Origin of the sequence: Burkholderia sp. F1 (genome assembly GCF_050813845.1) — a bacterium.
Classification (GTDB): Bacteria; Pseudomonadota; Gammaproteobacteria; order Burkholderiales; family Burkholderiaceae; genus Burkholderia; species Burkholderia ubonensis.
Genome location: NZ_CP172423.1, coordinates 114,601 through 172,271, shown reverse-complemented (window position 1 = coordinate 172,271; position 57,671 = coordinate 114,601). Strand labels below are relative to the sequence as shown.

Below are 57,671 nucleotides of genomic sequence, written 5' to 3'. Positions count from 1 at the left end.
CGCTGGCGACGGTGTTCGGCGCCGGCCGCGACGGGGGCAGGCGGCTGCGCGTCGGCTCGGTGAAAACCAACATCGGCCACACGGAATCCGCCGCCGGCATCGCGGGGGTCATCAAGGTCGTGCTGTCGCTCAACCACGAGCGCATTCCCGCCCACCTGCATTTCCGCCAACCGAGCCCGCTGGTGCGCTGGGACGCGCTGCCCATCGAGATCTGCGCCGCGGCGAGCGCCTGGCCGCGCGGCGCCCAGCCGCGGCGAGCCGGCGTCAGCGCATTCGGCGCGAGCGGCACCAATGCCCACCTGGTGCTGGAAGAAGCGCCCGCGCCGGCGCGGCATGCGACGCCGTCGAGGCACAACGTGCATCCGCTGGTCCTGTCGGCCAAGACGCCGGCGGCATTGCGCGAGCTTGGCCGGCGCTATCAGCGGCGGCTCGAAACCGAACCCGGTCTCGATATCGCGGCCGTGGCCTTTTCGGCGTCGACCGGCCGCTCGCATTTCGCGCATCGGCTGGCGCTGCCGGTGTCGTCGCTCGAGGACGCCATCGACAAGCTGCGCGCGTTCCAGGCGAAAGAACCCGCCGGCGCGACGCAGCCCGCTCCCCGGGTGAAGATGGCGTTCCTGTTCACCGGCCAGGGTTCGCAATACGCCGGCATGGGCCGCCGTCTGTACGACGCCTATCCGGTCTTCCGCGACGCGATCGACCGCTGCCGCGCGGTGGCCGATCCGCTGCTCGACAAGCCCTTGCTCGAGGTGCTGTCCTCCCGGAACGAGGACATTCACCAGACCGGCTACAGCCAGCCGGCGCTGTTCTCGCTGCAGTTCGCGCTCACCACGTTGCTGGCGTCGTTCGGCGTGACGCCCGACGCCGTGATGGGACACAGCGTCGGCGAGTACGCAGCGGCCTGCGCGGCCGGCGTCTTCTCGCCGGAAGACGGCCTGCGGCTGATCGCCGAACGCGGCCGGCTGATGCAGGCGTTGCCCCGGGACGGCGAGATGGCGGCCATTTTCGCGGACCTCGCCACGGTCGAGCGCGCCATCGGCGCCTATCCGCACGATGTCGCGGTGGCTGCCGTCAACGGCCCGGCCAGCATCGTGATCTCCGGGAAGCGCGAGCGCATCGCGATGCTGGTCGACGCGTTCGCCGCGCAAGACATCCGGTCCGTGCTGCTCAACACGTCGCACGCGTTTCACTCGCCGCTGGTCGAGCCGATGCTGGACAGCTTCCAGGCCGTGGCGAAAACGGTGCGCGTCACGCGTCCGGCGATCCCGTTCTATTCCAATCTCACGGGCGCCGTGATGGACGACGCGCCCACCGACGAATACTGGCGCCGTCACTGCCGGGAGCCGGTGCAGTTCGCGAGCAGCGTCGAGCGGCTCGTCGAAGCCGGGTTCAACCTGCTGGTCGAAATCGGCCCCAAGCCGGTGCTCGTCAACCTGGCCCGCGCGTGCTGCGCGCCGGACGCCGGGATCCAGTTCGTCGGCTTGCAGCGACCACAAGTCGAGCAGCAAGCCCTGGTCGAAGCGCTGTCGAGTCTTTATGCCCGCGGCGTCGACGTCGATTGGGCCTCAACCGAAACACCCGCGCTCACGCGCGTCTCATTGCCGTCCTATCCCTTCCAACGCAGTCGTACCTGGTTCCAGAAAGCGGACACGTCCATGACTCAGACAAGCGAACTCCCCATCGCCGCAACGCCGACGCACAACCGTAGCGGCGAGGTTCTCGAATGGCTCCGCGGCAAGATCGGCGAATTGATCCAGGCCGATCCCGCCACCATCAACATCGACCTGCCCTTCCTGGAAATGGGCGCCGACTCGATCGTGCTGATCGAGGCGATCCGGCACATCGAGAAGCAGTACGGCGTGAAGCTGGTCATGCGCCGCTTCTTCGAAGACCTGGCGACGGTGCAGGCGCTGGCCGAGTATGTCGCCGACAATCTGCCGGCGGCGGCCGAGCCGTCCGAGGCAGCGGCCGAGCCGCCCGCAGCGGCGGCCGCACCGTCCACGGTCGTGCTTGCGCCGCTCGCCGCCGCCCCGGCGGGATGGGTCGCGGCCGAAGGCGGCTCCACGGTCGAGCGGGTGTTGCGGGAGCAGAATCAGCTGCTGTCCCAAGTCATGAGCCAGCAGATGGAGCTGCTGCGCACGTCGCTGACCGGCCACGCCGACGTTCGGCCGACGGTCGCCGCGCAAGCCGTCGCGAGCGCCGCGCCGAAGGCCGCCGTTGCGGTCCAGGCAGTTGCGCCCGCAACCAAATCCGCGCCTGCGGCTGCGCCCGCGGCGGACAATCAGCCCCGCAAGCCGATGATGCCCTGGGGCAGCCCGGTCGAACAGCGGGCGCGCGGCCTGTCCGCCGTGCAGCAGGAGCATCTCGAATCGCTGATCGTGCGCTACACCACGCGCACCCGGAAATCGAAGGACTCGGTGCAGGCTTCCCGCCCGGTGCTGGCCGACAGCCGCGCCACGGTCGGCTTCCGCTTTTCGACCAAGGAGATGCTGTATCCGATCGTCGGCGATCGCGCGGCCGGTTCGCGGCTGTGGGATATCGACGGCAACGAGTACATCGATTTCACGATGGGCTTCGGCGTGCATCTGTTTGGCCACACGCCGGCGTTCATCCAGCATCAGGTCACCCGCGAATGGCAACGTCCGCTCGAACTGGGCGCGCGCTCCAGCCTCGTCGGCGAAGTGGCCGCGCGCTTCGCCCGCGTCACCGGTCTCGATCGCGTTGCGTTCTCGAACACCGGCACCGAGGCGGTCATGACCGCCATGCGGCTCGCGCGCGCCGTGACCGGGCGCGACACCATCGTGATGTTCACGCATTCCTATCACGGCCATGCCGACGGCACGCTCGCCGCGGCGAACGCGGAAGGCGTCACGGAGGCCATGGCCCCGGGCGTGCCGTTCGGCTCGGTCGAGAACATGGTCCTGCTCGACTATGGCAGCGACGCCGCGCTCGAAGCCATCCGCGGCATGGCGTCGACCATCGCCGCCGTGCTGGTGGAGCCGGTGCAGAGCCGCAACCCGTCGCTGCAGCCCGTCGCGTTCCTCAAGGAGCTGCGCCGCATCACCGAGGAGGCCGGGGCCGCGCTGATCTTCGACGAGATGATCACCGGCTTCCGCGTCCATCCGGGCGGCTCCCAGGCCATGTTCGGCATTCAGGCCGATCTCGCGACGTACGGCAAGATCATCGGCGGCGGCCTGCCGCTGGGCGTCATCGCCGGTTCCCGACGCTTCATGGACGCCATCGACGGCGGCATGTGGACCTACGGCGACCACTCGTTCCCCGCCGCGGACCGCACGGCGTTCGGCGGCACCTTCTGCCAGTATCCGCTCGCCATGGCGGCCGCGCTGTCCGTGCTGGAGAAGATCGAACAGGAAGGTCCGGCGCTGCAAGCCACGCTCAACGAACGGACCGCGCAAATCGCCGACACGTTGAATGCGTTCTTCGCGGAGGCCGAGGCGCCGATCAAGGTCACGTGGTTCGGCTCGATGTTCCGCTTCGAATTCACCGAGAACCTCGACCTGTTCTTCTATCACATGCTCGAAAAGGGCATCTATATCTGGGAATGGCGCACCTGCTTCCTGTCCACCGCCCATACGGAGGCCGATGTCGACAGGTTCATCCGGGCGGTGAAGGACAGCGTCGCCGACCTGCGCCGGGGCGGTTTCATCCGGCCTCACTCGAAGCACGGCACGGTTGCCGCGCTGAGCGAAGCGCAACGCCAGCAGTGGATCCTGTCGGAAGTCGATCCCGAAGGATCGCTGGCCTACAACGTCAACACCACCCTCGAACTGAACGGCCGGCTCGACGAGGCCGCCATGCGCGCGGCCGTCCAGGGTCTGGTCGATCGGCACGAGGCGCTGCGCACCACGCTGACGCCGGACGGGTCGGGCCAGATCGTGCATCCGTCGCTGAAGCTGCAGATTCCCGTGATCGACACGGACCAGGATGCGTGGCGGGACCACGAAAGCCGCCAGCCGTTCGACCTGGTGAACGGTCCGCTCTTTCGCGCCGCGCTCGTGCGCCTGGACAGCGAGCGTCACTTGCTGGTGATGACGGCCCATCACATCATCTGCGACGGCTCCACGTTCGGCATTCTGCTCGACGATCTGGCCCGGGCCTATGCCGGCGCTGCGCCGGCTGCGGCGCCGCTGCAGTTCCGCGAGTACCTGAAGCAGATCGACGGCCAGCGCCACAGTCCGGAAGCGAAGGCGAATCGCGAGTACTGGCTGACGCACTGCGCCGGCCCGGCCGAACCGCTGAATCTTCCCGTGGACTACCCCCGGCCCGCGGTGAAGACATTTCACGGCGAGCGCGTCTCCCTGCATCTGGACGCGGCGGCGGCCGCGTCGCTGCGCGCCGCCGCCCGTCAGAGCGGCTGCACGCTCTACATGATGCTGCTCGCGGGCTTCAACCTGTTCCTGCACCGCATCGCCGGCCAGCAGGAGATCGTCACCGGCATCCCGGTGACCGGCCGCTCCGTGACCGGCAGCGACCGCCTCGCCGGCTACTGCACGCATCTGCTGCCGCTGCGCTCCACGCTGCCGGAACAGGCCACCGTGGCCAGCTTCCTGGCCGGCACCCGCCGGAACCTGCTCGACGCGCTCGAGCATCAGGACTTTCCGTTCGCCGAGCTGGTCCGCGAAATCGGTGCGCAGCGCGATCTCAACGCCGCGCCGCTGGTATCGGCGGTCTTCAATCTGGAACCCGTGTCGGCGCTGCCCGAACTGCCCGGCCTGAAGGTCGGCCTGGTCGCCCCGCTGATCCGCTATACCGCGTTCGACCTGAACGTCAACGTCCTCGACGCGGGGCAGGAACTCCTGATCGATTGCGACTACAACACCGATCTGTTCGAAGAGGGCACGGTGCAACGTTTCCTCGGGATCTACCGGAAATTGCTGACGGGTCTCGCGGACGACGCGTCGGCCGCCGTTGCCCGGCTGCCGTTGTTGAGCGATGCGGAGCGGGACACGCTGACCGTCGAGTGGAACCGGACCGAGACGGATTTCGGCGCCGCCGCCAAGCAACCGCTGCACCGGCTGTTCGAACAGCAGGCCGAGCGCACGCCCGACGCCGTCGCCGCCGTTTATGACGACGCCTCGCTCACCTACGCCGAACTCAACCTCCGCGCCAACCGCCTCGCCCACCGCCTCGTCGACCTCGGCGTCGCCCCCGATTCCCTCGTCGGCGTGGCCATGGAGCGCTCGCTCGACATGAGCGTCGCCCTGCTCGCCGTCCTCAAGGCCGGCGGCGCCTACGTCCCCGTCGATCCAGACTACCCCGCCGAGCGCGTGCGCTTCATGATCGACAACGCACAGTTGCGCTGGCTACTCACCCAGCAGCATCTGCTTGCCGCGCTGCCTGAAACCGACGCTCGCCTGATCGTCGTCGATCGCGACGCGCACGACCTCGCCGCCGCGCCCGCGTCCAACCCCACGCCCGCGCTGAACGGCGACAACCTCGCCTACATGATCTACACCTCCGGCTCCACCGGCAGGCCCAAGGGCGCGCTCAACACCCATCGCGCCATCACCAACCGCATCCTCTGGATGCAGCACGCCTACGCACTCGGCGCCGACGATTCCGTCCTGCAGAAAACCCCGTTCAGCTTCGACGTCTCCGTCTGGGAATTCTTCTGGCCGCTCGTCGCCGGCGCGCGCCTCGTGTTCGCCCGCCCCGGCGGCCAGCGCGAGACCGACTACCTCGTCGATCTCATCGCACGCGAACGGATCACCACCGTCCACTTCGTGCCCTCCATGCTGCGCGCCTTTCTCGACCATCCGGACCTCGAGACGCACTGCGCGTCGCTGCGCCGCGTCGTGTGCAGCGGCGAGGCCCTGCCGTACGACCTGCAGCAGCGTTGCTTCGAGCGCCTGGACGCCAGCCTGTTCAACCTCTACGGCCCCACCGAGGCCGCCGTCGACGTGACCGCATGGGAATGCCGGCGCGACGACCCGCACCGCACCGTCCCGATCGGCCGGCCCATCGCCAATACCCGCCTCTATATCGTCGATGCAGACACGCAGCCCGTGCCGGTCGGCGTAGCGGGCGAACTGCTGATCGGCGGCACGCCGGTCGGGCGCGGCTACCACGGCGAACCCGAACTGAGCGCAGCAAAGTTCATCGCCGATCCGTTCTCCGCCGACCCGCATGCACGCCTCTATCGCACCGGCGATCTCGCGCGCTACCGTCCCGACGGCAACATCGAGTTCCTCGGCCGCATCGACCATCAGGTCAAGCTGCGCGGCCTGCGCATCGAACTCGGCGAAATCGAGGCAACGCTGGCATCGCACCCGTGGGTCGAGACGGCCGTCGTGGCACTGCGCGGCGCGGACGATGGCGCGCGACTCGTCGCCTGGCTGCTTTCGTCGCACCCCGAAGCCGAACTGATCGAAGCGGTACGCGGGCACCTTCAGCAGCGGCTGCCGGATTACATGGTGCCGTCCGCGTTCGTCGTGCTGACCGCGTTCGAGCATCTGCCCAACGGCAAGCTCGATCGCGCCAGACTGCCCGAACCCGGCGACGACGTGGCGCACGTTGCGCCCGACAACGCGCTCGAAGCGCAGTTGACGGCAATCTGGCAAGAAGTGCTTGGCAAAAACCGGATCAGCACGACCGCCAATTTCTTCGAGCTGGGCGGCAATTCGCTCTCCGCGACGAAGGTCGCCGCGCGCATCCGTCGCGATCTGCAGGTGAAGCTGGAAATCCGCAGCCTGTTCTCGCACCCCACCATTGCAAGCCTCGCGAAACGCATCGCCGATACGCAGCCCATCGATTACGCGCCGGTGACGCCGCTGCCGGCGCAGACGCAATACGAACCCTCTCCCGCCCAGACGCGACTCTGGGTCCAGGATCACCTCAATGCGGCGCAAGCCGGCGGGCCGCTGCCCACGTCCCTGCTGTTCGAGGGCGTGCTGGACGTGGACGCGCTCGTGCGGGCGTTCCGCGCGTTGAGCGAACGTCATGAGATCTTGCGCACGCGTTTCGTCCTGGACGGCAATCAACCGTTCCAGCAAGTGCTGCCGCCCGGCGAAGCCGCCTTCCCGGTCGAGGTCGTGGATTTGCAGGACGCCGAGGACCGGGACGCCCAGGCCGTGTCGATCGAAGCCCGCGAGCGGCTTGCGCCGATGGATCTCGCCGCCGGCCCGCTGTTCCGCGTCAAGCTGCTCAGGCTCTCCGAAGTCCGTCACGTCTGCATCTGCACCCTGCATCACATCGTGAGCGACGGCTGGTCCACGGAGGTGCTGCTCGACGACCTGTCGCAGATCTATGACGCGTTCGTCCAGCGTCGGGACCATCCGCTGCCCGCCCTCTCGATCCAGTACAAGGACTACGCCGGCTGGCTGAACCGCTTGCTTGCGGGGCCGGAAGGCGCCCGCATGAAGGATTACTGGCTGACCAAGCTGGGCGGCGGCCTGCGCGCGCTGGAACTGCCGGGCGACGTCGGGCAGCCCGCCGCGCCGAGCTGGAAAACCTGGCGCTTCGAACTGCCCGCCGCCGCGACGACGGCGCTGGAATCGCTCGGCAAGCGCCACGGCGCGACCTTGTTCATCGCGCTGCTGTCCGCCATCAAGGCGCTGTTCTACCGCCGTTCCGGCCAGGAGGACATCGTCGTCGGCACGCCGGTCGCGGGCCGCGAGCTTGCCGAGCTCGAGTCGCAGGTCGGCCCCTATCTGAACGTGCTGGCGCTGCGCGATCGCGTCGCCGGCGACGATCGTTTCGATACGCTGCTGACCCGCGTGCGGGACACCACCATCGAAGCGTTCTCCCACCCGCTTTATCCGCTGGATCGCCTGCTCGACGAGCTGCACGTCAAACGTGTTCCGGGACGCAATCCGCTGTTCGACATCGGCCTGACGTTGCAGAACCAGCGACAAGGCGCCATCGATCGCTATGCGGGACAAGTGCGCATTTCCGAGCTGCCGGACCACAACCTGCAAGGCGCGGACACGGAAGCCGCGACCGACTTCTGGTTCCTGGCCGAGCCGCGCGACGAGGGTCTCGCGATCAGCGTCGTCTACCACGCCGGGCGGTTCAGCGAAGCCCTGGTGCAGGGACTCGCCGACGAACTGACGTCCGTCATCGGAGAAATCCTCGCCAACCCGGGCGTCCGCATCCGGAACCTGACGTTGGGACAGCGTGCGCTGCGCGCCGAAACGCGCCAGCCTGCCGTCGAACTCGGCGCATTCTAAGGAGCATTCGTTGAAAATCTCGTCCAGCACGCAAGTCTACCTGCGGCAAAACATCCAGTTCGAACCGCTGATCAACGGCTGGTACGCGTGGTTTCACACGCTTCCGCCGTTGACCGCCGCGCTCAACGTGGCCGAGCGGTTCCTGCCGATCATGAAGTCCTATGCCGCATCGCCGATGATGCATGTGGCGGCATGCAACGACCCGGCCATGCGCGGCGGCCCGTTCATCGACCTGGGCGGCAAGCGCGTCGACGAAATCCGCGCGCTGATCGAGCAGACCACCGGGCGCGCAACCAGGCAACTGGAACTGGCGAAGGCTTACAAGGCGTTCTCCACGCTGCTGCTGGAACAGGCCAAAGGGATGGCTTCGGATCCGGTCTACGCCGAGATTCCGGAGGCGTTGAAAGGCTATGTCGAGATCTATTACGACCTGAGTCACAACCCGTCCTTCCGGGTCTTCGAGAGCCTGCTGTACGCGAGCCCGTACTATGTGCGCGACGCGCAGAGCATCGCGCTGTCGGCGATCGACGAAAACACGCCCCGGCCATTCATTCTCAGCACGCCCCGGCTCAAGGACGAGCGCACGCTGTTCCGCAACATGGCCTTCGACGATCCCGCGCTCGACACGCTGTTCCGCATGCGCGACACGCCCGGCAGCTACGCGAAAATCGCCGACCTGATGCGCGTGGAGGAGAAGGACGAGCCGCTGTTCCGCTCCTTCTTCGTCGAAGAGGCGCCGGAGCCGAAACCGGATCGTTCGTTCGACGGCGACGATATCCGCATCCGCTACTACGGCCACGCCTGCCTGCTGATCCAGAGCCGGGGCGTGAGCATCCTGCTCGATCCGGTGATCAGCTACGGCTACGACACCACCCTGCCGCGCTATACCTTCGCCGACCTGCCCGATCAGATCGACTACGTGCTGATCACGCACAGCCATCACGATCACATCGTCCTCGAAACGCTGCTGCAGCTTCGCCACAAGATCAAGACCGTGGTGGTCGGCAGGAACTGCGACGGCTTTCCGCAGGATCCGTCGCTGGAGCTGGCGTTGCGCAAGCTCGGCTTCGACAACGTGATGGAAGTCAGGGATGCTCAGGAAATCAAGGTGCCCAACGGGGCCATCACCGCGATTCCGTTCCTGGGCGAACACAACGATCTGGCGATCCAGAGCAAGCAGAGCTTCATGATCCGCTTCGGCACGCGTTCGGTGCTGAGCATCGCCGATTCGTGCAACCTGGACCCCGCCCTTTACGAGCATGTCTTCCGCCTCGCCGGCAAGCCGGACGCCCTGTTTGTCGGGATGGAAACCGAGGGCGCGCCGCCGTCATGGGTCTATGGCCCGCTGTTTCCCAAGGCGCTGCCGCGCGACATCGATCAGTCGCGCCGCGCGCGCGGCTGCAAGATCGACGAGGCCGCCGCGCTGGTGGATGGCTTCGCCTTCAACGCGGCGTATGTCTATGCGATGGGTCAGGAGCCGTGGCTGAACCACCTGCTCGACAACACCTTCGACGAAAACTCGCCGAGCCACATCCAGTCCACCCAGTTTGTCGCGCACTGCAAGGCCAAGGGCATCGCTTCCGAAGTGCTGTACGCGAAGAAGGAGATCGTGCTTTGTCAGGACTGAATCTGAACACGCTCTCGACCAGCGGGCAATACCAGGAACATCTGGCGTTCTGGAACGACGCGCTCGGTCGCATCGACGAAGACTTCCGCCTTCAGCAGGCTTGGCAGGCGTATGCACTGCCGCTCGGCCCCGCGCCGGTGCACGCGTTCGAGCTCGACGGCGACGCGGCGCGGGTGCTGGAGAAGCTCGCTGCCGGCAACGAGCTGGGCGCTTTCGTCGTGCTGCTGGCGGCCCTGTTCCGTGTCCTCGGGCGCTACGACGCGACGGCCGGCCCGTTCCTGGATTCGCCGCGCCTGGTCGTCGAATCCGCGGCCGGTCCCGCCGGTATCGTCCCGCTCATCGACGCCGCGCGGCCCGGCGCCACGGTTCGCGCGTATCTGAACCAGGTCCGCGATACGGTGCAGCGAAGCTATTCGTACCAGGATTTTCCGATCGCCGCCCTCGCGCACAAGCTGCATGGCGAAACACGCGCGACCAACGTGGCCGTCCGCTTCGACGGACTTCACGAAGCCTGGGCATCGGCGGACTACGACCTGTCGATCGAGATCCGGCATCGCGCGCGCTACGAGATCGTCCTGACGGGCCGGCCGACGGTCTTCACGCTGCATTATCTCCAGCATTTCGCGCGGCACCTGCGCAACGTCCTGGCCGGCTTCGACGCGCTGGACGCCCCGCTCGACACGGTCTCGCTGCTCGACGACGACGAACGCGCGCGCCTTCGCTCGCATGCGGCGCCCGTCGCGGTGCATGGCACCTTCCTGGAGCAGTTCGCGCAGCGCGCGGCGTCCACGCCGGACAGCATCGCCGTGGCGACCGCCGAAGCATCGCTGACCTATGCCGAACTGGACGATCAGGCGTCCCGGCTGGCGAGCTTCCTGCTCACGGAATACGCGATCGAACGCGGCGACGTGGTGGGCGTGGTGGCCGACCGTTCCGAGCGCTGGATCGTCGGCATGCTCGGCATCCTCAAGGCGGGCGCCGTGTATCTGCCGCTCGACCCGGAGTTTCCGCAGGAGCGCCTGCGCTTCATGATCGAGGACGCGAAAGTCAAGGCGCTGCTGACGCACTCGGAGCACCTGCCGTTGCTCGCCGATTTCTGGGCGATCCCGATGTTCGCCCTCGACTTCCAGCTCGACACGCTGGAGCCTGCATCCGCGTCGGCGCGGGTCGAGGTCCGGCCGGACGACGCGGCGTACATCATTTACACCTCCGGCTCCACGGGCGCGCCGAAGGGTGCCGTGCTCGAACACGCGGGCCTGCTGAACATGGCGCAATACCATGTGGACGCCTTCGGCTTCGATGCCGCCGACCGGTTCGTGCAGTTCTACTCCCCGGGCTTCGACGGCTCGATCATGGAGATTTTCGTCACCCTGCTCGCGGGCGCGCGCCTGGTGCTGGCGAAGACAGCGGTGATCCGGGACGCGCCGCGTTTCGTCGAATACATCGCGCAGCAGGGCGTCACCACCATCAACGCGACGCCGGCCTATCTCGCCGCGCTCGACTGGGACGCGCTCGGCGCCGTGAAACGGGTCATCAGCGCGGGCGACAACGCCCGCGTGGCGGATCTCCGCGAGCTGGCCCGGACACGCTCGTGTCACAACTCCTATGGCCCCACCGAGGCAACCGTCTGCATCACGGACTATGTGGTCGACGCCGCAACCGCCTACGGCACCCGTCTGCCGGTCGGCCGCCCGATCCACAATACGCACCTGTACCTGATCGACGAGCACGGGGCACTGGCTCCCGAGGGCTGCACGGGCGAGATCTGCGTGTCCGGCATCGCACTCGCCCGCGGTTACGTTGGCCGGGAAGACCTGACCGCCGCCGCTTTCATCGCCCACCCGTTCGAGGCGGGCGAGCGCCTCTATCGCACCGGCGACCTCGGCGTCTGGCTGCCGGACGGCAATCTGGAAATCACCGGGCGCCGCGACACGCAAGTGAAGATTCGCGGCTATCGCATCGAAACGGGGGAAATCGAAGCGGCGCTCAGGCAGCACGCCGACGTCGCCGACGCGATCGTGTTCGTGCGTGAAGACGCGCCGCAGCACAAGCAGCTGGTGGCCTGCGTCGCGACGGCGACGGCAAGCGTCGCAAGCCTGCGCGAACACCTGAAGGAACGCCTGCCCGAGTTCATGGTGCCGGGGTCGATCGTGACGCTCGAACGCATGCCGTTGACGCCCAACGGCAAGCCCGACCGCAAGGCGCTCGCCGCGCTGGAGCTGGCGCCGGCACCGAGCGAAACCGTGTACACCGCGCCGACCAACGATGTCGAGGCGCGCCTCGGCAAGATCTGGTCCGAGGTGCTGGGCCGCGAGCAGATCGGCATTCGCGACAATTTCTTCGAACTGGGCGGCGACTCGATCCTGATCATCCAGGTGATGTCGCTGGCGCAGCAAGTCGGCCTCAAGTTCACCGCCGATCAGTTTTTCGCCCATCCGACCATCGCCGAACTCGCCCGGGTTGCCGTGGATGCGCCGTCCATGACGATTTCGCAGGAGCCGGCGGTCGGTCCCGCTCCGCTGACGCCGATCCAGCACTGGTTCTTCGCGCAGGACGTGGCGGACCCGCACCACTACAACCAGTCGACCATGATCGAGGTGCCCGCGTCGCTGCGGCCGGACGTGATCGAGCACGCGCTGTCGGCCGTCGCGACGCATCATGACGCGCTGCGGCTCGGTTTCGACCGCGTCGCCGGCGCGTGGCAACAATCGCATGCGGCGCCGCCGCTGGCGATTCCGCTCGGCGTCACGTCGCTGGCCGGCGAGACGCCCGCCGCCGGCCAAGCCGCGATGCTCGCGACCGCCACCCGCATGCAGGAAAGCTTCACGTTATCCGCGGCTCCGCTGCTGCGCGTCCACCTGTTCCAGTTCGGTCCCGACGAGCCGCAGCGCCTGCTCGTGGTCGCGCATCACCTGGTGATCGACGGCGTCTCCTGGCGCATCCTGTTCGAAGACCTGTACACGGCGTGCCGCCAGCTCGAAGCGGGCGAAGCGGTGCGGCTCCCGGCCAGGACGACCGCCTGGCGCGACTGGGCGAACCGTCTGGCCGAACTCGGCGCGACCGCGCCCGACGGCCTGGACTATTGGCTCCAGGGGAACGCCGAAGCGCAGGCGTGCTTCGACGGCATGCCGGTCGGCACCGTCGCCGAAGCCGGATCGACGGTCATCGAGTTCGACGCACCGCAGACGCTCGCGCTGCTGCAGGACGTGCCGCGCGCGTTCAATACCCAGATCAACGAAGTCCTGCTGACGGCCCTGCTGCTCGCCTTCGGCGACTGGACCGGCAACGCTTCGCTGGTCGTCGATCTCGAAGGCCATGGCCGCGAGGACATCTTCGACGGCGTCGATACGTCGCGCACCATCGGCTGGTTCACGTCGCACTATCCCGTGTTCCTGGATGCCGGCGACGCCACCGTGGCGGCCGAGGCGTTGCGCAACGTCAAGGAGCAGGTGCGCGCGGTGCCGATGCGCGGACTCGGCTACGGCATCGCACGCTACCTCGGCAAGGACGCCCGCATCGCGGCGGCACTCGAACGGCAGCCGCCGGCGCCGGTGCGCTTCAACTATCTCGGCCAGATCGATCGCGTGCTGGCCGACGACACGGGCTGGAAGCCGGTGCTCGACTTTCAGAGTCCCGAACACAGTCCGCGCGCGCGGCGCGGCCATCTTTTCGAGATCGACGGGATGGTGTTCGACGGACGTCTGCGCCTGACCTGGCACTACAACCGGGAAGCCTGCGCGCCCGGCGTCATCGAGCGGCTGACGCAGTGCTACCACAGCCGTCTGCTGTCGATCGTCGCGGCCAGCGGCGACGGCCAGCCAGGGCTGAGCCCATCGGACTTTCCGGCCGCGCGCATCAGCCAGGAAGCGCTGGACGCTCTCGTCTCAAGGATCAAATCGTGACATCCCCCACCATTGCCGATATCTACGAGCTCTCCCCGATGCAGGAGGCAATGCTCTTTCATGCCGTGCACGCGCCCGGCACGAGAAGCAGCTTCAACCAGCTCAGTTGCCGGATCGCCGGCAGCCTCGATCCCGCGCTGTTTCATGCCGCGTGGCAGCAGCTCGTCGATCGGCATCCGGTGATGCGCACGTCGTTCCATTGGGAAGAATTCGACAAGCCCATGCAGGTCGTTCACGCGCACGCCACGCTGCCGTGGGTGCAGGACGACTGGCGCGACCTGCCGGAAGACGAACAGCGCGCGCGGTGGAGCAGGCATCTCGAAAGCGACCTGGCCGAGGGCTTCGCGCTCGATCGCGCGCCGCTCGTGCGCTGCCGTCTGGTACGCGTCGCCGCGGATGCGTACCTGTTCAGCTGGAGCCACCATCACATCCTTGCCGATGGCTGGTGCCTGTCGCTCGTCATCGAGGAAATCTTCCAGGCCTATGGCACGCTCGCGCGCGGCGTGCCGCCGGCGCTCCCGCCGGTGCGCCCCTATCGCGACTATATCCAGTGGCTGCAACAGCGCGAACCGCAAGCCGCGCAGCAATACTGGACGCGCTATCTCGAAGGCTTCCGCTCGCCGACCCCGCTGCCCACGGCAGCGCGCGCGCAAGCGGGCGAGCGCTTCGGCCAGGGCCTCGCGCAAGTCCAGGCCGACCTGTCGGCCGACCTCAGCGCGCGCCTGCGGCAATTCGCGGCCCGGCATCACGTCACCCTCAATACCCTCGCGCAAGCGGCCTGGGCGCTCGTGCTGTCGCGTTACAGCGGCGAAACCGACGTGGTGTTCGGCGCCGTCGTCTCCGGACGGGGCGCCAACCTGCCGGGGATCGAAACCATGCTCGGCCTGTTCATCAATACGGTTCCGGTGCGGGTGCGGGTCGACCCGAGGCAGCCGCTGGCGCCCTGGCTGAAGATGATCCAGGCGCGCGTGGCCGCACGCGCGCCGTTCGAGCACACCCCGTTGCCCGATATTCAGCGCTGCAGCGAAGTCCCGCTGACGACGCCGCTGTTCGAAAGCAACATCACCTTCATGAATTACCCGCTCGACGAGTCGCTGACGCATGGCGCGCACGGCCTGGCGGTCGACGAGGTGCTGCTCTACAACCGCGCCGACATCCCGCTCGAATTCGTGGTGACGGCGCGCGACGACTGGAAGATGGAACTGTCGTTCGATCCGCGGCGCTTCGATGAAGACACCATGCAGAGAATGCTGGGCCACGTGGCCACGACGCTCGACGCGTTCACGGCCGATCCGAACCGGCTGCTCGGACGCCTGCCGATTCTCCCCGAGGCCGAACGTCGTCAGTTGCTGGAAACCTTCAACGACACCGCCGTGCCGTTCGACGCCGCGCTCACCGTCGTGCATCGTCTGGAGCAGGCCGCCGCGGACCACCCCGAACGGCCGGCGGTCGAGTACCGGGATATCGTCCTGAGCGCGGGCGAACTGAACGCCCGCGCCAACCGCACGGCTCACCGCCTGCTGGCCGCCGCCGACCTGCGGCCGGACGCGCTGGTCGCAATCTGCATGCACCGCTCGGACCGCCTGATGGAGGCGATCTTCGCCGTCTGGAAATGCGGCGCCGCCTATATCCCGATCGACCCCGACTATCCGGCGGCCCGCATCCGCACCATTCTCGAGGATTCCGGCGCCGACCTCGTCATTACCTGCGACGGCCTGCTTCCCCCCGACCTGGCCGCGCTCGCGCCGGTCGTGTCGCTCGACGCCGCCACCGATGTCGTCGACGACGCCAATCCCGGCCGCCCCGTGTCGCCGGACAGCCTCGCCTATGTGATCTACACCTCCGGTTCCACCGGCAAGCCCAAAGGGGCGATGGTCGAGCACGCCGGCATGCTGAATCACATGCTCGCCGAGATCGACGAGTTTTCGATCTCGGCGTCGTCGGTGATCGCGCAAACCGCACCGCATTGCTTCGATATTTCGGTCTGGCAATTTTTCACGGCGCCGCTCGCCGGCGGCAAGACCGTGATCGTCGACGACGAACGGATTCGCGATCCCGCGAGCTTCCTGGAATACCTGGAATCCACCCGGGTCAGCATCCTCGAGCTGGTGCCGTCCTATCTGTCCGCGCTGCTCGACCGCGCGTCGGAACGGCCGGCGCTGATGCGGCACCTGCGGCACATTCTCGTCACCGGCGAGATGGTCAGCCCGGCCCTGGTGAAACAGTGGTTCGCCGTGTTCCCGGACATCGCGATGGTGAACGCCTATGGCCCGGCGGAAGCGTCCGACGATATCGCGCAGCACCGCATGGAGCGCGCGCCGACCACGCCTTATGTGCCGGTCGGCAAGCCGATCCGCAACGTGCGCATCTATGTCGTCGACCCGCAGATGAATCCGTGCCCGATCGGGATTCCCGGAGAACTTTGCGTGTCCGGCGTCGCCGTCGGCCGCGGCTATCTCAACAACGAAGCCGGCACGCGGGAAGCCTTCGTCGAGGACCCGTTCCATCCGACCCGCGGGGTCCGCATGTACCGCACCAGCGATATCGGATGCTATCTCCCCGATGGCACGATCGTGCTCTACGGACGCAAGGACCACCAACTGAAGATCCGCGGCTACCGCATCGAGCTCGGGGAGATCGACAACGCGCTGGCCGCCATTCCGGAAATCCGCCAGGCGGCCGCGCTCGATTATCGCGACGAGGCCGGCCGCGCCGCCCTGTGCGCCTATGTCGCGTTCCGCGACGGCGCGTCGCTGAGCGACGCCGGGATCGCCGCCGCGTTGTCCGCCACGCTGCCGGCCTACATGGTGCCGGGCATCTACGTGGTGCTCGACGCGCTGCCCTTGAGCGGCAACGGCAAGATCGACCGCAAGGCCTTGCCGCCGCTGGACCGGTCGCGGCTCTCGGCCGCGGGACAGGAGCCGGCGCTGCCCCGCACGCCCACCGAAACGCTGCTGTGCCGCATCTGGGGAGAAGCGCTGGGCATTCCGTCACCCGGCATCCACGACAATATCTTCGCGCTGGGCGGCGATTCGATTCTCAGCATGCGCATCGTGTCGCTGGCCGCCAAGGCGGGCCTGAAGATCACCACGCGGCTCATCTTCCAGCATCCGACGGTCGCCGAACTCGCCGCCGTGGCCACCCGCGGCGAGGCTGGAGCGGCGGAGTTCGTCGCGTCGTCCGGCCCGCTGCCGCTGACGCCCATCCAGAAACGTTTCTTTGCGCAGCGCAAGGACGATCAGGACCAGTACAACCAGGCGGTCCTGCTCGAGGTTCCGCCGGACCTGGATCCGGTCTCGCTGCGCCAGGCGCTCCGGCACGCGGCCAAATGGCACGATGCGCTGCGACTGCGCTTTCGCCCGGCCGCGTCCGGCTGGATTCAGGAGGTCGTCGACGATCCGGAGATCCCCGTCGGCGTGCTCGATATCCGCGGCGACCAGCTGGCGCAGCACGTCGCGCAGTCTCATGCGAGCCTGAATCTGTCGGACGGCCCGGTCTTGCGCGCGGATCTGTTCCGCCTCGACGAAGGAAGATCGCTTCGTCTCCTGCTGGTCGCCCATCACCTGGTCATCGACGGCGTGTCATGGGGTGCGCTGCTCGAAACCGTGCACGACGCCTATACCCGCCTGCGCAGCGGCAAAGCGCCCGAATTCGCGGGCGGCGGCGCGTCGTGGACCGCATGGACCCGGGCCGTCTCGAACTGGGCCGACTCCGGCGCCGCCGATGCCGATATCGCACATTGGCAGGCCCTGGCTCAGTCAGCCCTGCCCGGCCTGCCGCTCGATCGCGCCGCCACGGACGACGCGAATTCCGTGTCGTCCGCCGAAGCGATCGTGGTCGAGCTGGGTGAATCCGCGACCGCGGCATTGCTGGGCGCCGCGCCCCGCGCCTACGATGCCCAGATCAACGACTTGCTGCTGGCCGCGCTCGCGCGCGTCGTCAGCGACTGGAGCGGATGCGCCGACGTCCTGCTGGATCTCGAAGCGCACGGGCGCGAGGAATGCATCGCGGACCTCGACATCTCGCGCACGGTGGGCTGGTTTACGTCGCTCTTCCCGGTCCTGCTGAAGGTCGATGCCGGCCCGCACGATCCCGCTCGCCTGGTTGCGTCGGTCAAGGCGCAACTGCGCGCCGTGCCGGCCGCTGGCATCAGCTACGGCCTGCTGCAGGACCGGCTCGACGGCCCTGCTCCGCAGCCTCGGCTGCTGTTCAACTACCTGGGTCAAATCGACCAGGTGCTTACGGCTGCGCGCGACTGGAAGCAGGCCGCGGAGCCAAGCGGAGACGGCCGCCATGCGAACCAGCTGCGCGAGCATCTGCTCGACATCAACGCCTACGTGACCGGCAACCGTCTGCATGTTGCCTGGGAATTCAGCCGGGCCTGCCACGAAACGGACAGCATCCGGCGCGTCGCGCAAGCCTACATCGCGGCGCTCGAATCCCTTGTTGTCGACCATGTCGACCCGTCCGCATCGAGTGTGCCTGCTTCGGTTCTGCCTGCGACCGTACTGCCGCAGGCGCTGGCCTCGGTCATCCCGGACGAGATCGACGGCATCTACGCGCTCACGCCGACCCAGCAGGGCATGCTGTTCCACGGCCTGTACGAACCGGCATCGGATGCGTACTTCAGCAGCCTCGATTTCCGTATCGACGGCGCACTCGACGTCGAACGGTTCCGCCGCGCGTGGGATGCGGCGACGCACCGGCACGACATCTTGCGAACCTCGTTTCACTGGGAAGAACTCGAAAGCCCCGTGCAGGTCGTGCATCGCCGCGTCGACTTGCCCTGGCATGACGAGGACCTGAGCGCCGCTTCCGCCGTGGAGGCGGAACGACGTTGGGATGCATACCTGACGCAAGACCGGGCGCGCGGCTTCGACTTTACCCGGGCGCCGCTGATGCGCGTGGGACTGTTCCGCCTGGGCCACGAGGCATGGCGCTTCTATTGGAGCCATCACCACATCCTGCTCGACGGGTGGAGTTCCGCCCGGCTCCTGAGCGAAGTGGCTGCCGCCTATCAGGCCCTGCCGGCCGAAGCCGCCGCGCAGCGGCCAGCGCCGCCTGCCTTCCGCGATTACGTGCGCTGGCTGGAGCGCCAGGACTCCGGGGCCGCGGAGCGCTTCTGGAAGACGAAGCTGGCGGATTTCCCGACGACGACGCCGCTCGTGCTGGGACGCCCCGAACTCGACGGAACGGCCGCGCCGGGCGCCTATCTGGAAGAGCAGCTTCTGCTCTCCGAGCGCGATACGCGGCGGCTCGTCGCGTTCGCGCAAGCCAGCCGCATCACCCTCAACACGATCGCCCAGGGCGCGTGGGCGCAGCTCCTTGGCCGCTATAGCGGTGAAGCGGACGTCGTGTTCGGAACGATCGTTGCCGGCCGCCCGGCGTCGCTGCCGGAGTCGGACGAGATGGTCGGGCTGTTCATCAACACGCTGCCGGTGCGGGTCCGCATCGACCAGCGCCCGACGGCCGCGTGGCTGGCGCAGTTGCAGATGGATCTCGCGCAGCAGGAGGAATATGCGCACTATCCGCTGGCCGACATCCAGAAATTCGCCGACCTGCCGCCCGGCGTGCCGCTCTTCCAGAGCCTGCTCATCTTCCAGAACTATCCGGTCGAGGAAGCGCTGGCCGAGGCGCTTCCGGGTCTGCGCATCGGCGAATTCCAGGTGTCCGATCCGAACAACTACCCGCTGACGCTGGTCGTGACGCCGGGCAAGAGCCTGTCGTTGCAGGTGCTGTACGACGATGGCCGGTTCGACCGCGAAACGATCGTCCGCCTGCTGCGCCATGTCGAAACCCTGCTCGTCGGCCTTGCCGCCGGGGAGGATCGCCCGAACGGCGGCATTCCGCTCCTCACCGCGGCCGAGCGGGACGAAATCCTGCTGGACTGGAACGATACCTTCGCGCCGGTCCCGTCCGACCGAACGCTGCCCGAACTGATCGAGGCCGCCGCCGCCGCCCACCCCGAGCGCATCGCGGTCCGCTGCGGCACGGTGGTCCGCACCTATCGGGACCTCGTCGAAGGCGCCGACCGGATCGCCCGGCATCTTCTGCAAGCAGCGCCGATTCAGCCGGACGACCGGATCGCCGTATGGATGCCGCGCTCGTACCTGATGCTGGAAACGATTCTGGCCATCTGGAAGTGCGGCGCGGCGTATGTTCCCGTCGATCCGGCCTATCCCGCCCGGCGCGTCGAGGCCATCCTCGCGTCGGCCCGGCCGACGGTCATCGTCGCGACGGACTGCGTGCCGCCGCCGGCACTGTCGTCCATCCCGATGCTCGATCCGTCCCGCCTGCCCGACGATCACGGCACCGGGGCGCAAGCGCCATCGACGCCGCGTTACCGGCCCGCGAACCTCGCCTACGTGATCTTCACGTCGGGTTCGACCGGCCAGCCCAAGGGCGCGATGGTCGAGCATCGCGGCATGCTCAATCACGTGCTCGCGATGGCGCGCAGAGTCGAGCTCGGCGCGCACAGCGCGGTCGCCCAGACCGCTTCGCACTGCTCCGACATTTCGGTCTGGCAATGCTTCGCGGCACTGGTGCCGGGCGGCACGACGGTGATCTATCCCGATGCCGTCATCCTCGAGCCCGCGCGCCTGATCGACAGCCTTCACCGCGACCGCATCACGGCGATGCAATTCGTCCCGTCCTATCTGGCGACCTTTCTCGACGAGCTGGAAAGGCACGCGGCGCCGGCTTTCCCGCACCTCGAAACGCTGCTGACCATTGGCGAAACCCTGCAGCCCGCCTCCGTGCGAACCTGGTTCCGCCTGAATCCGGCTGTCCGGCTCATCAACGCCTACGGGCCGACCGAAGCTTCGGACTCCGTGGCGCATTACAGCATGACGCGCGCCCCGGATCTGCCCGCGATTCCGATCGGCCGCCCCATCGAGAACCTGCGCGTCTACGTCGTCGACGCCGACATGAATCTCTGCCCGATCGGCGTCAAAGGCGAGATCTGCATCGGGGGCGCCGGCGTCGGGCGCGGCTACCTGTTCGACGAAGAACGCACCCGCGCGGTGTTCCGCGACGATCCGTTCAGCCCGGACCCGGGTGCGCGCCTTTATCGCACCGGCGATATCGGCTGCTTCGGGCCGGACGGCAATATCCACTTCTTCGGACGCCGTGACTTCCAGGTCAAGATCCGCGGATATCGCATCGAGCTGGGGGAAATCGAGGCCGCGCTGACCGATCTCGAAGGCATCTCCAACGCCGTCGTGGTCGCCCGCGAGGCTGCGGACTCCGAATCAACCCTGTGCGCCTACGCGTCGGGAGCCGGCTGGACGCCCGCACGCGTGCGCCAGGCGCTACGCGAAAAACTGCCGGCCCATATGGTGCCCGACACCGTGATGCTGCTGCCGACGCTTCCCGTCACGCCGAACGGCAAGATCAACCGCGCCGCGCTGCCGCTCCCGGATGCCTCGTCCGCGCCCGACGGCGTGCCGGCCGAACCGCAAACGCCTGGCGAAGCGGCGCTGCTGCGCATCTTCGCCGAGGTGCTCGGCCGCCAGCCGAACGGTGTCGACGACAACTTCTTCGAGCACGGCGGCCAAAGCCTCAAGGCGATCCAGATGGTCAGCCGGATCCGGCGCGAACTGAAGCTGAACGTCGCGGTCGCCGATATTTTCCAGGCGCCGACGCCGCGCGCGCTCGCGAAGCAGCTCGTTTCCACCTCCACCGCCGGCGCCGAGGAATTCATCCCGGCGCTCCCTGCGCAGCCCTCGTACGCGGTGTCCCGCGCACAGAAGCGGATCTGGCTCGCCAGCCGCGGCGCGGATCCGTCCACGTACAACATGGCAGGTGCGCTGCAACTGGACGGCGCCGTCGATACGGAGCGCCTCGTCCGTGCGTTCGACATGCTGGTCGATCGCCACGAGAGCCTGCGCACCGTGTTTGCGATGATCGAGGGCGAGCTGCGGCAACGCGTACTCACCCGCGAAGCATCCGGATTCCGGGTCGAGCAGACGGCTCTCGCGGAAGATGCCGGGCCGGAAGCCATCGATGCGCTGATCCGCGCGGAAAGCGAGCAGCCATTCGATCTCGCGTCGGGGCCGCTCTTTCGCGTCAAGCTGGTCCGGCTCTCGCCGGAGAAGCAGCTGCTGTTGCTGAACATGCACCACGTGATATCGGATGCATGGTCGATCCGCGTGCTGACCGACGATCTGCATGCGCTTTATGCGGGACGCGACCTGCCGCCGCTTTCCATCCAGTACCGCGACTACGCCGCCTGGCACAACGCCGGCCTGGAGGGTCCGCGCGCCGCCGCGCATCGCGCCTACTGGCTCGAGAAACTGGCGCCGCCGGTGCCCCGCCTGCAATTGCCGCCGGACTACCCGCGCCCCGAGCGGCTCAGCCACGCCGGGCAGACGCTCGATGTGGAGCTGTCTGACCTGCACGCGACGGGACTCGCGAAGCTGGCCCGCGCTCACCATACGTCGCTCTATGCCGTGATCCTGTCGTCGTTCTGCGTGCTGCTGCACCGCTATACGGGGCGTGAAGACATCGTCATCGGCAGCGTGTCGGCCGGGCGCGACAGCGAACAGCTCGAATCGCAGATCGGCGTGTTCCTCAACACCGTCGTACTCCGTGTCCCGCTGCGCAAATCCGCGACCGTGGACGAGGTGATCGAGGCCGTGGCGAAAACCTCCACGGAAGCCCTGGAGCACGCATCCTATCCGTTCGATCTGTTGCTCGAAGATCTCAAGATCCGCACCCCGGCGAACCATTTCCCGATCTTCGACATTCAAGCGAACTACATTTCCGTGCCGGCGCCGCAGCCAGGTCTTCGCATCACGGACCGCTCGCAGGCGGACACCACGGCCAAGTTCGACCTGTCCTTCCAGATCGTGGAAAGCGAAGGCAAGCACCGCCTCCAGTTCATCTACAACACCCGCCTGTTCCGCCCCGCGACCATCGCCGCGATGCGCGACCGGCTGCTCGAGATACTCGAAGTCTTCCTGCGTGATCCGACCACGCCGGTCGATCGCCTCTCGCTCTCCGGCAATGCGCCCGCCGCCAGCCCAAGGGTCCGGGTCGGCCTTCGCCTGAAGACCGCGCCCGAATCCACCGCCGACGACGCCCTCGAGGAGAACACGTGATGCGGGCCGGCCGGGGTTCGACCGGCGGGCGCCATCCCGCCTGCTTCAGGTTGTTTCGGGTGAACAAAACGTCTCAAGGAGTTTCCTGTGCAAGACAATAACGTCCTGGTCACCGACCATCGCTATGCGCAAACCGCGAGCTTCTGGCGCGAGAGCCTTTCGTTGGTCACCGGCGTCTACCGCATCGCATCGCACGCCCCCGGCCCGCAGCCGGGCAGCCTGCTTTCCCGCACGGTGCCGCTCACGCCCGCCTCGCTCGACCTGTTGCGGCGCTTCAGCGACGGCGAGCTTGCCGAATTCGCCGTCACGGCCGCGGGCATCGCGTTCCTGCTATGGAAAACCTTCCGGATCCCGGTCACGGTGCTCGGCACGCCGGGGCTTGCCGGGCATCCGCCGGCCCGTGCGGCCACCATTCCGCTGATCATCGAGGTACGTCCGGAGGAGCGCATCGACGACTATCTGTCGCGCGTCGCCGGGATCGTGGAAGACAGCTATGCCGAGCACCATTTCCCGCTGGACACGCTCGTGCGCAACGAGAAGGACATGGATCTCGCGCAGCTCACGAAGGTCTCGCTGGTCGACGATCGGGTGCACCACGCGCTGGCCAGCCAGGACGACGACATGCAGTTGCACCTGAGCCTGGCGCGCGGCGAAATCGAGATCCGCTACTCCGGCGCCATCGAACCTTTCCTCATCGAGGGTTTCGCGAGCAGCCTCGGCGCGGTCCTGCGGGAATTCGAACACCTCGACAAGACGGTCGGCGAAATCGAATCGATCCAGCCGGAAGAGCGGCGGATGCTGGCCGCCTTCAACGAAACCGCGGCGGCCGGACCCAGCCACCCGACGGTCGTCGAAATGTTCGAAGCCCAGGTCGCCCGCACGCCCGATGCGCCGGCCCTGGTCACCGACAGCTCGCTCATGACCTACGCCGACCTGAACGCCCGGGCCAACAGCCTCGCGCATCAGCTGGTCGACCACTACGGCGTCGGGCCGGAATCCCTGGTCGGCATCATGCTCGACCGCTCCGAATCGATGATCGTGGCGATTCTCGGCATATTGAAAGCGGGGGCGGCGTTCGTTCCGCTGGACACCGCGTACCCGGCCGAACGCATCAATCACATCCTCGGCGATACCGGCCTGTCGCTGCTGCAGACCCAATCCAGTCAACTGGCGCAGTGGTATGAATTCTCCGGCGTGACGCTGCTGCTCGATCAGGAGCTCCCCGGCTGGACGCCGCTGCCGGACAATCCGCCTTGCCGCGCCGTGCCGGAGCACCTCGCCTACGTCATCTACACGTCGGGCTCGACCGGGAAACCGAAAGGCTGCCTGCTCGAACACCGGAACCTGGCCCACTACATCTCCTGGGCCGCCGGGTATTACTTTCCGGAAAGCTCGGCCGGCAGTTTCGGCCTGTATAGCTCGCTGTGCTTCGACTTCACGCTGACCAACGTGTTCTGCCCGCTGGTGCGCGGAAAATCGCTGCGCATCTATCCGCAGTCGGAAAGCATCGACACCATCCTGACCAGGATGTTCCAGCCCGGCAGCGGCGTCGACACCCTCAAGCTCACGCCCACCCACATTCACCTGCTCGAATACATGAATCTGGGGCGCTCCGGCGTGCGCAAGGTGATCGTCGGCGGCGAGGAGCTGACGCCCCAGCACATCGCGACGCTGCGGAAAATCGATCCCGCGATCGAAATCTATAACGAGTACGGCCCCACCGAGGCGACGGTCGGCTGCATCGTCAAGCGCGTCGAGGACGAGCCGTCGTCGGTGCTGATCGGCCGGCCCATCGCCAACACCCGCGTGTACATTCTCGACGACGCCCTGCGGCCGGTCCCCATCGGCGTTCCGGGGGAAATCTGCATCGCCGGCCACGGCCTCGCGCGCGGCTATCACAAGCGGCCCGACGTCACCGCCGCGAAATTTGTCCAGGATCCCTTCCCCGGCGAGCAGCGCATCTATCGCACCGGCGACATCGGCCGATGGCTGCCCGACGGACAGATCCAGTGCTACGGACGCGTCGACGACCAGGTCAAGATCCGTGGGCACCGCGTCGAACTCGGCGAGATCGAGGCCGCGCTCACCGCGCACGAGGATGTCGTCGGCGCGGCGGTCATGCTGCGCGAAACCGCCCAGGGGGTGCGCAAGCTGGCGGCCTACGTCAAGGGTTCCGCGCGCCTGAGCGTGCCGGACCTCAGGGCCTTTCTGGCCGGGAAGCTGCCCGACTACATGGTCCCGTCCGACATTTTCCCGATCGCCGAATTCCCGCTCAACGCCAACGGCAAGCTGGATCGCCCGGCGCTCCTGGCCATGGAGCCCGCCGCCACGCCCGACACCGCCAGTCTCGACGCGACGCCGATCCAGCTCGAGCTGGTACGCATCTGGCGCGAAGTGCTCGACAATCCGGCCATCGATCTCGCCGGCCGCTTCTTCGACTACGGCGGGGATTCGCTGCAGGCCATGCAGCTGGTCTCGCGGATCTGGAGCAGTTTCTCCGTCGAGATCGGCATCGACGCGATCTTCGAACTCCAGACCATCAGCGCGGTTTCCGACCTGATCGAAGCGTCGTCGCCGCTGTCCGGCTCGATGGCCGGCAACATCCCGCGCAGATCGCGCGCGAACGACCTTCCGCTGTCCTTTCCGCAGCAGCGCCTGTGGTTCCTCGCGCAACTGGAAGGCCCGTCGGCGGCCTACAACATTTCGAGCGCGCTGCGTTTCGACGGCGACCTGGACGTTCAGCGCCTGCGGGCCGCCGTGTCCGAAATCAGCCGGCGTCACGAGATCCTGCGCACCACGTTTCCCGCCATCGACGGCCGCGGCGTCCAACGCATCGCCCCGCCCGCGCCGGTCGCGCTTGCCGTCGTCGATGTCGCCGACGAGTCCGACACGCTCGCGCTGCTCGCCGACGAAGCCGACCGCCCATTCGATCTCGCCGTCGGGCCGCTCTATCGTGTCGTGCTGTATCGCGTGCATGAGCGCCTGCATGTGTTCGGCGTCGTGATGCATCACATCATTTCGGATGCGTGGTCGTCAGGAACCCTCATCGGCGAGCTGGCCGCGCTCTACGCAGGCCAGTCCCTGCCGGAACTGGCCGTCCAGTACGCGGATTACGCCGTCTGGCAGCACGAGCGCCTGGCGTCCGCCGACACGCATCGGGAGCTGGCGCTGCTCAGCGCGGCGCTGGCGGACGCGCCGGACCAGATCGAGCTTCCCACCGACCGCCCCCGGCCGGCCATCCAGCGTTTCCGCGGCGCGGTCCTGCCGTTTCAGTTGAACGGCGAACTCGCCGACGGCCTGCGCGCGATCGCGCACGCGTCCGGCACGAGCACGTTCATGGTCGTGCTCGCCGCGTATGCGCTGCTCCTTTCGCGGTACAGCAACCAGCAGGACATCGTCATCGGCTCCCCGATCGCCAACCGGCGTTCCAGCATGACCGAGCCGCTGATCGGCTTCTTCGCCAACATGCTGGCGCTGCGCGTGGACCTGTCGGGCAATCCGACCTTCGGCGAGCTGCTGTCGCGCGTGAAGCGCGTCGCGCTGGACGGCTACAGCCGCCAGGAGATCCCGTTCGAGCAGGTGGTGGATTCGCTCAAGCTCGAACGCAATCTGAGCCGCACGCCCGTGTTCCAGGTCGTGTTCGCGTACGAGAAGGCGCCGCTCCACGCCGTGAACTTTCCGGGTCTCACGGCCACGCCGGTGTCGGTGGAGACCCACACTGCCAAGTTCGACCTCACGCTCCATGTGCAGGATTCCGACCACGGCCTCGCGGGCGCGCTGGAATACAACCTGGACCTGTTCGACGCCGTCACGATCGATCGCATGGCGGAACGCTTCCGCCATCTCCTCGATGCCGTGATCGCCGATTCGAACCGGCCGCTCGGCGAGCTTTCGTTGTTGAGCGATGCGGAGCGGGACACGCTGACCGTCGAGTGGAACCGGACCGAGACGGATTTCGGCGCCGCCGCCAAGCAACCGCTGCACCGGCTGTTCGAACAGCAGGCCGAGCGCACGCCCGACGCCGTCGCCGCCGTTTATGACGACGCCTCGCTCACCTACGCCGAACTCAACCTCCGCGCCAACCGCCTCGCCCACCGCCTCGTCGACCTCGGCGTCGCCCCCGATTCCCTCGTCGGCGTGGCCATGGAGCGCTCGCTCGACATGAGCGTCGCCCTGCTCGCCGTCCTCAAGGCCGGCGGCGCCTACGTCCCCGTCGATCCAGACTACCCCGCCGAGCGCGTGCGCTTCATGATCGACAACGCACAGTTGCGCTGGCTACTCACCCAGCAGCATCTGCTTGCCGCGCTGCCTGAAACCGACGCTCGCCTGATCGTCGTCGATCGCGACGCGCACGACCTCGCCGCCGCGCCCGCGTCCAACCCCACGCCCGCGCTGAACGGCGACAACCTCGCCTACATGATCTACACCTCCGGCTCCACCGGCAGGCCCAAGGGCGCGCTCAACACCCATCGCGCCATCACCAACCGCATCCTCTGGATGCAGCACGCCTACGCACTCGGCGCCGACGATTCCGTCCTGCAGAAAACCCCGTTCAGCTTCGACGTCTCCGTCTGGGAATTCTTCTGGCCGCTCGTCGCCGGCGCGCGCCTCGTGTTCGCCCGCCCCGGCGGCCAGCGCGAGACCGACTACCTCGTCGATCTCATCGCACGCGAACGGATCACCACCGTCCACTTCGTGCCCTCCATGCTGCGCGCCTTTCTCGACCATCCGGACCTCGAGACGCACTGCGCGTCGCTGCGCCGCGTCGTGTGCAGCGGCGAGGCCCTGCCGTACGACCTGCAGCAGCGTTGCTTCGAGCGCCTGGACGCCAGCCTGTTCAACCTCTACGGCCCCACCGAGGCCGCCGTCGACGTGACCGCATGGGAATGCCGGCGCGACGACCCGCACCGCACCGTCCCGATCGGCCGGCCCATCGCCAATACCCGCCTCTATATCGTCGATGCAGACACGCAGCCCGTGCCGGTCGGCGTAGCGGGCGAACTGCTGATCGGCGGCACGCCGGTCGGGCGCGGCTACCACGGCGAACCCGAACTGAGCGCAGCAAAGTTCATCGCCGATCCGTTCTCCGCCGACCCGCATGCACGCCTCTATCGCACCGGCGATCTCGCGCGCTACCGTCCCGACGGCAACATCGAGTTCCTCGGCCGCATCGACCATCAGGTCAAGCTGCGCGGCCTGCGCATCGAACTCGGCGAAATCGAGGCAACGCTGCGCGAGCATCCGTCGGTCGCCGACAGCGTCGTGATCGCGAAAACCGACGGAGCGCGGACGTTCCTGATCGCCTATGTCGCGACCGCCTCACCGGACATCGCCGATCTTCGCGGCTATCTGAGCGGCCAGCTCCCGGACTACATGGTGCCGTCGCGGTTCGTCGCGCTTCAATCCCTGCCGCTGCTGCCCAACGGCAAGATCAACCGCAAGGCGCTGCCCGTCCCGGCGGACCCCGTCGACGAGGCCCGGCCGGACGCGCCTGCCGTCACGCCCCGGGAAATCCTGCTGTCGTCGATCTGGAAAGACGTGCTGCAACTGTCGTCCATCGGCATCCACGACAATTTCTTCGAGCTTGGCGGCGACTCCATCCTGAGCATCCAGGTGATCTCGCGCGCCAATCAGGCGGGACTTCGCATTACGGCGAAACAGCTGTTCCAGTATCAGACGATCGCCCAGCTCGCCGCCGCGCCCGAAGAACGGGCAGCGCACGCACCGACCGTCAGCCCGGTGGGAGAGGCGCCGCTCACGCCGGTCCAGCACTGGTTCTTCGATCAGGATGTCGACGCGCGTTCGCACTACAATCAAACGGTCCTGATCCAGGTGCCGGCGGACATCGACGAGTCGAGGCTCGCCGACGCGATCCGGCAAGTCTACGAACATCACGATGCGTTGCGCCTGCGTTTCTCGCACAGCGCGGGCCGCTGGACTCAGGAAGTCGTCGCCGTCGGCGATACGCCGGCGCTCTTCGCGAAGCAAGCGCTAGCCGGCGACGCCGGCGACCGCATGGCGGCCATGCGCGCCGCCGCCGCGGAAGCGGAACGCGGCATCGACATTACGCATGGCCCGTTGCTGGCGGCCCGTCTCTTCTGCTTGGCCGACGAGCCGTTCGCCCGCCTGTTCGTGTCGATTCATCACCTTGCGGTGGACGGCGTCTCATGGCGCGTGCTCGTCGAGGACCTGCATGCCGCATACCACGGCCAGCCGTTGTCCGCGAAGACGACTTCGTTCCGCGAATGGGCCCTTCATCTGCAGCAACTGGCCCGGTCGCCGGCCATCGGCGACGAAGCCCGGCTCTGGCAAGCACTCCTCTCGCAGAACACCGAGCCCATGCCGGTCGATTATCCGGCCGCGGGCGCGGCCAACGCTGTCGGCGACACGGCATCCGTTTCATTCGAGCTGGATGAAGCCGACACCACGGCCTTGCTGCGCCGGCTGCCGCGGGCCTACGACACCCGCATCAACGACGTGCTGCTCGTCGCGCTCGCGCAAGCATGCAGCATGGTCACGGGCAACGACCGCACCCGGATCGATCTCGAAAGCCACGGCCGCCACGTGTCGGATGCGCCGCTCGACCTCACGAGGACAGTGGGCTGGTTCACCTCCATTTACCCGGTCGTGCTCGAGGTCGACGCCGTGCAAGCGCCGGAGGAAGCGCTGCGCGCCGCGCGGCAACAGCTGCGCCGCATTCCGGCCGACGGCCTCGGTTATTCGCTGCTGCGCTACCTGAGTCCCGACGACGCCGTGCGTGACGGTTTCGCCGGCCTGCCGAACGCCGATATCCTCTTCAACTATCACGGACAGCTCGATACCGCGTTGCAGCGATCCGACGGCTGGAGCCCGGCTGCCGAAGACCTCGGCTCGCTGCGCTCCGGGCGGTCCCTGCGCACGCACTTGTTCGAGATCGTCGCCGCCGTTTCCAACGGCAGGCTTCACGTGGACTGGAGCTACAGCGAGCGCATCCACCGGCGGCAGACGGTCGAGAACCTGGCCGCGCACTTCAAGGACCGGTTGCTCGACTTCGCGGCGTCGGTCCCCGACACCGGCTGGGATAACGTCGAAGACAGCTATGCGCTCTCTTCCTTGCAGCAGGGCATTCTGTTCCACTCGCTGTACGACCTGGATCCAGCCGCCTATTTCCAGCAGTTCAGCTTCGTCGTCAGCGGCCCGCTCCAGGTACCGGCGCTCCAGCAAGCGTGGGCCAATGCGCTCAAGCGCCATGCCGTCCTGCGCACCGCGTTTGCCTGGGCCAATCGCGATCATCCCGTCCAGACCGTCCTGCACACGGTCGACCTGCCGTGGACGTTCCTCGACTGGCGATCCCGCGATGCGTCCCGCCGCGCGCAGGACTTCGATACCTTCCTCGCCGACGACCGGCGGCTCGGCTTCGATCTTCAACAGGCGCCGCTGTTCCGCTGCACGCTGATTCAGGAAGCGGAGGAGCGCCATCGCTTCTGCTGGAGCGCGCACCACATCATCCTCGACGGCTGGAGCACCGCCATCCTGATGAAGGAAGTGTTCGACGATTACCTGTCGCTCGCCCGCACCGGCGTGCCCGCGGTCGCGTCGTCGGCGCCGGGATACCGCAAGTACATCGACTGGCTCGCGCGCCATCCTCGTGCGGCGGACGAAGCCTGGTGGCGCGCCGAGCTGGCGGGGTTCCGCGCCGCCACGCCGATCGTGGCCGATCCGGTCCGGCAAAGCGCCGGCGGCGACGCGCGGCAGGACAAGCGCAGGGAGCAGCGTTTCCTGCTGGACGAGGCGCTGACCGCGCGGCTGCAAGCGCTCATGCGAACCCATCGCCTCACCCTCAACGTGCTGATACGCGCGGTCTGGGCTTTGGTGCTGCGGCGCTACGCCAGAACGGACGACGTCGTCTTCGGCGTCACCGTGTCCGGTCGCCCGCCGCTGCTCGACGGCGTCGAATCGATCGTGGGGCTGTTCATCAATACGCTGCCGTTTCGCGTGCGCATCGCGCCGGAGCGCCCCTTCACCGAATGGCTGGCGGCGGTCCACACAGCCCAGACGGCAATGGAGCCGCATTCCTACAGTTCGCTGGTCGATATCCAGTCATGGAGCGAACTGCCCGCCCGCGACAGCCTGTTCGACAGCCTGCTGGTGTTCGAGAACTTCCCGGTTGCGGCCGCGCCCGATCTCGGGCCGGACGGCATCGACATCGTCGACACCCGCGCCTTCGCCGAATCGAATTACCCGCTGACCCTGACCGTGCACCCGGATACGCGCCTCGCCTTCCGTATCTCGCACGATGCGCACCGCTTCGCCCCCGACGTGGTGCGGCACATGCTGGACACCATCCGCGGGCTGCTGGAACGATTCGCCGAAGACCCGACCCAGCTTACGGGTCATCTCGCCGATGCGCCGGCGCCAGCCGCCAGCGCCGGCGGCCGGCAGCGCGCGACGAGCAGCGCGGCCAGCCCTGCCGCCGAACCCACCGCCGGACCGGCCACGACGGCACGCACCGTCGCGCCTACGGCGGACGAAAGCACGTTGCTGGAGATCTGGCAGCGGATCTTCAAAAGGGACGACATCAAGCTCAGCGACAATTATTTCGACCTCGGCGGACACTCGATCATCGCCATCCAGCTGATGGCCAATGTCGAAAAGGCGTTCGACCGCCGGCTGCCGATATCCTGTCTCTTCGAGAATCCGACGATCGAAAAACTCGCGGCGGCACTGGCCGGCAAAGCGCCGTCCGCCCCCGCCGGCGGGCTCGTGCCGATCCGGGACGGCGGTCCCGCCGCGCCGCTCTTCCTCCTTCCGGGAGCCGGCGGCAACGTGGTCTACTTCCACCCGCTCGCGAACCACCTGACCGAGACCCACGCGGTTCACGGGCTGGAAGCGCTCGGCCTCGACGGCTCGTGCCTGCCGCTCACCCGCGTGGAAGACATCGCGGCCCGTCATATCGAGCGCATCTGGCCGCTGGTGGGCGCGGGCCCCTACTACCTGGCGGGCCATTCCTTCGGCGCGAAGGTGGCGCTCGAAATGAGCCGGCAGCTCGTCGCCAAGGGCGCCGTCGTGAAACTGCTGGCGATCTTCGACGCCTCCGCGCCCGTCGACAGCTCGGCCGACACCTACTGGCAAGACTGGGACGACACCGAGTGGCTGGTCGCGATCGCCCACGAAATCGGCACCTTCCTCGGGACCGACCTTCAGGTGACGCGGGAAGACCTCGTCGATCTCGACCCCGACGGCCAGGCCGGCCTGATCCTCGACCGGATCGGCGACCGAGGCAGTTGGTTCGCGGATGCCGGATCCGACCGCCTGCGCGCCTATCTGCGTGTCTATCAGGCCAACTTCAAATCGCGCTACGCGCCGCAAGCCTCCCCGCTTCCCGTGCCGATCGCGTTGTTCCGCAGCACCGAGCGAGATCCCGGCGACTACGATCCGGCGCCCGAGATCGCGCAGCTCCGCCTGGACCCGACCTGGGGATGGTCCCGCTTCTCGACGCTCCCCGTCGACGCGATGGACGTACCCGGCGACCACCTGACCATGCTGCTCGATCCGCACGCCGGCGTCCTCGCTACCCATGTCAATCAGTTCCTGGAGAAAAAACGCGCATGAAATCAACGCCGACAATCGACAACACTTTCGCTCGCAAGGTCTGCATCAATCTGGACCGGCGTCCCGATCGCTGGGAAGCCATGCAGAGAAAATTCGCCGAGCAGAACATCCTCACGGTGGAACGCCTGTCCGCCGTCGATGCGAAGCAGGTGACCGTGCCGGAGTCCTTGAGCCACATGCGCCCGCAGGACTACGGCTGCACCATGAGTCATCTCGCCGCCGTGAAGCAGGCCAAGGCCGCCGGCGCGAGCGAAGTGCTGATCTTCGAAGACGACGCCTTCTTCGACGCCGACTTCACCGCGCGCTTTCCCGACTTCATCGCGCAAGTGCCGGAGGACTGGCACATGCTTTTCCTGGGCGCCTATCACTTCACCCAGCCCATTCCCGTCGCGCCCAACATCGTCAAGACCGTGGAGACGCTCACCGCGCACGCGTACGTCGTCAGGGACTCGCTTTACGATGCATTCATTGCGATCAACGAAAACCCGCCGGCGATCATCGACCGCAACAACCTCGTTCTGCAGCAGACATTCAATTGCTACTGCTTCGAACCCAATCTGGTCGGACAGGAGTCCGGTTACTCCGACATCATGGAAGAAGTCATGCCGGAAAAGCCGCTGACCTATTCCTTTCCCATTCCGGACGGCTGGTAACGCCCGCGGCCCGCGCCCGCTGCGATCCATATCTCGACAGGCCATTGAAGATCATGCAAATCACCACCGTTGACCTCGAAGCCGAGTTCGTACAGTCCGTGCTGGATTCGCTCCACCGCGATCGCAAGCTCAGCGAAGCAATTTCGCTGGCTTATGGAAAATGCGAATCGCCCGCCGGCGTGATTGATCTGATTTTCCCGTTGATCACGAAGAAATTGCGGATCGATTACATTCTTTTGTGCAGCCTAGAAAGCAATCCTCGCACCCTGCTGCAATTTCTTCGACTGACCGAATCGCGGCTGGCACCGAACGAAAGCTGGACAGTCGCGTCGATCGAGGCATCGTTGCGCGGCGTGGTCGACGCATTGAATCTCGGCTGGGACCATGCGCAGCGCCTGCTGAAGTGCTGCATCCTGTTTTCCGATTCGCCGCTGGAGATCGTGGAAAGCATCGCGTGCCTGGGAAAGCACGAAACCTCGTTCAGGTTGAGATCGGCGGCCAAGAACATCGAGCTCAGCCACCTGATCAACTGAGCAACCCCGGCTCGACATCTGCAGCATGCGTGATCGCGGAGAGAAATCATGTCTCAAGCCAACGAAACAGAAATCGTTCCCTGGGTGCCTGGAGAAGATCCGGGATTTTCCTTCAGGCGAATCGTTGATTTTCTGATCGCCAAAAAAATCAATCACCGGGTCATGGTGCATCCTCCGGAAGGGCAAACCGTTGCCGCCAGCCTGCTGCGCGGACACAGCGTCGAACAGGCCGCGAAATGCATGGTGGTGGAGGTCAAGCATGACAACGGCGAGCTTTCCTATGCGTTGGCGGTCGTATCCGGACACAGGAGAGTGGCCTTGAAAAAGGTGGCCGGCTGCCTCAGAGGGGTCAAGGCCAAGCTGGCGCCGAGCCAGGTGGCGTCCCAATTGACCCGCTGCATGATGGGCGCCGTGCCGCCAATCTCTTTCGACGACCGTCTTCAGGTGGTGGTCGATCGCGAGCTGCTGCCCACCCCGGAAATCGTATTCAGCGCGGGACGGCTCGACGTATCGATCGGCGTCGACACCGGCCTCTATCTGAATGCCATACGACATCAAATCGGCAGTATCTCCGAATAGCGACCCATGGACTCCGCTCAAGATAAATCGCCGCCGTGGCATTCAGCCGTCACCCTGATGTGGCGCAGTCATCCCTGGCTGACCCTGGGCACGGTCCTTACCGGCCTCATCAGCGGCATTGCGTCGATCGTGGGCGTCGGATTGATCAGCAAGGCGCTTCATGGCCAGGATGATCGACAGACGCTGTTGCTGATATTCATTGCGGTGAACGGCATTGCGGTCTTCTGCAGGAGCGCGGCTGCCGCGATGCCATCCTACGTCTGCATGAAGGTCATGACGAAATTGCGCGTCAACTTGTGCAAGAGGATCCTGGCGACCCCGCTGGATGAAATCGACAGGCGCGGCGCCCCCAATGTCCTGACCATGCTGACACAGGACATTCCGCAGCTGAGCCAGACACTGCTCACCATCCCGACGATCATCGTTCAATCCGTCGTCTTGATATGCAGCATCGTCTATCTGGCCTATCTCTCCTGGATTGTCTTCGCGTCGACGATGATCCTGACGATCGTCGGCCTGGTGCTTTATCTGTTTTTCTACCGAAGGGCGGTCAACTTCACCGAAAGAGTCCGTGACGAGTTCGTCCAGTTCAATGAATATACTCACGGCCTCGTGTTCGGAATCAAGGAACTCAAACTCAACCGGGCCAGACAGCGCTGGTTCACCAAGGCGGCGATCGAATTGTCATCGAAGCGCGTGGCGGGATACAACTACATAGAACGCCTCTGGTTCATGAGCGGCGACAGCATCGGTCAAATCACCGTAGCGGTCCTGCTCGGATGCTTGCTTTTCGGCGTACCTTCTCTCGGCGTCGTCGACCCCTCCGTACTCACGGCGAGCATTCTGGCCGTTCTTTACATGATGGGGCCGTTGACCATGCTGATCAATATTCTGCCGATCATGGCCGAAGGCAAGACGGCTCTCGCGCGACTGGCGGAGTTCGGCTTCTTGATCGATGACACGCAAGACTCATCGAAAAAACCGTTCCCTCCGGGCGCGAAGGAATCCTCACCGGCGAAATCATGGCGACTCGTCGAGTTGAAAGATGTGAAGATGAACTACCGTGACCATGAGTCGTCTACCGACTTTGTGCTTGGCCCCATCAACATGACGATTCATGCCGGGGAGCTTGTCTATGTCATCGGCGGAAACGGCAGCGGCAAAAGCACATTGGCCAAGATACTCAGCGGCCTCTATGCGCCTACCGAAGGCCATATTGCCCTCGATGGGAAAATCATCGACGACGACGCCCGCGAACGGTACCGGAACCTGTTTTCCGCAGTATTCACCGATTTCCATTTGTTCAATCGAATCATTGGGCCGGACCAGAAAAACACAAGCATCGAACTCGCCCAAAAATACCTTGAAACCCTGAAGCTGGCCGACAAAGTCGAGATTCACGGCAAGACCTACTCGACGACCAGGGCTTTATCGACAGGGCAACGCAAGAGACTGGCGTTGCTTTGCGCCTACATCGAGGATCGCCCGATTTATATCCTGGACGAATGGGCTGCCGATCAGGACCCGGTCTTCAAGCGATTTTTCTATGAGGTGCTGGTACCCGATCTGAAATCCCGTGGGAAATGCGTGATCATCATTACCCACGACGATCAGTATTTCAAACTGGCGGATCGCGTCATTCGCCTGGATAGCGGCCGCATTTCCTCCGATACGGCCATGTATGCCGTCCGATCCAGGGCCGCAGGGTGATCAAGTGGCGGGTCAACCCGTGAAGCCCGCGTTGCCGGGCCCGGAAAGGTCGTCTCGCGTGCGGGCAGCGAGCGTTTCGCGGTCGACGCGTACGAATTGCTTGCCGGGTCCGGGACGAACTGTCAGGAAATCCACAACGACCATCCAGGATCTACCTGGCATTCGCGCGTGTAGCCACCCTGACAAGCTTCATGCCGACAACGGCCATGACTTCGCTCGATGCCGCCGGCATTTGCGCAAACAGGGAATCAGTCCACGCATCGTTCGCCGAGGCATCGCGAAGAACAGCCCGCTTGGTGAGCGGCGCCGAGTTATCGAGCGCACACATGCCTGGCTTGCAGCCTTCGTTTTGTTTGCGACTCCTAATTCCTGGCACTGGAAATCATCCGCTGCAAGTCTGCCAGCCAGCGCTGATTCGTATCCAGCCGGTCGGCAGGCGAGCTTTGCGTCCACACGATCACGCCGTTGATGGTTCTTCCTGCGTCGGACAACTCGTCCAGCCATTCGTCATCGCCCAGAAAACCGTGCTCGGTCAGGCCGTCCTTGTAGGGCGACACATAGGCATACACAGGAAGCGATCTGTTGATGGCCCGGTCATTTTCAGCGACGGCCTTCAGGTTCGTGCGCCAGAGGCTATGGTTTGGCCATCGCTGATACATGGTCGGCGCAAAGAAGTCAAATCCGCCGGCCTGATAAAGCGTCGCCCTTATGTTGCGAAATTTCGGATTGAAATCATAGTCGTACATGCCGAGCCGGGCGTTCGGGTACGCCTCCCGCGTCCAGGCGATGAATTTTTCGAACAGCGCCACTTCGTTATAGGCTTGCGCTTCCGATCGCGCCGCATCTATCACGATCTTCTCGAAATCGAACGCAATGAATTCGCTCGACCGGAATTCAGACACATAGCTTGCAAGCACCTTCTTGAACTGGCTCTCGGTCGGTACGTGGTAGCACTTGGTTGCATCGCACGACAAGTTCCAGACATCGTATATCGACGTAAAGGGCACGAGCCCCATCCCGTCGAGATAGGCGGCGTTGGCGTATCGGTTTCCGTTGAAGGCGATGAAGCCGCTGCCGCGCGGGAACGTGGCAATCGGCGTTTTCGTCGGCCTGGAAGTCGTCTCGTGGGCCATCGGCTCATCCGCGATGACCGTACAGCCAGCCATCACGAGGGCAATTGATACCGAGATGCAGCGGGCGAGCAACGAATGCTTCCACATAAAGTTACGACTCCAACAATCACGAGATCATGCAATGACACAGCCTCTTCTTTTCAGGATGAAAGGCTATCGCGTTCCCTGCCACCCAGCGCTTTCAGTCAGGTAGCGCATTCGGAACAACGACCGATCGTTCCTGATGGTTGACGAACGCGTGGTGAATTTTCGCAACGCGAACTCCATAGCCGATGCCGTGATGCACGCGCCGATTGATACGGGAACGGTGACCACGTCAGGCAATCCGCACGCCCGCAGCGGTCAGCGCCAGCGCCGCCAAGCCCCCTCAGCCGGATCGACATGAACGTCCTGTATCACGCCGCCGCGCGTGTTCAAGACGTGCTTGGCGTCTTCATGTGATGCGGCGCCTGTTCCACACGTCAGTAACCCCCGCGTGCGCAAAACCTGCAACGAATGGCTAGGTGGTTGGCGCCGCTCGGCGAAGAAATGACTGCGATGGCGGTCTAGCCATGCGACGCGGGGCGAAAGCTCCCTCGAAGTCGGATGCATCGAATCAACCGAACCTCATCGCAAGCGAAAGCGGGTTATGGTCGTCGCCTGAGCCGGGTTTTTCAACAGAATCGGCCGAAAGCGGCTATCCGGCAACGGTGCGAGATGGCCGGCGCCGGGGTACCCTTGTGGCGCTACCGCTTATGTCAAACTCAATTGTTCGTTCACGGGTGGGCGAATCCACAAAAACGATCGTCAGCATACGCCATGGATTTTCCTTTTTTCCACAGGCATGCATTTTCCGTTGCATATTAAAATGCCGCAGTTGCCGCCCAGCCCGACGTATCCTCCGTCTTCAATCCGACCATGACGCGCGTCGCGCCGGAAACCGCGCAGGCCGGCGCGATAGACGCATTACGACAAGAACACACATGACGACAGACTCCCCCACTCCCGTCCAGGATCTCCTCAACTGGCGTGCCGCGTCGCGGCGCACGCTGCTGCGCTGGCCCGGATGGATCGGCCTGGCCATGCTGATCGTCGGCGCGTTCAACCACATTCTTGAGATGGCCTGTCTGGGCGGCTGCATGCTTTTCGCCACCGTGCCCATCTGGTATGTCACCACCCAGCGCATCGTGCAGGACCGCCCCAAACCGTCCGTGCCCGTGCAAGCGCTGGCCTGGATCGCGTGCTTTCTGCTCGCGCTGATCCTGAGCCCCACCTTCGCGCTCGACAGCCGGCAATTCGACGACACGCACGACACCACCACGACCTGGATCAAGCGGTCCCTCCTCGATTCGATCAAGGAGCCCCGCTACAGCCAGGACGAGCTGGCCTGGGGACAATCGAACTACGACGTGCGTTTCGTGCCGGCGTCGGTCGTCTGCCCGCGATACAGCACGCGGCTCTATCCGCTCTTCGGTGTCGAGCGTGAAACCGACTGGGTGAACATGCTGGCCAGATCGGTCGACGACTGGCAGGCCGCCGATGCCAGGCCGCCCAAGGACATCCTCCAGCGCTTTCTCGACCAGTGCAAGACCGGCGGGGAAGCGATGCTCAAGGCCGGCCTGACCAAGGAATCCGCGCTGATGCAAGGCGACGTCGATCTGTTCTTTGCGCGTGCCGAACGGGAACACACCAGCCCGTCCCGCGCCGAAGTCGTGCTCGAGGACGCGCAGATCCCGCCGCACATCCTGAAGAAAGTCGAATCGCTGATCGCGAACGACCCGGACCACGGCTTCCTCTTCGTCAACTTCAACGCCTCCGTGGATCTTTCGACACTCGGCGCGAAGGCCACCGCTCCCGGCGAGCCCGACGTGGTGCGCCGCTTGAACCCGCTCGCCATTGCGGCCGCGCTGGGCCGCGACAAGGACGCGGCATATTTCAAGCGCGAATGACGCGTGCCGGCGCTGTCCCGGGCGATCGGGCCCGCCATGACAGCGCCGCCTCCTGCGTGTCCCGACGCCGCGGCGTCACGCGCTCACTTCGATACGATTCACGACACCCTCGACCGCATCCAGGCACCAGGCGTCCTGTTCGGCCATCAGCCTTTCCGCATCCGTCGCGACCCAGCCGGCCAGGGTGATCTGGTGATTCTTCACGTTGACGGTGATCTGGTCGGCGCGCACGCGGGGATCCGTTTCCAGCACGAGATGCATCACTTCGGAAATCTCCTCGTCGCCGTCGGCTTCGGCGGGTACCAGCTCCAGCAGGTTCACCACATCGCGGCAGCTGCCCGCCCACCACGCAATCACGCCTGCAAGGCGCCGGTGAGACAGGCTGATCACCTGCCCTGTCAGCCTCACGACACCGTTTTCGACCGTCACCTCGATCGCGCCGCAGCCCTCGTTACCCGCCTGATCCATGGTGCCGCGCAGCACCTCGAGCTGCCCTTTGACGCGTGCGCAAATCACACAATTGCGAAAATCGACCGCTTGCGCGAGCCGCTCGCAAATGCGCGTGCGCAGTTCGCCATCGCCCATCGGCGGATTGGCCGCCACACGGAGCTGATCGACCAGCGGCATCCCGCCGCTATGCGCGTGGGTCAGCGAGAGCAGGCGCTTCTTCGATGCGATATCGGGCACCTCGCCCGACACGGTCAACGCGTCGCCGTCAATACTCATGTGAATGGGATGATTGTGGAGCTTCAGGTGAGATTCGTGTTCAAAGGCCGCCATCACCTGCTTCAAGACCGTCTCGCTGCGTTGCATGATCTGCCTCGCGCAAAGGTTGAATGAAGCAGCGCCGTCGGTCCCGGACTGAAAAGGCGTTTGCTGCATCCGGCGGTCGCTGTACCGTCAATTATAGGAACCGTGCCGCCAGGACAAGCGTCGGGCGGGACAGGTCGCGTGACGGCTGCCGCTGCCGCACACGGATGTCCTCGACGCGCGTCGCGAGCGCCACGCCCCGTTTCATGTTGGGCGACAGAAAACAGCTGCCGGGGAAATTGTTTGGGAGAACCCGACATCGCGGTTCTTCAATCTTGCCCGGCGGGCCATGCGACATGGCGGCAATCGGATCGAATTTCGTTTGTTTTCATGAGGTTAGGCACCCATCTTCGCGCATGATCCGGGCCTGGCACGTCCTATGCGTTTGTAGCAGCGAGCGCAACGAAAAGTGCTCTTTTTCAAACTGCAGCAAACTCAAGGAGATATATCATGTCCGCACTGATGATCAGCGACCTGTCCCGCGCCCACGAACTCAGCCGCAAGGAAATGGCTTCCGTCAGCGGTGGTAGCGTGTTCCAGAACATGGGGGTCAACTACATCGCTGGCGGCAACGGATTCTCGTTCGCCAGCCCCAGCACCATTACGGCCCCGGTTACCCAGGTCGATGCGTCGACGCACCTCGACCTCACCAGCGTGAGCAATTCGATCAACAACCTCGGCGGCCTGGTTGTCGCGAAGCTGGGCCTGTAAGCATTCACCCTGCTTCGTCGCCGTGGTAGCCGTATTCGATAGCGTCGTACCGAAGCGCTCCGACCGCCGCGGGCTTGCCCTCGCGGCGTTTAAAGCCCGCCAAGCCGTTCTCCGTTGGCGGGCTGCCTTGCATAGCCGGCACCAGCGCAGCCCGCCCCGATCAGCGGCGTGCGTCACCGACATGCGGTGTTTTGCGGAGTTGCAGGTTATGCGCAGTTGACCTGCGCCCAGCGGCAACTCTTCGCCTGCGGCCTTCGCCCCGGCGCCTTGAGCACCGGCTGCGCGACCAGCCCCTGCATCACACTTGCGGCCATTGGGTTCGACGAGATGTTGCCGCGCAGCATACACGCAACCTTGCCGACACAATAAGCGCGCTCGACCCGGCTCACGCTCAGTTCGTGCCGCCGCGCGCCGCAACAGGCGCCTTGCACAGCGCCGCGTTGTGCAGGATCGCTTTCCCCGTCGACTGGTAGTTATCCGCGTCGCAAGGGGGCAGGCCGAACGACGCGTCGCGCTCCTTGTCGCCGTCATCGTGATTGCGCATCGCCATCGTCTGCGAAAGCGTCGCGAGGCATTTTGCACGCGCGCCGAGATGGTATTGCGTCAGCGCGAGGTCGCTGCGCACGCGATCGACCTCGATCCAGTCCATGTCACTCGCGCACTCTCCGATCAGCGATGTGAATGCCACTTCGGCCGCCGCGTAGTTCTTCTTCACATACTGAGCGCGTGCCTGCGCGAGTCGCGCAGCGCGCGAACGGTCCGTGCACGCTGCGGGCGGCTGCCGATACTCGCCGTCGAACATCGCACGTGCGCCGCAATACGAACGGCACGCATCGGCACCGCCGGAATCGACCTTCAGCGCACCGTGGTCGCCAGTGATCGAGATGCGGCATGTTTCGCCGCCATCACTCGCCACACCCACGTTGCCTTTGAGCATGCCCGTGAGCGAGCAGGTGTGGCAGTTGGCGCCAATCGTATCGAGCGTGAATCGGCTTCCCTTCACGAGGAGCGCGCCATGCGCGTGGCCGCCTTCGACGTAGAAATACTCACCGGGCTCGACAGCCGATGCGTCCGCAACGACGACGCCTGCCAGTCCCATGAAACCACAAGCGCTCGCAAGCCACAGCGCAACACGCATACCTTTCCGTAGCGACATCTTCCTTTCACCTTCCAGCGTTGAGGCCGCATCGTACCGCAGCCAGGAGTTCCAGTTGCTCCGCTCGCATTCTCCGCTGCATCGTGAGCATTAGGGTAGGTTGGTGGTAAGCGTACTACGGTCGTCAGTGTACGGCCGCGATTCTCGCGGTCGACGGCAGATGCGGCGCAACGCTCCACAAGGCTCCACGGTTTCCCGCGATAAACGAGATATTTTGCGGGCACTGTCTTTGCCAGCCACCTTCAGCACATCAAGACGGCCTTGTTCGGTTGCTTACCGTTCTCGAGCGCCACGCCCCGTTTCATGTTGGGCGGGAGAAAACAGTTGCCACGGAGATTGTTTGGGAGAACCCGACATCGCGGTTCTTCAATCTTGCTCGGCGGACCATGCGACATGGCGGCGAGCAGATCACATTTCGTTTGTTTTCATGCGGTTAGACACCCCTCCGCGGACACGGGCCGGGCCTGGCACGTCCCGTGCGTTTGTAGCAGCGAGCGCAACGAAACGTGCTCTTTCCCAACCTGAAGCAAACTCAAGGAGATTTACCATGTCCGCACTGATGATCAACGACCTGTCCAGCGCCCACGAACTCAGCCGCAAGGAAATGGCTTCCGTCAGCGGTGGTAGCGTGTTCCAGAACATGGGGGTCAACTACATCGCCGGCGGCAACGGATTCTCGTTCGCCAGCCCCAGTACCATTACGGCCCCGGTCACTCAGGTCGATGCATCGACGCACCAGGATGTCACCAGCGTGACCAATTCGATCAACAACCTCGGCGGCGAGGTCATTGCGAAACTGGGCCTGTAAGCATTCACCCTGCTTCGTCGCCGTGGTAGCCGCATTCGATAACGTTGTACCGAAGCGCTCCGACCGCCGCGGGCTTGTCCTCGCGGCGTTTAAAGCCCGCCAAGCCGTTCTCCGTTGGCGGGCTTCCTTGCAAGGACAAAGACGAAGCCGGCATTCACGGAGCATGAACCGCCGAGCGGTCATCCGATCGACGCACCGGGTCGCGCCACCCGATATCCAGCCCGGCACGCGCGTAACTCTGCGCCAGCACCGCTCTGCTGCGCTCGTAGCTTTGTGTCACCCAGTCGCAGTACAGCGCGGCCAGCACGCTCGCCCGATCGGGATGACGCGTGATCTCGACGGCCATTGCTCCCGCGCGCAAGCCGGAAGCGATGGCGAAACGCAAACCGTCTCCTGTCGCGGGGTCGAGATAGCCCGCCGCATCGCCGCACACGACATAGCCCGGCCCCGCCGCCTGGCGCAGGCACTGCCAGCGCCTGCACTCGCGCCACACCGGTCCGACCGGCGTTGTATCCACTGGCCACGCGCTATCACCATTGCGCAGCGTCGATAGCGACGTCCAGATCTGAAGCGTGGACGTTGCTCTCAACCATAGCCAGCCATCACGCGCGATGTGCCAGTGCGTGCCGATGCGGGCCCCGTGTGCACGCGCGTAGCCGCGGCGCAGCCAGAACGGCGCGGAGTCGGTCGCCACATCGAGCCGAATCGCGCGGCGCAGCCACCTGTTGATGCCGGTCGCGTCGATCACGACGCTTGCGCCGACATCGCCGCCGCCGTGCGTGATGCCGGCGACCGTTCCGTGCTCGACACGCGACACAAGTCCGCCGGCGGGCGCGCGCGAATAGCGAACCCCTGCAGCCAACGCTTCGGCGCGCAAGCCGTCGTCGAGGCGGCTGCGTATGACCGCACGTCCCCGCTGCGGATCGGCCTGGCGATCGAGCCAGGCATCCGGTTGCCGGGCCAGACTCGGCGCCAGTCGATCGAGCAGCGCGAGCGCGGCGCCGGACACGCATTCCGGCGCCGCGCGCGAACGCCCGCGACCCAGCATCCCCACGTTGCCGCCCGCTCTCGCCGCGGCGATCGCTGCTGCACATCCGGCAGGCCCGTCGCCGACGACGAGCACGTCAAGCGCATTCATCAGGATCGCTCAGTAAAGCCCGAGTGCGTCGGGCCCCGGTACGCAGCGCAGTACCTGCCCGACCGTCCGCGCCTCGGTCGCATCGCAACGGATCGCCTGCCCGTAGCGCACGCGCAGCCGTCCCGGCGTGTGCTGCTCCGGCGCCGCATCATCATCGGCAGGAAGAACAAAAAGAAAGCGATAGCGCCGGGCATCGCCGGGAGCGTCCGCGTCGCCGGCTTCGCGAAACGCCCGTGCGGATACCAGCCACAGTTTCGTATGCGAAGGCGTTTGCCCGTCGTCGCATGCGGCGACGGCATGGCGCAACGCACTGATCCGCCGAATCAGCTCGGCGGAATCGACATGCTCGAATGCGCCGTACAGCATCTCGCCGTGCAGCGCGTTCGCGACGTAGTCCGAGCGTTCGATGTCCGCGTAATCCACGCTGCCGTCGGGCGTCAGGTACGGGCCGTATTCGCCGTCCCAGCCGCGCCGCGTATTCGACTCGTCGCCACGCGCGACCAGCGGATGACACGGGTGCAGGCCGAGTTCATGGTCAAGCATGGGGATGGCGGTCGGCGCGTCGGCCCGATTGAAGGTTCTCGACGCATCCGGACTCACGGCAGGCCAGAAGCTGTTCGAGGCCGCGCAGAGCTTGATATCTTCGGCGAACGGGCTGCCCAATCCGAAGGTGGCGAGGAAGATGCCCCGCCGGTTGCCCGCGTAGGTGACGTCCCAGCCAGGCGCGAAGACCCCCGAAGACGCGTCGGACAGAAACGAAGTCATGCGCGGCGTATGCACGTCCCTGTCGCGCCGACGCGTTGCGCGTGCCGCACGGCTGAACGCGACAGCGACCGTCCCGTCATTCGGCGAAAACGCCTGCGTGTTCCTGAACGGATCGATGTGCGCGGGATTGGCCGCGAGGCGCTCGGCGCTGAGCGATATCGGCGAGCCGCTTCTGAACTGCGACTTCGGATCGATCTGCCGTTCCGTGAACCAGCGCTGCAGCTCCGCCTGGTCGGCGTACGGATAGAAATCCGGCGCGGCGACGACCGAATAGGCCGGGCGCACCACGTGTTCCGCCAGCTCGGCGATCTGGATCGTCACGACCCCTTCGGTGCAGTGATCCAGAAACAACTGCGCGCGGTAGCCGCCTTTGCCGACTTCCGCGAGAAAGTCCCGCCGGTTGGCGGGATGTGCGCGCATATCCGCGTAGGTGCCATCCTCATGCGTCTTGTGGCGGATGTTGATGAACTCCGGCGCGTTGCGGGGTTCGGGAAATCGAAGCCATCCGGGCGCGAAATGCGGGAAATATTGCTGCCGCACGTCGTCGATGGCGGCCAGCGCCAGCGTCCACAGGCTCGTGATGATTCTCATCGTCGTGAAGCGCCGGTTGGCGAGCGGCACCAGTCGCCATTGAGCCGGCACGCCGAAGTTGGCGGGGGTCACCGGCTCGATCAGCGCTCGCGCGGCCGGTATCAGCAGCACGGCCGCGCCCGAGCGCTTCAGCGTGACTGCCGGCGCGTCCGGGCCGGCGGGCGTTGCCTCGCCGAGGTCCTGACAGCAGACAGCATACGGTGCGTCGTCCGGATCGCCCGGCGGCGACGGCCGCACACCCCAGGGCGCCTCGACGGCCCGCTTCAGCTTCTCGCCGACATGGCGGTGGCCATACCTCAACGTCAACCGGAGTCCGGACAGGCATTCATCGGGAAACAGCTTGCGCACGGGTTCGATGAACGTTCGCTGATCGTCGCCCGCTTGCTTGCCTTCGATCAGCGCGAGCGTGTCGGGACCGGTGACCCGGCGGACGAGGAACGCGCCATAGCGCGCCGGCATCGCGCGGACATGCGCGATCCCGTCCCGCACGTGCGGCACGAAACTGCGGGTCTGCTCGTCATAGCGTGCGTCGACGTCGCCGTTGCGCGCAATGCCGAGCCGTGAGAACACGAGGTCCGCATGCTGCTGATGTCCGGTACGGCGCGCCGGCCGGTACTGGTAAGCGAGCACCGCGATGTCCAGCGTCCGCCAGTCGGGCGGCAACGGCGCCAGCGAATCGATGTAGTTCTCCAGCAAATCGATCGCTTCGAGGCGCACGCCACCATCCGGCGACGGACACTCGGACAGTGCAAGCAGGTGATAGATCAGGCTGCGCGCAGGGTCGCCGGGCTCGATCGCCCGCTCGGTGTTCGGGCAGAGATCATGAATGCGGGGATCGTCCCAATCGATCGGCAGCGGCTGGCGCAGCCGATTCGCTGTCTCTTCGGGCGTACTCGAATCGGACAGGTCGAGACCGTGACGCTTGAACGCTTCTCGCCACGGAGCCGACAGACCAAGCAGCAACGCGTGAACCTCGTCGACAAGCATCAACGACCTCCGGTTGGTGGTCCGTTCGAAGCGGGTGGCACGATGCGCTTCGCGGCCCGCATGCCCGGCATATCCATCCGGCCGCAGCAGCCCGCGTTTTCAGCATGTGTTTCAAACGCGCATCACATTCAGGTTCTCAGTCGCCGACGCCAGTGACTAATATAGGTGATTGCAGCTGCAAAGAAATGACGGATTGTGTTTGAGACATTGAATTATCGAGGCGCGCGACCTGAATCGTCGAAGGCGCGGCGACTCGATCAACACATGTCGGCGAGCCACATCATGGTGAAGCGCAGAACCTTCCTGCTGGGCAGTGCGGGCGCGGCGGGCATGCTGGTGATCGGCTGGGCATGGTGGCGCCCCGACGACCGGCTGGAGATACCCGCGCAGCTGGCGATATCACGCGTCGACGTGCCGCTGAACGGCTGGGTGATGATCAGTTCCGCTAACGACGTGACGATCGTCATGAGCAAAGCCGAAATGGGCCAGGGGATACATACTGGCGCGGCCATGCTGCTGGCGGAAGAGCTCGATGCGGACTGGTCCCGGGTCCGCATCGTCATGTCCGCGCTCGACACGATCTACAAGGACCGTGAAACCCTCGCCGAGGGCCTTCCGTTTCGTCCCGATGATGACGGCCTGCTCGCTCGCGGCATGGCGGCGCTGGCGCGTCGCGCAGCCCGCTATGCGGGTTCGATGGTGACGGGAGGATCGACGAGCATGATCGATCTGTGGGGGCCCATGCGCGAGGCGGGCGCCACGGCCCGCGTCATGCTGCGCGGCGCCGCAGCGAAGCTTTGGGGCGTGCCCGTCGCGGAATGCGAGACGAAGGCCGGCCTGGTGCTGCATCGGTCGGGACGCTCGGCGACGTACGGCGAACTCGTCCGGCTCGCGCGGGACGTGCCGCGCCCGACGCATGTCGATCTCAAGGACCCGAAGACGTTCACGCTCGTCGGGAAAAGCCTGGGCCGCATCGAGGCGCGCTCGAAGCTCGACGGCGGCGCGCGTTTCGGCATCGATGCGCTTCCGGACAAGCTCCTGTATGCGAGCGTCACGATGTGTCCGACGCTTGGCGGAAGGGCGCTGGATTTCGACAAGTCCAGGGTCGCCAGCCTGCAAGGCGTGACCGGCATCTTCATGATCGAGCCGTACAACGGCGGAACGGGCGGCGTTGCCGTCATTGCGGACAACCCGTTCATCGCCATGCGGACGTTGTGCCAGTTGTCGGTCACGTGGGACCATGGGCCGGCTGCCGGCGTGAATAGCGAGGATGTCCGCGCGGCGTTGACGCGCGCCCTCGACGGCGACGCGGGCCGCCACGTCTTCTACGCCGCCGGCGACGCCGATGCCGTGCTGAGCCACGCGCAGCCGTTCGTCGCGCAGTACGAGGTGCCCTATCTGGCGCACGGGCCGCTGGAACCCATGAATTGCACGGTGCGGGTCGACGACGGCTCGGCAACGATCTGGGTCGGCACGCAGGTTCCAATGCTGGCGCGCAAGGCAGTCGCGGCGCTGCTGGGCCTGGACGAAGACAAGGTGGTCGTGAATCAGCAATTGATCGGCGGGGCATTCGGCCGGCGGCTCGAGGTCGACTTCATCGCGCAGGCCGCCGCCATCGCGCGCCATGCGAAGGGGCGGCCCGTGCAGACGATCTGGTCGCGCCCGCAGGACATAACGCACGACTTCTACCGCCCGGCCTGTGTGGCGAGATACAGCGGCGCCATCGACGCGAGCGGCCGGCTGATCGCATGGAAAGGCATATCGGCGAGCCAGTCGGTCAGCGCGCAGGCGATGCCCCGCACCTTCGGCATGCCGGACATCGCCGCGAAGCTGTTGCCCGACGCCACGACGGCGGAAGGCGCATTCGACCAGCCCTATGAATGCGAGAACGTTCACATCCAGCACAATACGGTGGCGCTCCCGGTTCCCGTCGGCTACTGGCGCTCCGTCGGGCACGCGCATCAGGCATTCTTCGTCGAGAGCTTCATCGACGAGATGGCGGTGCTTGCACGGAAAGACCCGATCCAGTTTCGCCTCGACATGCTGAAGCAGCCGGCGCACCAGCGCCATGCGACCGTGTTGCGGGCGCTCGTCGCGCTGTCCGGCTGGCGTTCGCCGCCGGCATGGCGTGACGAGACCGGCGCGCGGCGCGCGCGCGGCATGGCGATGCACGAAGCGTTCGGCAGCGTGGTCGCGCAAGTCGCCGAAGTCCGGCAGGAAGGTGACGGCTCTCGCGTGACGCGCGTGGTCTGCGTGATCGACTGCGGGCTGGCCGTGAATCCGAACCTCGTCGAGCAGCAGATGGAAAGCGGGATCATCTTCGGGCTGTCGGCCGCGCTGGAGCAGGCGATCACGATCGAGAAAGGACAGGTCGCGCAGCGTTATTTCGACAGCTACCCGCTGGTCAACATGGAAACGTGTCCCGAGATCGTCACGCAAGTCATGGCAGGCGGGACCGAGCCGCACGGCGTCGGCGAAGCGGGCACGCCGCCGATTGCAGCGGCCGTGGCGAATGCACTGTATGCGCTCACGGGTGTGCGCCATCGCACGCTGCCGCTCGTCAAGCCGCCCCTGCCTCAGCAAGGAGACGACCGATGGTGTCAGTCCGTATCAACGGGGAACCCGCTCACCTCGATGCCGAGCCCGACACCCCGCTGCTCTGGGTGATTCGGTGCGAACGGAAGCTGACCGGCACGAAGTTCGGCTGTGGCGTCGGGATCTGCGGTGCATGCACGGTGCTGCTGAACGATCAGGCCGTGCCGGCCTGCCGGATCCCGGTCGGTACGCTGGACGGCGCGCGCATCACGACCGTCGAAGGACTCGACGGCGTTGAAGCGCGGGCACTGAAGGACGCGTGGATCGCCGTCGACGTCGTGCAATGCGGTTATTGCCAGAGCGCCCAGCTGGTCGCCGCCACGGCCCTGCTCATGCGGTTCCCTCGCCCCGACGACCGCCAGATCGACGAGGCCATGAAGAACATCGCATGCCGGTGCGGCACGTTTCCCCGCATCCGCAAGGCCATTCACAAGGCGGCGGAAGCGCTGGGCCGCTGACGGAGACGAATCCGGCCGGTCATTTTCCGCCGGCATGCGTCGTGATCTGGACGAAATCGGCGGCAATGCGCTCGGCGCCGTACTTGGCCTCGAACAGCTTCAATTGCCGATCGATTGCCGCGAGATAGGCGGCGCGCGGCTCGGATGGCGGGCGAATCCCGTCGAACAGCGGCGCGGGCGTCACGAGGAGCACGATCATCTCGGTCCCGAACGGCTTGCCGATCACCCAGTCGCCCATGCTGCCGATCGTGGCGGAATAATTCGGCGGCGCCTGGTTGTCGCGTGCGTGCCTGCTCGGCACGAGATGCACGACGCTCCCGTTCAGCACGTAATAATCGACGTTCACGTACGAGTCGTAACCGGGTGTCGTGATGTCGATGACCAATGGGTTGCCTTCCGCGAGATGCGCGTCAGGCGGCCGCGTGCGGATCGACGCGGTGTGTGGCGATGCCCGATTCGATCGCCAGTACGGGGCGAGCGCGCTCACGACCTCGCAATTGTGGGCATCGATCGGACGCACATCGAGATTCGCCGTCTGCCCGCCCGGCATGCCGCCGAGCGCGGTTCGCAGCCGCCCGATACCGACGCCGGATTCCACATAGCCCCGCACCTGCAGCACGTGATCCTGCACCGATGCATCCAGCGCCGAACACGGGATGCGCGCCAGCGCAGCCATCACGGATGGCAGCGAGATCGCCGGCGCCGGCGGCGGCTCGCTGGCGGCAGCGGGTGCGGCGTTCGCGACGGCCGCGGGCGCGCTGCCGGCCGCGGCGCCCGTCTTCGCGGCATTCCCTCCGCTTGCAGGCGCGTGCGCGAGCGTGTCCGCCGCGGGGCGCCGTTCGCCGCTGCGCGAAAGCGCCTGGTAGCCGTACCAGAGCACCGCGATCGCCGCCAGCGCGCAAGCGCCCACGGCCGCCCCGACGCGTGCGCCCGATGCCGGCGTACGGCGCGTGAGCACGCCCATGCCCTCCAGGAACAGGTTGACGCCAGGCGTGCGCGTCGCGCGGTCGAACGACAGCGCAGCGCTCAAGGTTCGCCATTGCGTACGATCGAGGCCGGGCGGGCGCTCGGGCCGCAAGTGGGCGTGACGCGCCTGGGTGGCCGACAGCCGATCGAACGGATGGTGTCCGGTCAGCAATTCGTAGGTGACGCACGCGAGCGCATAGACGTCGTCGCGCGGATCCGGTTCGCGATGCTCGAACATCTCCGGGCTCGCGTAGGCCGGCGTGATGCCGCCAAGGCTCGCCGGGTCGAACACCGTCACGTCGGGATCCTCGTCGCGCCGCTGGAATGCGCGGGCAATCCCGAAGTCGATCACCTTCACTTCGCCCCTGTCGGTGAGGAATACGTTGGCGGGCTTGAAATCGCAGTGGACGAAGCCGCGTTCATGCGCATACGCCAGCGCGTGGCCCATGCCGGCGATGATCGGCAATGCGGCATCGAGCGGCATGCCCGTGAAGCCCGGCGCACGCAGCACCTTGCTGAGCGGCTTGCCCGACAGATACTCCATCGTGAGGTAGACGAGCGGGCCGTCCCGATCGAAGTCGTAGACGGTGACGATGTTGCGATGGGCGAGCGTCTGCGCTTTGCGGGCTTCGCGCTGAAGCGCGATCAGCGACGTCGGCTGGCCGCGAAACTGCACGTTGAGCACCTTGATCGCGATGTGCGGCTTGCGATCCGAAGCCTCCAGCTTGCGGAGGTCGAGCGCCTTGTACACGGTACCCATCCCGCCGACACCGAGGCACTCCTCCAGCACGAAGCGCCCGTTCAGCGTATCGCCGATGCCTTTCACGCGCTCGCTGTCGACGAACGCTGCGCCGCTCGACGGGCCGGGCGGCGTGCCTGGACGAGCCTCCGCCTGAAGCGGGCCCTCCTGGATCCGGGTTGCGTCGCCGGCGGATGCCGTCTTGTCGCGACACCGTTCGATGCGCCTCAGCACTTCCGCATAGATCTCGTCCGACAGCGGCTGCGTGGTTTGCGTCTGGTCGAGCACTTCGCGCAGCTGCGCGCAATCGACCTGATCGGTCGCCAGCACCCGGTCGATCTCCGAGAAGAACGCCTCCTGAGTCAGCGCCCCGCTCTGGAATGTTTGAATCAGCTGCGTAAAGCTCATCATTCGTATGCCGTCTACTCAGCTTCAGCTTGCCGACCCGCTTCGGCGCCACACCATCGTCAGACGAATTCGACGGCGCGCCGCGCCGGCCTTCTGACAGGATGTCTAACAAATCATACTAGTCTGCGCCAACGCCCTGTGCAATCGGTGCCGGAACTAGATTTCCGGCAGCGCGCGCGCGGCCGTGCGGCGAAACCTATACTGGACAGATCCCCGCTACGCCGGCGCATCGCATGATGCTGCGTGGCTGCCCTTCTCCCATCCGATTCCGCGGAGCAGACCATGGGTGTTCTCGTCATCAACGATCTTCCCGAAAGCGTCGACCTCGACCGGCAGGCGATGGCCGCCATCACGGGTGGCGCGATGGTCCGCGCGCATCAGACGATGCTCGCGCCGCAGACCTTCCCGTATCTGCACACCGACACACACGGCGCTGCGTTGACGCGTACACCGGTGGCCGAAGCAGCGGCATCCGCGGCGCGTCCGACGCTGTTGCGTTGACGGACACCCAGCCGGGCTCGGCGCGCGCGGTCAGGCCGCTCGCGTCGTCATCGCGAGCCGCCGATCGGCCGGCGGAAACACGCACCATGAGCCGTCGTCGTGACGAAAGAAAAAGATCGCGATCGTGCCGGCCGGATGCGCGGCCTCGACGCAGACATAGCGACGCCGTTGTGCAGGCATGCGGCTGAAACGCACGACGCGCGCCGGCACGCACGCGCTCGGCGCGAGCCACTTGTCGACCTGCATGCGCAGGGATGATCCGGTTCCGTTCATTTGAGCCCCCTGGTGGCGATGTCGACCGCGTCGGGACGTCGCTCACGCGACCGCGATTGCGCCCGCCGCGCACCGTCCGCCCGCCCGCCGCGCGACGATCAGCGCGCGGCAGACGGACAGCGCGAACCGCAGTGCCGTGCGCGGATGCATGACGCACGTGCGAACCTGCTCGCTGTGGCCGGTGCCTTCCAGGCACCACGTGCAGAAGTGCTCGCAGTTGTTCGTCAGCAGGCGGTAGTGGTTTTCGCCAAGGCGGGAACGCGCGCGCAGCACCGCGGTGCGCCCCGCATACGCCGCGCACGGATGCGGCACGATGCGCACCGCGTGACCGGCGGCGAAGCGTTCGAGCGTGACTTCCTCGATCGGGCCGCGATGCAGCGACGCGCAAAGCCCCGCGTAGTGAACGACACGCCCGTCGCCGACATAGATGCCGTGATGGCTGTAGCCGGCGCGATCGGAAACCAGGTGCGCGCCGAGCGGCAGTGCCGCGTCGCCGACGGACCGCGAAGCCGCATGCGCGATCGCCTCGGCAGCGCCAGCCGCCACGTGGGACACGGCGCTGTTCACTGGTTGAAGGTCGCGTTTCATGACTGGCTCCGTCTGCGGGTTGGCGGCCGCCCGTGTTGCCGAAGGGTCAGCCGGTTGCCAACTAACCTGCATCAAGCGTGCCAATACTCCGGAGCCCGTCGCGCAACGCGTGACGGGAAACGCCCGGCGAACCGGGCGCGGCGCTGTCGTCGCGCGGCCAACCATTCGATGGGGATTTTGTTGGCGCGACAGCACCAGTCGGCGCGTCGGGCAGCCGTCTGCGTCCGCCGGCGCAGGTGTCGGTTTCGCGGCTACGCTCGCGGGCGCAACTGTTGGCTTGCGCACGACCATTGCGGGACAAGGCCGCGACGCACTAGCATGCAGGGAACGCGTGTCGATGGCGCCCTGCCTTGCCGCGTGCGGCGCTCACCGGATCGACGCACGCGCCCGGGCAGCGCACGCGGGTTGCGTCACGCATGGCACGAGGTTTGCACGTATTGGGTACCGGTCCTTCGGCAAGCCCCCATTCGGAGACTCATCATGACCTCGCTCGCGATTACCGACCTTCACATGCAGCGCGACATCGACCGCAAGACGATGTCGTTCATCCGCGGCGCGGGCGCGCCGTGGGTATTCGGCTGGATCCAGCCCTACGCGCCGCCGGCTCCGGCGTTCGGGCCCGTCGTCAATCTCTATCAGACGTACAACACGTTCTACGCGAACCAGGTCCTCAACCAGATCCAGAATGTCGACGTCGCGAACTCGGCGGCCGGCGCGAACATCGTGGTCGGGGTCGGCGCAGACGGCAGGAACCGGCTCGTCTAGGGCCCGTTCACACTAATGAAAGGAATGGCGCGCCGTGAGCGCAGAACTGCAATGGACTTCGGCTTCACGCACTGATGTGGGCCGGGTTCGCGAGATCAACGAAGACGACTGCCTCGCGTTGCCGCACCGTGGCCTGTGGGCCGTTGCGGACGGCATGGGCGGCCATTCGGCCGGCGACCTCGCGAGTCGGACGATCGTGCGTGCGCTGGAACGGCTGGCCGCCCCGGCCACGCTGGCGGACTTCATCGAGGCAGCGCGCACCGCGCTCGATACCGTCAACGCACGCTTGCGCGAATCGGCCGCCCAGCGCGGCGTACGCATGATCGGCAGCACCGTGGCGGTGCTGCTGGCGAGCGGCCGTCAATGCGGCTGGCTCTGGGCCGGGGACAGCCGGATCTACCTGTACCGCGACGCGCAGCTCACGCAGCTCACGCTCGATCACAGCCACGTCGCGGAGCTGCAGGCGCAGGGCCACCTGAGCGCCCAGCAGGCGCGCCATCACCCGTCACAGCACCTGATCACGCGCGCCGTCGGCGCCGCCGAGCGGCTGCATCTCGACGAACGACGCATCGACGTGTGCGACGGCGACATGTTCCTGCTGTGCAGCGACGGCCTGAGCAACGAGATGGACGAAGCCGACATCTCGGCCGCCCTCGCGTGCGGCGATTGCGCGCGCGCAACGGACGCGCTCGTCGACCTCGCGTTGCGCGAGGGCGGCAGGGACAACGTCACCGCCATCGTGATCCGCGCCGACGATCCCGATGCGTCGGACCAGACGCTCGCCAATCCCGCCGTGCGACGCTGAACCGGCAAGCGGGCGCGCGTTGCGTTCACGCCCCCTTGTCGGGCGTCGTGCCGTCCGGATGACGGAACGCTTTCGAATGGATGCCGTGCTTCTTGAGCAGCATCTGCAGGTGCGACCGGTTCATCTCGCAACGGCGCGCCAGTTCGGCCACGGTTCCGCCGGTCTCCTGCAGCCCGCGCTCGAGAAACGCGCGCTCCGCCTCGTCGCTTGCGGCACGCTTCGCGTCGCTGAGCGACATCGGCCTGCCCGGCGCACCGTCTTCCGTCGCACGAACGACGGTCGACGCAGTCTTCGGACGGATGTCCTCGGGCAGGTGCTCGATATCCGCGACCTCGCCGGCCAGGCACGACAGCCGGTAGACGAGGTTGCGCAGCTCGCGGATGTTGCCCGGATACGCGTAGGCGAGCAGGAAGTCGCGCAGCTTCGGCGTCGTCTTGATGGGCCGGCGCTTCAGCGCGCCTGCCGCCTCGTCGCCGAAGTACGCGAGCAGCAGCGGAATTTCGTCGCGCCGCTCGCGCAGCGCCGGCAACGTCAAATGAATGACGCTCAGCCGGTAGAACAGATCCTCGCGAAAGAGCCCCTGTTCGCTCAATTGCCGCAGATTCTTGTTGGTGGCGGCGACGATGCGCGTATCGACGGTGATCGGCTCGTCCGAGCCGACCCGCTGGATCTCGTGCGATTCCAGTACGCGCAGCAGCTTGACCTGGCCCGACAGCGGCAACTCGCCGATTTCGTCGAGGAAGATCGTGCCGGTGTGCGCGCTCTCGAACTTGCCCTTGCGATCGTTCGACGCGCCGGTGAACGCGCCGCGCCGATGCCCGAACAGCTCGGATTCGAGCAGGTTGTCGGGAATCGCGCCGCAGTTCACCGAGATGTAGGGCCGGTCGGCGCGCGACCCGTTCGCATGGATGACTTTCGCCATCAGTTCCTTGCCGGTCCCGCTCTCGCCGTCGATCAGCACGGGCAGATCGGTCGGTGCGGCCTTTTCGGCAATTTCGAGCGCGGCGAGCAGCTTCGGATTGTCGCCGAAGATGCCCTCGAAGATGAAACTGCGCTCGACCAGCGCCTGTCGGCGCCGGTGCGCCGCAGGCGCGGCCGGTTCCGTTGTTTCGGGTACATCGGGCGCCTGCGGCGCGGCCACGGCCGCCTCGACGAAGCGCTCCTTGCGCGACATCTGCATGACTTCGTCGCGCAGCACGTTCGCCTGGTTGAGCAGCTTCTCGATGTCCGCGCGCTCGAGCTTCGGCGCCCAGCGCAGCATCGAGCGCAGGATCTCGATCTTCTCGAGCAGGCCGGCATACGAAATCGCGGAGTTGCCGAATCCGTGCGGGTCGAAGAGTTTCATGCGGCACCCAGTTGTTTCTGCACGAGCTGGTAATACATGCCCTTCAGGGCGACCAGCTCGTCGTGCGTGCCCTGTTCGACGATCGCGCCTTCGTACAGGACCAGGATCTTGTCGGCGCGCATGATGGTGCTGAGCCGGTGCGCGATGATCACCGCCGTGCGCCCTTGCAGGATCTCGTGCATGTTCGCGAGGATGTTGCTCTCCGACTGCGTGTCGAGCGACGAGGTCGCCTCGTCGAACACGAGCAGGCGCGGGTCGTGATACAGCGCGCGCGCGATGCAGAGCCGCTGGATCTGGCCGCCCGACAGGCCCACGCCGCGCTCGCCCACCACCTGCTCGTAGCCGAGCGGCAATTTGCTGATGAACGCATGCGCGTCGGCCATCCGGGCCACCTCCTCCATGCGGCGCCAGTCGGGGCTCGCGTCGCCGCATGCGATGTTCTCGGCAATCGATCCGGAAAAGACCAGGTTGGACTGCATCACGTAGCCGATCTGCGCGCGGTAGTAAGCCTTGTCGATCGCGCTCATGTCGTATCCGTCGACCACGATCTTGCCGTCCGTCGGCGCATAGAAGCCCACGAGCAGCTTCGCCAGCGTGGTCTTCCCCGAGCCGCTGCGCCCGACGATCGCCACCATCTCGCCGCGCTTGATCGTGCAGTTGATGTCCTCGAGCACGTAAGGCGTCTCGTTGCCGCCATAGCGGAAATACACGCCGTCGAAGCTGATGTCGCCCTGCAGGTCGGGCAGCAGCACGCGCGAGGCCAGTTCGGACGGCTGCTGCTCGGGCTCGATGTCGAGGACGTCGCCGAGCCGCTCCATCGCCACCGCCGCGTCGTTCATCAGGCTCCACATGCCGACGAGCCCCATCAGCGGCGCCAGCACGCTGCCCATGAACGCATTGAACGCGATCAGCTGCCCGATGCTGAGTTCATGCGCGAGCACGAGGTTCGCGCCGACCCACAGGATCACGATCGTGGTCGCCGCATTCAGCAACTGGCTGCACAGCGCCACCACGATGTTGAATGCCTGCGCGCGGTACTGGACGTCGAGCGCCTTCGCATACTTGCGCTCCCACTTCAGCCGCACCGACCGCTCGATGCCCATGCCCTTCACGGTCTCGACGCCGCCGAGCGTCTCCATCAGCAGCGACTTCGCATCGGTGGACGCGGCAAACACCTCGCGCGCATAGCCTTTCAGCTTCGGCGTCGCGAGCGCCGTGAGCGCCATGATCGGGATCACGAAGGCGATCAGCAGCAGCGTCATCTTCACGTTGTAGAGAAACATGATCGTGAAGTAGATGAAGATCATCAGAAGATTGAGCGCGGTGGTCACGGTGGACTCCGTCAGGAACGCGCGGATCGTCTGGTTTTCCTGGAAGCGCGCGAACACGTCCCCGCTCTTGCGGCGCGCGAAGAACGAATAAGGCAGCGACATCGTGTGCTTGTAGAACTGCGACATCATCGCGAAGTCGAGACTGCGCACCATGAAGTTGGACAGATGGGCGCGGATCGTGGTCATCAGCTGGGTAAACACGTGCGAAATCACGAGCCCGGCAATCAGCAGGTGCAGCAGGCGGACGTTCTGGTGCACGATCACCCCGTCCAGGACGCTCTGGATGATGAGCGGCGGGATGACGCCCAGCACCTGGATCACGAATGTCGCCAGGAACAGATGCGCGAGGATCTTCCGGTAAGGGCGCAGGTAGCCGATGAAGCGCACCCACGGCGAACGCGACTCCGCCGGCGCCGCGGCTGTCGCGCTCGCGGTGAACAGCAGGCAGGTGCCGCTCCAGCCGCGCTCGAACGCCTCGACGCTCAGCTTCCTGAAGCCGAGCGCCGGATCGGCGATCCGCACCCACGACTTCGACACGCCGTACACGACGACGTAGTGATAGCCCTCCCAGTGCACGATGAACGGCAGGTCGAACCCGAGCAGCGCCTCGTACGTGCACTGCACGCCGCGCGTCGCGAAGCCGACCGCCTCGCCGGTGCGCGCGAGACTGTCGAGCGTCGCGCCCTGCGTCGTCACGTTCGCGAGATCGCGCAGCTTGCCGAGCGTCATCGCGATGCCGTAGTGACGGCAGATCATCGCGAGGCACGCCGCCCCGCAATCCATTTCCTCCGCCTGCTCGACCAGCACGAAACGCTTGATCATGCGCTCGCCGAACGCGGCGTCGGCGCCGATGTCGATCTGCAGCGGGCGGCGGCGCCGTTCGGCGAGCTTCTTCTGCCGCTGCAATTCCTGGTCGACGAAGCGGATGCGCTCCTCGAGCACCTCGCGCAATTTCGGGTTGCGCTCGAGCATGAAGTGCACGGTC

Annotated in this window: 29 protein-coding genes and 1 pseudogene (2 of these 30 only partly in view); 19 read left to right on the top strand and 11 right to left on the bottom strand. The window is 66.0% G+C overall.

Translation table 11 applies throughout. From position 1 onward, the window contains the following. The 10 genes and pseudogenes from ACFIMZ_RS35285 to ACFIMZ_RS35240 all read left to right on the top strand — a co-directional run. On the top strand, positions 1-8,189 hold the 3' portion of the coding sequence (locus ACFIMZ_RS35285; RefSeq protein ID WP_431825891.1) for an amino acid adenylation domain-containing protein. 5,230 nt of this gene lie to the left of the window's left edge; only the last 8,189 of its 13,419 coding nucleotides appear in the window; the start codon falls outside the window, past its left edge; it ends in the stop codon at positions 8,187-8,189. Beyond that, a complete protein-coding gene (locus ACFIMZ_RS35280; protein WP_431825890.1) occupies positions 8,137-9,816 on the top strand; it encodes an MBL fold metallo-hydrolase in 1,680 nt (559 codons plus the stop codon). Before ACFIMZ_RS35285 ends, ACFIMZ_RS35280 begins: the two co-directional genes overlap by 53 nt. Continuing rightward, positions 9,804-13,718, top strand: coding sequence for an amino acid adenylation domain-containing protein (locus tag ACFIMZ_RS35275; RefSeq protein ID WP_431825889.1), 3,915 nt, complete (start codon positions 9,804-9,806; stop codon positions 13,716-13,718). The genes ACFIMZ_RS35280 and ACFIMZ_RS35275 overlap by 13 nt, the downstream gene beginning before the upstream one ends. After that, positions 13,715-22,819 (top strand): amino acid adenylation domain-containing protein, encoded by a 9,105-nt coding sequence (locus ACFIMZ_RS35270; protein WP_431825888.1) that lies wholly within the window; start codon positions 13,715-13,717, stop codon positions 22,817-22,819. The genes ACFIMZ_RS35275 and ACFIMZ_RS35270 overlap by 4 nt, the downstream gene beginning before the upstream one ends. 87 nt (positions 22,820-22,906) lie before the next feature. Next, the gene (locus ACFIMZ_RS35265) at positions 22,907-32,410 is read left to right on the top strand and encodes an amino acid adenylation domain-containing protein (RefSeq protein WP_431825887.1); all 9,504 of its coding nucleotides are present in this window, start codon (positions 22,907-22,909) and stop codon (positions 32,408-32,410) included. Further along, on the top strand, positions 32,407-33,063 hold the full coding sequence (locus ACFIMZ_RS35260) for a glycosyltransferase family 25 protein (protein ID WP_431825886.1): 657 nt from the start codon (positions 32,407-32,409) through the stop codon (positions 33,061-33,063). The genes ACFIMZ_RS35265 and ACFIMZ_RS35260 overlap by 4 nt, the downstream gene beginning before the upstream one ends. A gap of 53 nt (positions 33,064-33,116) precedes the next feature. Further along, positions 33,117-33,596 carry a hypothetical protein gene (locus ACFIMZ_RS35255; protein ID WP_431825885.1) on the top strand — a complete coding sequence of 160 codons (480 nt, stop codon included), beginning with the start codon at positions 33,117-33,119 and terminating at the stop codon, positions 33,594-33,596. A 48-nt stretch (positions 33,597-33,644) separates the two neighbouring features. Continuing rightward, complete coding sequence (locus ACFIMZ_RS35250; protein ID WP_431825884.1) at positions 33,645-34,175, top strand: YbaK/EbsC family protein; 531 nt, start codon at positions 33,645-33,647, stop codon at positions 34,173-34,175. 6 nt (positions 34,176-34,181) lie between these two features. After that, on the top strand, positions 34,182-35,885 hold the full coding sequence (locus tag ACFIMZ_RS35245; protein ID WP_431825883.1) for a cyclic peptide export ABC transporter: 1,704 nt from the start codon (positions 34,182-34,184) through the stop codon (positions 35,883-35,885). Positions 35,886-36,027: 142 nt separating this feature from the next. Further along, positions 36,028-36,231: pseudogene (locus ACFIMZ_RS35240) on the top strand (IS5/IS1182 family transposase); the annotation flags it as partial. 16 nt (positions 36,232-36,247) lie between these two features. Here ACFIMZ_RS35240 and ACFIMZ_RS35235 read toward each other — a convergent pair. Further along, complete coding sequence (locus ACFIMZ_RS35235; RefSeq protein WP_431825882.1) at positions 36,248-37,105, bottom strand: hypothetical protein; 858 nt, start codon at positions 37,103-37,105, stop codon at positions 36,248-36,250. Between the two features lie 136 nt (positions 37,106-37,241). Here ACFIMZ_RS35235 and ACFIMZ_RS35230 point away from each other — a divergent pair, with 136 nt between their 5' ends. Together ACFIMZ_RS35230 and ACFIMZ_RS35225 are read left to right on the top strand one after the other, a co-directional pair. Beyond that, positions 37,242-37,403: a hypothetical protein gene (locus ACFIMZ_RS35230; protein WP_431825881.1), complete on the top strand. Its 162-nt coding sequence runs from the start codon at positions 37,242-37,244 to the stop codon at positions 37,401-37,403. A 577-nt stretch (positions 37,404-37,980) separates the two neighbouring features. Further along, positions 37,981-38,946 (top strand): hypothetical protein, encoded by a 966-nt coding sequence (locus ACFIMZ_RS35225; RefSeq protein ID WP_431825880.1) that lies wholly within the window; start codon positions 37,981-37,983, stop codon positions 38,944-38,946. Positions 38,947-39,021: 75 nt separating this feature from the next. Here the strand turns inward: ACFIMZ_RS35225 and ACFIMZ_RS35220 are convergent, their stop codons facing one another. Beyond that, complete coding sequence (locus ACFIMZ_RS35220; protein ID WP_431825879.1) at positions 39,022-39,759, bottom strand: BON domain-containing protein; 738 nt, start codon at positions 39,757-39,759, stop codon at positions 39,022-39,024. 447 nt (positions 39,760-40,206) lie between these two features. Here ACFIMZ_RS35220 and ACFIMZ_RS35215 point away from each other — a divergent pair, with 447 nt between their 5' ends. After that, on the top strand, positions 40,207-40,467 hold the full coding sequence (locus ACFIMZ_RS35215) for a hypothetical protein (RefSeq protein WP_431825878.1): 261 nt from the start codon (positions 40,207-40,209) through the stop codon (positions 40,465-40,467). A gap of 206 nt (positions 40,468-40,673) precedes the next feature. Here the strand turns inward: ACFIMZ_RS35215 and ACFIMZ_RS35210 are convergent, their stop codons facing one another. Together ACFIMZ_RS35210 and ACFIMZ_RS35205 are read right to left on the bottom strand one after the other, a co-directional pair. Beyond that, complete coding sequence (locus ACFIMZ_RS35210) at positions 40,674-40,856, bottom strand: hypothetical protein (RefSeq protein ID WP_431825877.1); 183 nt, start codon at positions 40,854-40,856, stop codon at positions 40,674-40,676. A 2-nt stretch (positions 40,857-40,858) separates the two neighbouring features. After that, positions 40,859-41,605, bottom strand: coding sequence for a hypothetical protein (locus ACFIMZ_RS35205; protein ID WP_431825876.1), 747 nt, complete (start codon positions 41,603-41,605; stop codon positions 40,859-40,861). A 565-nt stretch (positions 41,606-42,170) separates the two neighbouring features. On the opposite strand from ACFIMZ_RS35205, the gene ACFIMZ_RS35200 reads away from it, so the two are divergent. After that, positions 42,171-42,431, top strand: a complete 261-nt coding sequence (locus ACFIMZ_RS35200; RefSeq protein ID WP_431825875.1) for a hypothetical protein — start codon at positions 42,171-42,173, stop codon at positions 42,429-42,431. Positions 42,432-42,585: 154 nt separating this feature from the next. Here ACFIMZ_RS35200 and ACFIMZ_RS35195 read toward each other — a convergent pair whose 3' ends face one another. Both ACFIMZ_RS35195 and ACFIMZ_RS35190 read right to left on the bottom strand, forming a co-directional pair. Continuing rightward, on the bottom strand, positions 42,586-43,569 hold the full coding sequence (locus tag ACFIMZ_RS35195; RefSeq protein ID WP_431825874.1) for an NAD(P)/FAD-dependent oxidoreductase: 984 nt from the start codon (positions 43,567-43,569) through the stop codon (positions 42,586-42,588). Positions 43,570-43,578: 9 nt separating this feature from the next. Then, complete coding sequence (locus tag ACFIMZ_RS35190; RefSeq protein WP_431825873.1) at positions 43,579-45,912, bottom strand: hypothetical protein; 2,334 nt, start codon at positions 45,910-45,912, stop codon at positions 43,579-43,581. 282 nt (positions 45,913-46,194) lie between these two features. Here ACFIMZ_RS35190 and ACFIMZ_RS35185 point away from each other — a divergent pair, with 282 nt between their 5' ends. Continuing rightward, on the top strand, positions 46,195-48,579 hold the full coding sequence (locus ACFIMZ_RS35185; RefSeq protein ID WP_431825872.1) for a molybdopterin cofactor-binding domain-containing protein: 2,385 nt from the start codon (positions 46,195-46,197) through the stop codon (positions 48,577-48,579). Beyond that, entirely contained in the window at positions 48,507-48,965 is a 459-nt protein-coding gene (locus ACFIMZ_RS35180; RefSeq protein WP_431825871.1) for a (2Fe-2S)-binding protein, read from the top strand. Before ACFIMZ_RS35185 ends, ACFIMZ_RS35180 begins: the two co-directional genes overlap by 73 nt. 19 nt (positions 48,966-48,984) lie before the next feature. Here ACFIMZ_RS35180 and ACFIMZ_RS35175 read toward each other — a convergent pair whose 3' ends face one another. Further along, the gene (locus ACFIMZ_RS35175; protein WP_431825870.1) at positions 48,985-51,081 is read right to left on the bottom strand and encodes a protein kinase domain-containing protein; all 2,097 of its coding nucleotides are present in this window, start codon (positions 51,079-51,081) and stop codon (positions 48,985-48,987) included. A gap of 279 nt (positions 51,082-51,360) precedes the next feature. Here ACFIMZ_RS35175 and ACFIMZ_RS35170 point away from each other — a divergent pair, with 279 nt between their 5' ends. Continuing rightward, positions 51,361-51,579 carry a hypothetical protein gene (locus ACFIMZ_RS35170; protein WP_431825869.1) on the top strand — a complete coding sequence of 73 codons (219 nt, stop codon included), beginning with the start codon at positions 51,361-51,363 and terminating at the stop codon, positions 51,577-51,579. Between the two features lie 30 nt (positions 51,580-51,609). Here ACFIMZ_RS35170 and ACFIMZ_RS35165 read toward each other — a convergent pair whose 3' ends face one another. After that, positions 51,610-51,852, bottom strand: coding sequence for a hypothetical protein (locus ACFIMZ_RS35165; RefSeq protein WP_431825868.1), 243 nt, complete (start codon positions 51,850-51,852; stop codon positions 51,610-51,612). 42 nt (positions 51,853-51,894) lie between these two features. Further along, positions 51,895-52,440 (bottom strand): lecithin retinol acyltransferase family protein, encoded by a 546-nt coding sequence (locus tag ACFIMZ_RS35160; protein ID WP_431825867.1) that lies wholly within the window; start codon positions 52,438-52,440, stop codon positions 51,895-51,897. 480 nt (positions 52,441-52,920) lie between these two features. Here ACFIMZ_RS35160 and ACFIMZ_RS35155 point away from each other — a divergent pair, with 480 nt between their 5' ends. Both ACFIMZ_RS35155 and ACFIMZ_RS35150 read left to right on the top strand, forming a co-directional pair. Further along, the gene (locus ACFIMZ_RS35155; protein ID WP_431825866.1) at positions 52,921-53,205 is read left to right on the top strand and encodes a hypothetical protein; all 285 of its coding nucleotides are present in this window, start codon (positions 52,921-52,923) and stop codon (positions 53,203-53,205) included. A gap of 34 nt (positions 53,206-53,239) precedes the next feature. After that, the gene (locus ACFIMZ_RS35150; RefSeq protein ID WP_431825865.1) at positions 53,240-54,010 is read left to right on the top strand and encodes a PP2C family protein-serine/threonine phosphatase; all 771 of its coding nucleotides are present in this window, start codon (positions 53,240-53,242) and stop codon (positions 54,008-54,010) included. Positions 54,011-54,035: 25 nt separating this feature from the next. Here the strand turns inward: ACFIMZ_RS35150 and ACFIMZ_RS35145 are convergent, their stop codons facing one another. Further along, on the bottom strand, positions 54,036-55,355 hold the full coding sequence (locus ACFIMZ_RS35145) for a sigma-54 interaction domain-containing protein (protein WP_431825864.1): 1,320 nt from the start codon (positions 55,353-55,355) through the stop codon (positions 54,036-54,038). Next, positions 55,352-57,671 carry the 3' portion of a peptidase domain-containing ABC transporter gene (locus tag ACFIMZ_RS35140; protein ID WP_431825863.1) on the bottom strand. 752 nt of this gene lie beyond the right edge of the window, so the window shows 2,320 of its 3,072 coding nt (coding positions 753-3,072); its start codon lies beyond the right edge, outside the window — the gene reads right to left on this strand; the stop codon is at positions 55,352-55,354. Before ACFIMZ_RS35140 ends, ACFIMZ_RS35145 begins: the two co-directional genes overlap by 4 nt.

Excerpts from the sequence above, each read along its gene's own strand:
- ACFIMZ_RS35260 (WP_431825886.1), top strand. The coding sequence starts at position 32,407 with ATGAAATCAACGCCGACAATCGACAACACTTTCGCTCGCAAGGTCTGC.
- ACFIMZ_RS35255 (WP_431825885.1), top strand. The coding sequence starts at position 33,117 with ATGCAAATCACCACCGTTGACCTCGAAGCCGAGTTCGTACAGTCCGTG.
- ACFIMZ_RS35250 (WP_431825884.1), top strand. The coding sequence starts at position 33,645 with ATGTCTCAAGCCAACGAAACAGAAATCGTTCCCTGGGTGCCTGGAGAA.
- ACFIMZ_RS35245 (WP_431825883.1), top strand. The coding sequence starts at position 34,182 with ATGGACTCCGCTCAAGATAAATCGCCGCCGTGGCATTCAGCCGTCACC.
- ACFIMZ_RS35235 (WP_431825882.1), bottom strand. The coding sequence starts at position 37,105 with ATGTGGAAGCATTCGTTGCTCGCCCGCTGCATCTCGGTATCAATTGCC.
- ACFIMZ_RS35230 (WP_431825881.1), top strand. The coding sequence starts at position 37,242 with ATGGTTGACGAACGCGTGGTGAATTTTCGCAACGCGAACTCCATAGCC.
- ACFIMZ_RS35225 (WP_431825880.1), top strand. The coding sequence starts at position 37,981 with ATGACGACAGACTCCCCCACTCCCGTCCAGGATCTCCTCAACTGGCGT.
- ACFIMZ_RS35220 (WP_431825879.1), bottom strand. The coding sequence starts at position 39,759 with ATGCAACGCAGCGAGACGGTCTTGAAGCAGGTGATGGCGGCCTTTGAA.
- ACFIMZ_RS35215 (WP_431825878.1), top strand. The coding sequence starts at position 40,207 with ATGTCCGCACTGATGATCAGCGACCTGTCCCGCGCCCACGAACTCAGC.
- ACFIMZ_RS35205 (WP_431825876.1), bottom strand. The coding sequence starts at position 41,605 with ATGCGTGTTGCGCTGTGGCTTGCGAGCGCTTGTGGTTTCATGGGACTG.
- ACFIMZ_RS35200 (WP_431825875.1), top strand. The coding sequence starts at position 42,171 with ATGTCCGCACTGATGATCAACGACCTGTCCAGCGCCCACGAACTCAGC.
- ACFIMZ_RS35195 (WP_431825874.1), bottom strand. The coding sequence starts at position 43,569 with ATGAATGCGCTTGACGTGCTCGTCGTCGGCGACGGGCCTGCCGGATGT.
- ACFIMZ_RS35190 (WP_431825873.1), bottom strand. The coding sequence starts at position 45,912 with ATGCTTGTCGACGAGGTTCACGCGTTGCTGCTTGGTCTGTCGGCTCCG.
- ACFIMZ_RS35185 (WP_431825872.1), top strand. The coding sequence starts at position 46,195 with ATGGTGAAGCGCAGAACCTTCCTGCTGGGCAGTGCGGGCGCGGCGGGC.
- ACFIMZ_RS35180 (WP_431825871.1), top strand. The coding sequence starts at position 48,507 with ATGGTGTCAGTCCGTATCAACGGGGAACCCGCTCACCTCGATGCCGAG.
- ACFIMZ_RS35175 (WP_431825870.1), bottom strand. The coding sequence starts at position 51,081 with ATGATGAGCTTTACGCAGCTGATTCAAACATTCCAGAGCGGGGCGCTG.
- ACFIMZ_RS35170 (WP_431825869.1), top strand. The coding sequence starts at position 51,361 with ATGGGTGTTCTCGTCATCAACGATCTTCCCGAAAGCGTCGACCTCGAC.
- ACFIMZ_RS35165 (WP_431825868.1), bottom strand. The coding sequence starts at position 51,852 with ATGAACGGAACCGGATCATCCCTGCGCATGCAGGTCGACAAGTGGCTC.
- ACFIMZ_RS35160 (WP_431825867.1), bottom strand. The coding sequence starts at position 52,440 with ATGAAACGCGACCTTCAACCAGTGAACAGCGCCGTGTCCCACGTGGCG.
- ACFIMZ_RS35155 (WP_431825866.1), top strand. The coding sequence starts at position 52,921 with ATGACCTCGCTCGCGATTACCGACCTTCACATGCAGCGCGACATCGAC.
- ACFIMZ_RS35145 (WP_431825864.1), bottom strand. The coding sequence starts at position 55,355 with ATGAAACTCTTCGACCCGCACGGATTCGGCAACTCCGCGATTTCGTAT.